53 protein-coding genes and 1 pseudogene are annotated in these 51,185 nt (G+C 35.8%); 27 read left to right on the top strand and 27 right to left on the bottom strand.

Features of this window, described 5'->3' with window-relative positions; genetic code table 11:
- Positions 1-148: 148 nt before the first annotated feature.
- Together MKX47_RS20985 and MKX47_RS20980 are read left to right on the top strand one after the other, a co-directional pair.
- Complete coding sequence (locus MKX47_RS20985) at positions 149-1,399, top strand: IS4 family transposase (RefSeq protein WP_340770139.1); 1,251 nt, start codon at positions 149-151, stop codon at positions 1,397-1,399.
- Between the two features lie 443 nt (positions 1,400-1,842).
- Complete coding sequence (locus MKX47_RS20980; RefSeq protein ID WP_340778357.1) at positions 1,843-3,948, top strand: hypothetical protein; 2,106 nt, start codon at positions 1,843-1,845, stop codon at positions 3,946-3,948.
- 87 nt (positions 3,949-4,035) lie between these two features.
- Here the strand turns inward: MKX47_RS20980 and MKX47_RS20975 are convergent, their stop codons facing one another.
- Complete coding sequence (locus tag MKX47_RS20975) at positions 4,036-4,239, bottom strand: hypothetical protein (RefSeq protein WP_340778355.1); 204 nt, start codon at positions 4,237-4,239, stop codon at positions 4,036-4,038.
- Between the two features lie 264 nt (positions 4,240-4,503).
- On the opposite strand from MKX47_RS20975, the gene radC reads away from it, so the two are divergent.
- The 3 genes from radC to MKX47_RS20960 all read left to right on the top strand — a co-directional run bounded on the left by radC (position 4,504) and on the right by MKX47_RS20960 (position 6,823).
- Complete coding sequence (gene radC, locus MKX47_RS20970; RefSeq protein WP_340778352.1) at positions 4,504-4,986, top strand: RadC family protein; 483 nt, start codon at positions 4,504-4,506, stop codon at positions 4,984-4,986.
- Positions 4,987-5,328: 342 nt separating this feature from the next.
- Positions 5,329-5,721 (top strand): type II toxin-antitoxin system MqsR family toxin, encoded by a 393-nt coding sequence (locus tag MKX47_RS20965; protein WP_340778350.1) that lies wholly within the window; start codon positions 5,329-5,331, stop codon positions 5,719-5,721.
- Between the two features lie 67 nt (positions 5,722-5,788).
- A complete protein-coding gene (locus tag MKX47_RS20960) occupies positions 5,789-6,823 on the top strand; it encodes a type II TA system antitoxin MqsA family protein (protein WP_340778347.1) in 1,035 nt (344 codons plus the stop codon).
- 376 nt (positions 6,824-7,199) lie between these two features.
- Here MKX47_RS20960 and MKX47_RS20955 read toward each other — a convergent pair whose 3' ends face one another.
- From MKX47_RS20955 to MKX47_RS20945, 3 genes and pseudogenes are all read right to left on the bottom strand, one after another.
- Complete coding sequence (locus MKX47_RS20955; protein WP_340778345.1) at positions 7,200-8,399, bottom strand: hypothetical protein; 1,200 nt, start codon at positions 8,397-8,399, stop codon at positions 7,200-7,202.
- A 252-nt stretch (positions 8,400-8,651) separates the two neighbouring features.
- Positions 8,652-9,902 carry an IS4 family transposase gene (locus MKX47_RS20950; protein ID WP_340770139.1) on the bottom strand — a complete coding sequence of 417 codons (1,251 nt, stop codon included), beginning with the start codon at positions 9,900-9,902 and terminating at the stop codon, positions 8,652-8,654.
- A gap of 282 nt (positions 9,903-10,184) precedes the next feature.
- Positions 10,185-10,661, bottom strand: a pseudogene (locus MKX47_RS20945) (AlbA family DNA-binding domain-containing protein); the annotation flags it as partial.
- Between the two features lie 376 nt (positions 10,662-11,037).
- Here MKX47_RS20945 and MKX47_RS20940 point away from each other — a divergent pair.
- From MKX47_RS20940 to MKX47_RS20930, 3 genes are all read left to right on the top strand, one after another.
- Entirely contained in the window at positions 11,038-12,315 is a 1,278-nt protein-coding gene (locus MKX47_RS20940; protein ID WP_340770751.1) for an IS110 family transposase, read from the top strand.
- Positions 12,316-12,721: 406 nt separating this feature from the next.
- Positions 12,722-13,615, top strand: a complete 894-nt coding sequence (locus tag MKX47_RS20935) for a tyrosine-type recombinase/integrase (protein WP_340778343.1) — start codon at positions 12,722-12,724, stop codon at positions 13,613-13,615.
- Between the two features lie 71 nt (positions 13,616-13,686).
- Complete coding sequence (locus MKX47_RS20930; RefSeq protein WP_340778340.1) at positions 13,687-14,847, top strand: MvaI/BcnI family restriction endonuclease; 1,161 nt, start codon at positions 13,687-13,689, stop codon at positions 14,845-14,847.
- A gap of 46 nt (positions 14,848-14,893) precedes the next feature.
- On the opposite strand, the gene dcm is transcribed toward MKX47_RS20930, so the two are convergent.
- The 4 genes from dcm to MKX47_RS20910 form a co-directional block, all read right to left on the bottom strand.
- Positions 14,894-16,582, bottom strand: a complete 1,689-nt coding sequence (gene dcm, locus MKX47_RS20925) for a DNA (cytosine-5-)-methyltransferase (RefSeq protein ID WP_340778338.1) — start codon at positions 16,580-16,582, stop codon at positions 14,894-14,896.
- 304 nt (positions 16,583-16,886) lie between these two features.
- Complete coding sequence (gene tnpC / locus MKX47_RS20920; RefSeq protein ID WP_340770614.1) at positions 16,887-18,473, bottom strand: IS66 family transposase; 1,587 nt, start codon at positions 18,471-18,473, stop codon at positions 16,887-16,889.
- A gap of 62 nt (positions 18,474-18,535) precedes the next feature.
- Positions 18,536-18,889 (bottom strand): IS66 family insertion sequence element accessory protein TnpB, encoded by a 354-nt coding sequence (gene tnpB, locus MKX47_RS20915; protein ID WP_340770612.1) that lies wholly within the window; start codon positions 18,887-18,889, stop codon positions 18,536-18,538.
- Positions 18,886-19,080, bottom strand: a complete 195-nt coding sequence (locus MKX47_RS20910; RefSeq protein ID WP_340770610.1) for a hypothetical protein — start codon at positions 19,078-19,080, stop codon at positions 18,886-18,888. Before MKX47_RS20910 ends, tnpB begins: the two co-directional genes overlap by 4 nt.
- Positions 19,081-19,122: 42 nt before the next feature.
- Here MKX47_RS20910 and MKX47_RS20905 point away from each other — a divergent pair, with 42 nt between their 5' ends.
- Positions 19,123-19,437: a hypothetical protein gene (locus tag MKX47_RS20905; RefSeq protein ID WP_340778335.1), complete on the top strand. Its 315-nt coding sequence runs from the start codon at positions 19,123-19,125 to the stop codon at positions 19,435-19,437.
- Between the two features lie 242 nt (positions 19,438-19,679).
- Here MKX47_RS20905 and MKX47_RS20900 read toward each other — a convergent pair whose 3' ends face one another.
- The 5 genes from MKX47_RS20900 to MKX47_RS20880 form a co-directional block, all read right to left on the bottom strand.
- The gene (locus MKX47_RS20900) at positions 19,680-20,804 is read right to left on the bottom strand and encodes a DUF262 domain-containing protein (RefSeq protein ID WP_340778333.1); all 1,125 of its coding nucleotides are present in this window, start codon (positions 20,802-20,804) and stop codon (positions 19,680-19,682) included.
- Positions 20,804-21,412, bottom strand: coding sequence for a hypothetical protein (locus tag MKX47_RS20895; RefSeq protein ID WP_340778331.1), 609 nt, complete (start codon positions 21,410-21,412; stop codon positions 20,804-20,806). Before MKX47_RS20895 ends, MKX47_RS20900 begins: the two co-directional genes overlap by 1 nt.
- A 26-nt stretch (positions 21,413-21,438) precedes the next feature.
- On the bottom strand, positions 21,439-22,548 hold the full coding sequence (locus tag MKX47_RS20890) for a DNA cytosine methyltransferase (RefSeq protein ID WP_340778328.1): 1,110 nt from the start codon (positions 22,546-22,548) through the stop codon (positions 21,439-21,441).
- Between the two features lie 114 nt (positions 22,549-22,662).
- A complete protein-coding gene (locus tag MKX47_RS20885) occupies positions 22,663-23,070 on the bottom strand; it encodes a hypothetical protein (RefSeq protein ID WP_340778325.1) in 408 nt (135 codons plus the stop codon).
- Positions 23,063-23,869 carry a ParA family protein gene (locus MKX47_RS20880; RefSeq protein ID WP_340778323.1) on the bottom strand — a complete coding sequence of 269 codons (807 nt, stop codon included), beginning with the start codon at positions 23,867-23,869 and terminating at the stop codon, positions 23,063-23,065. Before MKX47_RS20880 ends, MKX47_RS20885 begins: the two co-directional genes overlap by 8 nt.
- Before the next feature lie 186 nt (positions 23,870-24,055).
- Here MKX47_RS20880 and MKX47_RS20875 point away from each other — a divergent pair, with 186 nt between their 5' ends.
- Together MKX47_RS20875 and MKX47_RS20870 are read left to right on the top strand one after the other, a co-directional pair.
- Positions 24,056-24,562, top strand: coding sequence for a hypothetical protein (locus tag MKX47_RS20875; RefSeq protein WP_340778321.1), 507 nt, complete (start codon positions 24,056-24,058; stop codon positions 24,560-24,562).
- Positions 24,563-25,297: 735 nt separating this feature from the next.
- The gene (locus tag MKX47_RS20870) at positions 25,298-26,848 is read left to right on the top strand and encodes a primase C-terminal domain-containing protein (RefSeq protein ID WP_340778318.1); all 1,551 of its coding nucleotides are present in this window, start codon (positions 25,298-25,300) and stop codon (positions 26,846-26,848) included.
- A 166-nt stretch (positions 26,849-27,014) separates the two neighbouring features.
- Here MKX47_RS20870 and MKX47_RS20865 read toward each other — a convergent pair whose 3' ends face one another.
- The 3 genes from MKX47_RS20865 to MKX47_RS20855 are packed head-to-tail and all read right to left on the bottom strand — an operon-like array spanning position 27,015 to position 27,756.
- Entirely contained in the window at positions 27,015-27,245 is a 231-nt protein-coding gene (locus tag MKX47_RS20865) for a helix-turn-helix domain-containing protein (RefSeq protein ID WP_340778315.1), read from the bottom strand.
- 48 nt (positions 27,246-27,293) lie between these two features.
- Positions 27,294-27,536, bottom strand: a complete 243-nt coding sequence (locus MKX47_RS20860) for a hypothetical protein (protein ID WP_340778314.1) — start codon at positions 27,534-27,536, stop codon at positions 27,294-27,296.
- Positions 27,526-27,756, bottom strand: coding sequence for a hypothetical protein (locus MKX47_RS20855; RefSeq protein WP_340778312.1), 231 nt, complete (start codon positions 27,754-27,756; stop codon positions 27,526-27,528). The genes MKX47_RS20860 and MKX47_RS20855 overlap by 11 nt, the downstream gene beginning before the upstream one ends.
- A 219-nt stretch (positions 27,757-27,975) precedes the next feature.
- Here MKX47_RS20855 and mobQ point away from each other — a divergent pair, with 219 nt between their 5' ends.
- Positions 27,976-30,048: a MobQ family relaxase gene (gene mobQ, locus MKX47_RS20850; protein WP_340778309.1), complete on the top strand. Its 2,073-nt coding sequence runs from the start codon at positions 27,976-27,978 to the stop codon at positions 30,046-30,048.
- Between the two features lie 280 nt (positions 30,049-30,328).
- Here the strand turns inward: mobQ and MKX47_RS20845 are convergent, their stop codons facing one another.
- The 8 genes from MKX47_RS20845 to MKX47_RS20810 form a co-directional block, all read right to left on the bottom strand.
- A complete protein-coding gene (locus MKX47_RS20845; protein ID WP_340778306.1) occupies positions 30,329-30,919 on the bottom strand; it encodes a hypothetical protein in 591 nt (196 codons plus the stop codon).
- 326 nt (positions 30,920-31,245) lie between these two features.
- Positions 31,246-31,686 (bottom strand): GNAT family N-acetyltransferase, encoded by a 441-nt coding sequence (locus MKX47_RS20840; RefSeq protein WP_340778304.1) that lies wholly within the window; start codon positions 31,684-31,686, stop codon positions 31,246-31,248.
- 256 nt (positions 31,687-31,942) lie between these two features.
- Positions 31,943-32,098 carry a Sec23/Sec24 zinc finger-containing protein gene (locus MKX47_RS20835; RefSeq protein ID WP_340778301.1) on the bottom strand — a complete coding sequence of 52 codons (156 nt, stop codon included), beginning with the start codon at positions 32,096-32,098 and terminating at the stop codon, positions 31,943-31,945.
- Between the two features lie 139 nt (positions 32,099-32,237).
- Complete coding sequence (locus MKX47_RS20830; RefSeq protein ID WP_340778298.1) at positions 32,238-32,441, bottom strand: hypothetical protein; 204 nt, start codon at positions 32,439-32,441, stop codon at positions 32,238-32,240.
- Between the two features lie 308 nt (positions 32,442-32,749).
- Positions 32,750-33,535 (bottom strand): DUF4839 domain-containing protein, encoded by a 786-nt coding sequence (locus MKX47_RS20825; RefSeq protein ID WP_340778295.1) that lies wholly within the window; start codon positions 33,533-33,535, stop codon positions 32,750-32,752.
- A 441-nt stretch (positions 33,536-33,976) separates the two neighbouring features.
- A complete protein-coding gene (locus tag MKX47_RS20820) occupies positions 33,977-34,270 on the bottom strand; it encodes a hypothetical protein (protein WP_340778292.1) in 294 nt (97 codons plus the stop codon).
- Between the two features lie 261 nt (positions 34,271-34,531).
- A complete protein-coding gene (locus MKX47_RS20815) occupies positions 34,532-34,798 on the bottom strand; it encodes an AbrB/MazE/SpoVT family DNA-binding domain-containing protein (RefSeq protein WP_340778290.1) in 267 nt (88 codons plus the stop codon).
- Between the two features lie 19 nt (positions 34,799-34,817).
- The gene (locus MKX47_RS20810) at positions 34,818-35,717 is read right to left on the bottom strand and encodes a hypothetical protein (RefSeq protein WP_340778287.1); all 900 of its coding nucleotides are present in this window, start codon (positions 35,715-35,717) and stop codon (positions 34,818-34,820) included.
- Positions 35,718-35,965: 248 nt separating this feature from the next.
- On the opposite strand from MKX47_RS20810, the gene MKX47_RS20805 reads away from it, so the two are divergent.
- On the top strand, positions 35,966-36,232 hold the full coding sequence (locus MKX47_RS20805; protein ID WP_340778284.1) for a hypothetical protein: 267 nt from the start codon (positions 35,966-35,968) through the stop codon (positions 36,230-36,232).
- Between the two features lie 82 nt (positions 36,233-36,314).
- Here the strand turns inward: MKX47_RS20805 and MKX47_RS20800 are convergent, their stop codons facing one another.
- The gene (locus MKX47_RS20800) at positions 36,315-37,235 is read right to left on the bottom strand and encodes a DNA primase (RefSeq protein ID WP_340778282.1); all 921 of its coding nucleotides are present in this window, start codon (positions 37,233-37,235) and stop codon (positions 36,315-36,317) included.
- 534 nt (positions 37,236-37,769) lie between these two features.
- Between MKX47_RS20800 and MKX47_RS20795 the strand changes: the two genes are divergently transcribed.
- The 9 genes from MKX47_RS20795 (at position 37,770) to MKX47_RS20755 (ending at position 45,250) form a co-directional block, all read left to right on the top strand.
- On the top strand, positions 37,770-38,333 hold the full coding sequence (locus MKX47_RS20795) for a hypothetical protein (protein ID WP_340778280.1): 564 nt from the start codon (positions 37,770-37,772) through the stop codon (positions 38,331-38,333).
- Between the two features lie 32 nt (positions 38,334-38,365).
- Positions 38,366-38,704, top strand: a complete 339-nt coding sequence (locus tag MKX47_RS20790; protein ID WP_340778278.1) for a CagC family type IV secretion system protein — start codon at positions 38,366-38,368, stop codon at positions 38,702-38,704.
- Positions 38,705-38,774: 70 nt separating this feature from the next.
- Entirely contained in the window at positions 38,775-39,119 is a 345-nt protein-coding gene (locus tag MKX47_RS20785; RefSeq protein WP_340778276.1) for a conjugal transfer protein, read from the top strand.
- A 13-nt stretch (positions 39,120-39,132) separates the two neighbouring features.
- Positions 39,133-39,798 (top strand): TrsD/TraD family conjugative transfer protein, encoded by a 666-nt coding sequence (trsD, locus tag MKX47_RS20780; protein ID WP_340778274.1) that lies wholly within the window; start codon positions 39,133-39,135, stop codon positions 39,796-39,798.
- 11 nt (positions 39,799-39,809) lie between these two features.
- On the top strand, positions 39,810-41,747 hold the full coding sequence (locus MKX47_RS20775; protein WP_340778272.1) for a VirB4 family type IV secretion system protein: 1,938 nt from the start codon (positions 39,810-39,812) through the stop codon (positions 41,745-41,747).
- A 141-nt stretch (positions 41,748-41,888) separates the two neighbouring features.
- Complete coding sequence (locus MKX47_RS20770; protein ID WP_340778270.1) at positions 41,889-43,247, top strand: type VII secretion protein EssB/YukC; 1,359 nt, start codon at positions 41,889-41,891, stop codon at positions 43,245-43,247.
- Between the two features lie 4 nt (positions 43,248-43,251).
- Positions 43,252-44,283, top strand: a complete 1,032-nt coding sequence (locus tag MKX47_RS20765) for a bifunctional lytic transglycosylase/C40 family peptidase (protein ID WP_340778267.1) — start codon at positions 43,252-43,254, stop codon at positions 44,281-44,283.
- Positions 44,280-44,834 carry a hypothetical protein gene (locus MKX47_RS20760; protein ID WP_340778264.1) on the top strand — a complete coding sequence of 185 codons (555 nt, stop codon included), beginning with the start codon at positions 44,280-44,282 and terminating at the stop codon, positions 44,832-44,834. Before MKX47_RS20765 ends, MKX47_RS20760 begins: the two co-directional genes overlap by 4 nt.
- Complete coding sequence (locus MKX47_RS20755) at positions 44,831-45,250, top strand: hypothetical protein (protein ID WP_340778261.1); 420 nt, start codon at positions 44,831-44,833, stop codon at positions 45,248-45,250. The genes MKX47_RS20760 and MKX47_RS20755 overlap by 4 nt, the downstream gene beginning before the upstream one ends.
- A 1-nt stretch (position 45,251) precedes the next feature.
- Here the strand turns inward: MKX47_RS20755 and MKX47_RS20750 are convergent, their stop codons facing one another.
- The gene (locus MKX47_RS20750; protein ID WP_340778259.1) at positions 45,252-45,434 is read right to left on the bottom strand and encodes a hypothetical protein; all 183 of its coding nucleotides are present in this window, start codon (positions 45,432-45,434) and stop codon (positions 45,252-45,254) included.
- A gap of 81 nt (positions 45,435-45,515) precedes the next feature.
- On the opposite strand from MKX47_RS20750, the gene MKX47_RS20745 reads away from it, so the two are divergent.
- Genes MKX47_RS20745 through MKX47_RS20735 form a run of 3 tightly spaced genes read left to right on the top strand, consistent with a single transcriptional unit; the run spans position 45,516 to position 48,294 of the window.
- Positions 45,516-47,051, top strand: a complete 1,536-nt coding sequence (locus tag MKX47_RS20745) for a VirD4-like conjugal transfer protein, CD1115 family (protein ID WP_340778257.1) — start codon at positions 45,516-45,518, stop codon at positions 47,049-47,051.
- Between the two features lie 36 nt (positions 47,052-47,087).
- A complete protein-coding gene (locus tag MKX47_RS20740) occupies positions 47,088-47,924 on the top strand; it encodes a conjugal transfer protein TrbL family protein (protein WP_340778255.1) in 837 nt (278 codons plus the stop codon).
- A gap of 16 nt (positions 47,925-47,940) precedes the next feature.
- Positions 47,941-48,294: a hypothetical protein gene (locus MKX47_RS20735; RefSeq protein ID WP_340778252.1), complete on the top strand. Its 354-nt coding sequence runs from the start codon at positions 47,941-47,943 to the stop codon at positions 48,292-48,294.
- 81 nt (positions 48,295-48,375) lie between these two features.
- Here MKX47_RS20735 and MKX47_RS20730 read toward each other — a convergent pair whose 3' ends face one another.
- Positions 48,376-48,930: a hypothetical protein gene (locus MKX47_RS20730; protein ID WP_340778250.1), complete on the bottom strand. Its 555-nt coding sequence runs from the start codon at positions 48,928-48,930 to the stop codon at positions 48,376-48,378.
- Between the two features lie 149 nt (positions 48,931-49,079).
- Here MKX47_RS20730 and MKX47_RS20725 point away from each other — a divergent pair, with 149 nt between their 5' ends.
- Together MKX47_RS20725 and MKX47_RS20720 are read left to right on the top strand one after the other, a co-directional pair.
- Positions 49,080-49,259, top strand: coding sequence for a hypothetical protein (locus MKX47_RS20725; RefSeq protein WP_340778248.1), 180 nt, complete (start codon positions 49,080-49,082; stop codon positions 49,257-49,259).
- Positions 49,259-50,758 (top strand): ArdC family protein, encoded by a 1,500-nt coding sequence (locus MKX47_RS20720; RefSeq protein ID WP_340778246.1) that lies wholly within the window; start codon positions 49,259-49,261, stop codon positions 50,756-50,758. Before MKX47_RS20725 ends, MKX47_RS20720 begins: the two co-directional genes overlap by 1 nt.
- Positions 50,759-51,185 lie beyond the last annotated feature (427 nt).

Below are 51,185 nucleotides of genomic sequence, written 5' to 3'. Positions count from 1 at the left end.
CATTAACATTGCATTAATTTAAAACACATTATATCAAGAGTCTTTCTATCTAAAAATATCCCAAAATTAGGTATTCCATTGCACGAAAAAACTCCTTATAATTAGGTTTGGTAGTTCTGTCCAAATCCCAATTTAAAGGAGCTTACCCATGGACAAGGATACCACAAAATCCACATTAAATGAATTGTTAAAAGTACTCGATGAGAAAACATTTTTAAAAGTTGTGAACGTTTCAAATCTCGACTCTTACATTAAAAAGTTGACAGCTTATAAGTTTCTTCAGCTGTTCATCATTGCGCAATTGAATGAAAAAAGTTCGCTTAAAAAATTAGCGAAACAGCTGAAAGATACCGAAGAACTTCATACATTTATTCAAATGGATGCCATTAGTTCGTCGCAGCTTTCGCGTAAACAATCCTGCCTCACCCCTAGAATATTCGAAAAAGTCTTTCGCCATCTCGCCGTTTCCATTCAGGTGAAAATGAAAGGAAACTCACCGTTTCTTCGTGATATTGGGAAATTACTTGTCATCGATTCTTCTACGATGTCGATGAGTCTAAGCCAATATCCTTGGGCAACGTTTCGAAAAACAAAGGCAGGCGTTCGTCTACATTTGCGCGTGGTTGTCACAAAAGATGTGACACTTCCTGATCAAGCGGTCATTTTACCAGCGAAACACGCAGATCGCACGCAAATGAACAAGTTAATTGATGTCGATTCCGATGCGATTCATCTGTTTGACCGAGGCTATACGGACTATCGACAATACGATAAACTCTGCGATCGAGGAATTCGTTTTATCACACGACTGAAGAAAAATGCAAAAATCGAAGTGTTGAATGAACAAGTCCCAGACGTTGAAAATAACATCTTTTCTGATCAAGAAGTCTTTCTAGGTGATGAGCAGAACCGAACGAAAATGCAGAATACACTACGTTTAATTCGAACGAAGGACAGTGAAGGGAATGAAATTATCATTCTTACAAGTTGTTTCGATTTATCGGCGAAAGAAATTGGTGACCTCTATCGCTATCGTTGGAAAATCGAAACGTTTTTTAAATGGATGAAACAACATCTAAGAATCAAAAGCTTCTACGGAAAAAGTCAAAACGCTGTGTATACACAAATTTGGATCGCCTTAATTACGTATTGCTTACAGGTATTATTAAAACTGAAATTGAACCATAATGGACCTCTTTTAGACTTAAAAGAAACGCTCCAAAATCTACTCTTTAAGCCATTTGAAGTATTTATAAAAGCGCTATTTAGGGCGCCAACCAGAAAATCAAAAGGACGGAAAAAGTACGATTGGAACAGAGAATTTCAGCACATCGTCAGACAGTTCCACGAAAGAGAGGTGGAACATCTGGACGAATTAACGTATGATCCAATTTTCTAAGCTGTATCGGATGTAAATAATTTACAATTTGTGGATAAGAGCTACCGCTTATGCGCATGTTGACTTTTTTTAAAATCTAGGAAGAACAATTGTTCAGAAAATTCTGGAATTAATATTAAATAGGTATTTTATCTCTTTTGACAAACGTTAAAAATTTTTATGCAACGTTAATGATTTTAGAAGAATAAATAAAATAAAGTTTGACAATTCAAAAAATATATATTACATTAATTTCTAATAAAAGAATATTTAGTGAGGTTATTTCGAGAAATGCACGATGAAGAAAGCATTGAGTTATAACCAAAAATATTGCACTGTTCAATACAACTTGAAAAGTGACAATGTTAATTAATAAACTTTAGAAATGTATTTCTAACCTCACTGTTTTTCTTTTCAGTGGGGTTTTTTCTTGCCCCTAATTATAAATAATTGGAGGTTTTTTTATGCAAAAGGTTAGATTTAAATCTGTAGAAGCGCTAAAAAGAAGAAATAGTGTACCGTCTACTGTATTAGTTGCCCCATCTGGATCTGGCAAATCAACTTGCTGTAATACGATAATAAATCCTGAAATGAATGAAGCGATGTCAGTTGGTGTTGGAAAGAATCAAACAACAAAACTTAGCACTCAATTTATTTTAGATTCTCGAATTGAACGTGATGATGTATGTTCAATTTTAATTGAAAAGAAGTCTGTGGATTTAAAGTTGGTTCAAAAGAAAATTTTAGATGAGACTTATAAATTATTTATAAAAAACGGTTATTCGAGTGAAGATATATTTGATGAATTAGAAGAAGACTTTTTTGAAGGAATCCTTTCACCGTCAGATGCAATGTATAACTTGAAACAGATTGAAAATTTATTGGATGAAGAAAAATTAGTAGAAGCACTGGCTCCAATATTATTGGAAATTGATAAAGTTTTTTCGGAAAAGGTCACGGAGCGTAAGAAAAATATTGATAGTAAAAATATGAAATTAAAAGATATAAGAAAATTGGTTTTTGAAGATCTATGGGATACTTTCGAAGAACAAAAGGAATTATTAAACCTTTATTTGAAGCATGTAGAAGTATTAATTGATTTGGAATTAAAATCGTTAGTTGGTATAGAAGAGAATAATCATCAAGAGATTTTAATTGAAAAATTAATTTTAAATGAAGAAGGTATAAAATTTTTACAAAAGCTTTATAATCCAGCAGCAATTTATAGTTTGATTATAAGAGATATTAAAATTGCATGTAGACCACATATAGAATTAATTAATGCGCATCAGGGTAATTATCCATTTAGATTTGCTATTCGAGATACGATGGGGATAAACCAAGATAAATCGGATGTTGATTTTATTAGTGATGGTATCGAAAGAGCCTTTAGTTATGATACAGACTCTATCTTAATTTTAATTAGTTTAATAGAGAGAGAAGATGTTATCAAAACAAGCTTAGAAGCAATTTATAATAAACTTGATGATTTGAAAAAACGCAAATCTATCGAAAAACCTGTATATATACTTTTTACTAAGGCTGACGATTTCATTGAAAATAAAGTTAGCATGAAAAAGTCTAAATTGGCTATTACTCAAGAAGATTATTACAATTTTACTCTACAGGCAATAGAAGAAATTGAGGAAGAAATTGGTGTTTGGGGTGATAAGTCTAAATTACCTTTTGTAAATACTTATTGGGTATCGATGAGATATAAAGACTTAAAAATAGACCCGATTCAACAAGCGGTAGAAGGAAACGAAGAGTGGCTTAGTCGATTAAACCCAAAAGGCTTATATAGCTATGTAGCAAAAATTTGCAATGATTGTCAATTGAAAGCTTTGCCAGAAGGACAAGTTCACCCTCTAATGGTAACTCCATTAGATTACGATAAAAATGTTTTAGAACTCCGATTGGATAATTTGTTTTCAGATAATATTAAGTTTATTACAGAAGAACTTACCTTAAATGAGTATAATTTTAATGAATATTATAAAAAAATCGTTGAAAATAAGTTTCTATTCCATGGGAGAGCAGTTTCTACCTATTGGTCTAAATTAACTTATGGAGAAGGTCATAAGACGAGAGCGAATGTATACGCTAATTTTAATTTAAATATGAAAGGTTTAATAAGGAAAGTTATGTTGAATGAATCTTTTAAAAATATATTGATTAATTCAATTGAACTCGATCTCTCTAATGTAGGCGAAAGTGAAATTGTTAACATTGCAACATACTTCAATAAGCAAGGATTACTTGATAATGAAGAAATTGATCAAGTGATTGCATATTTAGAAATATTGGTAAAAAATTATTTTGAGAATAATATATATCAATATTATTCTATTTTAGATCAAGTGGCTTATAAGGCTTCATATGCGAACCCATATATTCGTAAAAGCTTAGAGGAGGCTTATTACCGTTATATGTCTTATGATAATTCATTGAGGGAAGTACAAAAAGAGTTTTACAAATTATTTAGTGAAAAGGAATTTTTAATAATAGTTCAAAAGGAATTTGAAAAAGAGTTAACAGGCACTATTAATAAATTATTTGTAGCTATATAATTAACGCCTGCACTACCCCTTCATCACAAGCAAATGACGCTTTGTGTGAAGGGGTACGTGTCGCTTTGGCATTAAACGGTCCGATAATCACTCGCTGTAAGTGCCTAACAGCGAGCAGATTCCTGTATCGTTTACGGCAAGGCCGCCATACCAAACGAGGCGAAGGTCAAAATCTAATACAAAAGACAAATCAGAAGTGACTGTCACGGCAGTCACTTTTATTGTGAGCATTTTTTCGATTTCTTTCGCCATACGCCCAAGCAATAAGATCATTTGCTTGGGCTTTGCCATTTGCGTTCAACTTGCGGCAAGCAGCGTGGCAGATTCTGCCTACCACACTGCTATCCGAGTTTCACCTCCAAAAGCAAGGACCGTCAAAATTTTTTGTTTAAACACGCTTGCGCTACAAAAATTTTTGAGCTATCGCTGGGCGATTCCTTGCTTTTTGATTGCTGCAAATAGCTGCATGGCATAGCCAAGAAATCGGAAAAAATTCAGCCTTCCGACTTCATGATTGCGGCTAAAGCAATCGAAAAAATCTAAGGAGGAAATACCATGACAAACTATAGCAACCAGTCGTTACAGCCAATTTATGAGATTGTGAAAATTAAAGCCGAGCGTCGCAAATTGCCAAAGAAATATTTGTCGGAAAACCTTACAGATTATATAGTTCGTAGTCCTCAAGATTTTGCTGATATTGCCATGAAATTTATTGGTGATGAAGATAGAGAAATTTTTTTAGTCGCATGTTTATCGACAAAAAATCAAATTCAATCCTTGCACCGTTGTCATATCGGTTCACTCAATGCGAGTATCGTCACACCACGCGAGGTTTTCAAAACAGCCTTCTTACAAAATGCAGCTTCAATCATTGTTGGGCATAATCACCCGTCCGGCAATTGCACACCAAGCCCTGAGGATATTGAGGTTACCCAGCGTTTAAAAGATGCAGGAGAGTTGTTAGGAGTCGAGCTTCTTGACCATCTGATAATCAATGAAAATGATTTCCTTTCATTAAAAGAAAAAGGTTATATGTAATATTGGAGAGGCGTACACCTAGTACGTCTCTTTTCAATTTAAGTGGGTTAGGGAAATGTGCTTTAAGCGAAAAATTGCGTCGCCTTGCACGCAAGGCGACTTAGGTAAATTAAAGGATACGAAGAAAATAAATGATTGTTCTTCAAAGTTTCAATGATGAAAATTGTGTTTATTTTGTATTTATAGTTTAACACTAGAAAATCGTTCTATAAAATAATGTTATTACAATTTAGAATAAATCAATTGATTGTTTTTTGTTTACAAAACAATCAATTGATAGTAAAATGTGATTAACAATCAATTGATTGTTTTATCCAACCATTTTTTAAGGAAGTGAGTCACGTGAATGCTGAACCATCGTTAAATGAAGTGAATGATTTTTTAAAGGTGACCAGGAATATTTTAAATTCTGATGACCATAATTTTAGTATTCAAACTACGCGTTATGAGGAAAATCCATTGGATCCATTTACAACTCAAAACACATTATTAGCTCTTGGGTTTGATGATGATGATGTTATAGAGTCGCTCATAACCCTGACAGCAAAGGACTTTTCTGAGAAAGTTCCCGATTTTAAAAGACCAGGTACACCGGATTTTTGGGTTTTTGAAAAAATTATTGATGGTAGAAGTATTTATGTGAAATTTAAAATTAGAGATGAAAAGGATAAAATAATTTTTTGTATGTCGTTCCATTTCGCACGACAGCCTTTCACGAAAAAGCCGTACGCATGACAGAAAGGGGTAGATATTTTAATATCTACCTCGTATATAAATTATAATTTATAAAGGATGAATGATTATGAATAATTCTTTAGAGTTTTTATGTCCATTTTGTAATGAATCACATGAGATTCAAGTATTAAATAAACCTACGCAAGCACTAATTAATGGTATGGCCGTACAATATGAAGAAACTACTTACTATTGTGAAAAAGAACAAGAATTTTTTGTTCCCAAAGCTATCTTAAAAAACAATTTACTTGCTGCAAGAGATGCGTATAGAATGCAAAATGGTTTATTAACTTCACAAGAAATAAAGGATGCTCGTAATCAATATGGATTAACACAAAAGGAATTTGCTCTTTTATTAGGGTGGGGAGAAGTTACAATTCAACGTTATGAAACAAAATTGATACAAGATGAGACCTTTGATCAAAAGATTAAAAATGTAAAAGATAATCCTAAGTTAGCCTTAGAAGAACTTGAAAAACATAAAGATAAATTTGAAAATATAATTAGATATAATGAAATAAAAAAAATAATCTCTTCTTTAATTAAAACTAAATCTATAAGCTATTTAAATAAACAAATTATTGAATCTTATTATATTGATTTTAGAGAAAAATCGGAACTTAATGGTTTTAAGGAATTAGATTTGGAAAAAGTCATTGATATGATAAGTTTTTTTGCAATGAAAAGTTCGAGGTTATATAAAGTTAAATTAATGAAGTTGTTATGGTATAGTGATATGCTATTTTTTAAAAAGAACAAACAAAGTATGTCTGGTTTAGTGTATGAACATTTACCATTTGGGGCTGTACCCTTAGCTCATGAAGAGATTCTAAAATATGCAAGCAAATGTATTGATATAACTTCTGAAGAATTTGATAATGGAGCAATAGGATATAAAATTACTCCTAAAGAATATGGAAATTTAAAATTAGAAAGCGGAGAAATTGAAATTTTAACGAAAGTAATTGAAAAGCTTGGGAAATTTGGAAGTAAAGAAATTAGCGACTATATGCATGATGAAGAGGCATATAAGCAAACGGATGATAACGATATAATTCCTTATGTTTTCGCTGAAAAAATAGATGGTTTTAATATAAGTTGATTATCTTCTAAAAAAATTATTTATAAATTCAAATAATCTTTACACATGAGGCACCTCCATATTTGAAAGGAGGTGCCTTTATATGGAAATCAAGATTTACTATAATTACCTAAAGTTATCACTTTGTGTTTTGCGAATTGCTTTTCAAAAGCTCCGCTTTTTCAAGGTGTTGTTTTTCAGTTGTACCAGCTGTAAGAAGTACCTATTTTTCCTTAGCAAATGCCACTTTCAACTATTCATTTTTCTCTGGATAGCCTTGATACTTCGGCACCAGCCCTCTTAATGAATCATTTTTCATTCATTGTACTCAGCAATTAATAGCTGGCTGTTTTCAATCGCTATATGTGCTTCATCTATTACGCACTTATTTTAAATACTATTTCTCTTTAATATTTTTTGACAAAGAAGCAGCATTTTTAGCAATATCCATATATGTTTTCCATGAAGTAGCATCGTACTCTTTATCAATGGAACAATCTATAATGCCTCTAATAGAAATATCCTCTGCTGGTTTAAGATTAAGGTGAATATCTTTTATATTTTGAAGGAATTTTCCATTATTAATTTTGAGATAAATGCTGTTTGTTTTAAGGATTAAATCGTTTTTATCGTATTTATTGATAATTATTTCATAGCCTAAATTATTAAATGTATTTTCATATTGTTTGAAAATAGAAGCATGTGAATTGAATTTTGAAGATAGCTTAGCTTCAGCTAGAAGTTCTTCTTTGATAGCCTTTTCATCAAACGGTTCATCCCAAATATATTCTGTAAATACGGATAAAAATTCAGGTGTATTCATTTCAAGAATAGTATTATTACCAGTCTTGGCAATTTTAAAGTTAATAAATTTAGTGATTTGATTACTGTTAAGTATTGTTAGATATGAAAAATTAATTTTTGATAATAAAGCTTTTATAAAATCTATTTCACTTATCTTATAAAAATCAGATTTAGGGATGAGACCATTGTTATTACGGATATTTGAAATAGTTTGCCCTAATAAGTCATTTTTTCTGAGCCAACGTACAATCTTGGGTGTAGGATAGAGTAAGTCATTTTGATTTTTTTCTTTTAAGGATTGGATATTATGATCTTGTTCGACGTTATCTTTAAAAAGAGTTTTTATTTCTTGGAGTGTTTCTTGATGAGGTTTTGTGTAATATTTTTGAATGGCATTATTTAATTTAGTAAGTAAATCTTGTTTTTTATTATGAAGAACTGAAGGTAAAAGAGTGTCAGCTTTATTGAAATTTCTCTGTTCATTTTCAGTATAGGATACAACACCTGGTACTTGCTCGTTCAATTGTTGTAAAGCTAAGGTTTTGACATGTAAAAATTCTATTTCTTTTAAAGATTTTTTTATTTTATCACCGAATTCGTCAGCACAGTTTCTTCCTATATTCCAGGTCGCTTTTGTTTTTTTATTGATTACTTGATGAATATATTTTAAGTTGGACTGATCACAAAGTTGGCAACTAATCGGATCTCCTTCATAATTATCTGGAAGAATTCTAAAACCTTTTTTATGGTAATCCCATTCGGCTTGACAAGTTTTAATAACATTAGTGATCACTGCGCTATCATAACCTAAGGATTTTTGATCCTCTTTATTTAGTTCACCATTAGTCTGTAGATGTTTTATTAATGCATTTCATTAACGTTGCATAAAAATTTTTAACGTTTGTCAAAAGAGATAAAATACCTATTTAATATTAATTCCAGAATTTTCTGAACAATTGTTCTTCCTAGATTTTAAAAAAAGTCAACATGCGCATAAGCGGTAGCTCTTATCCACAAATTGTAAATTATTTACATCCGATACAGCTTAGAAAATTGGATCATACGTTAATTCGTCCAGATGTTCCACCTCTCTTTCGTGGAACTGTCTGACGATGTGCTGAAATTCTCTGTTCCAATCGTACTTTTTCCGTCCTTTTGATTTTCTGGTTGGCGCCCTAAATAGCGCTTTTATAAATACTTCAAATGGCTTAAAGAGTAGATTTTGGAGCGTTTCTTTTAAGTCTAAAAGAGGTCCATTATGGTTCAATTTCAGTTTTAATAATACCTGTAAGCAATACGTAATTAAGGCGATCCAAATTTGTGTATACACAGCGTTTTGACTTTTTCCGTAGAAGCTTTTGATTCTTAGATGTTGTTTCATCCATTTAAAAAACGTTTCGATTTTCCAACGATAGCGATAGAGGTCACCAATTTCTTTCGCCGATAAATCGAAACAACTTGTAAGAATGATAATTTCATTCCCTTCACTGTCCTTCGTTCGAATTAAACGTAGTGTATTCTGCATTTTCGTTCGGTTCTGCTCATCACCTAGAAAGACTTCTTGATCAGAAAAGATGTTATTTTCAACGTCTGGGACTTGTTCATTCAACACTTCGATTTTTGCATTTTTCTTCAGTCGTGTGATAAAACGAATTCCTCGATCGCAGAGTTTATCGTATTGTCGATAGTCCGTATAGCCTCGGTCAAACAGATGAATCGCATCGGAATCGACATCAATTAACTTGTTCATTTGCGTGCGATCTGCGTGTTTCGCTGGTAAAATGACCGCTTGATCAGGAAGTGTCACATCTTTTGTGACAACCACGCGCAAATGTAGACGAACGCCTGCCTTTGTTTTTCGAAACGTTGCCCAAGGATATTGGCTTAGACTCATCGACATCGTAGAAGAATCGATGACAAGTAATTTCCCAATATCACGAAGAAACGGTGAGTTTCCTTTCATTTTCACCTGAATGGAAACGGCGAGATGGCGAAAGACTTTTTCGAATATTCTAGGGGTGAGGCAGGATTGTTTACGCGAAAGCTGCGACGAACTAATGGCATCCATTTGAATAAATGTATGAAGTTCTTCGGTATCTTTCAGCTGTTTCGCTAATTTTTTAAGCGAACTTTTTTCATTCAATTGCGCAATGATGAACAGCTGAAGAAACTTATAAGCTGTCAACTTTTTAATGTAAGAGTCGAGATTTGAAACGTTCACAACTTTTAAAAATGTTTTCTCATCGAGTACTTTTAACAATTCATTTAATGTGGATTTTGTGGTATCCTTGTCCATGGGTAAGCTCCTTTAAATTGGGATTTGGACAGAACTACCAAACCTAATTATAAGGAGTTTTTTCGTGCAATGGAATACCTAATTTTGGGATATTTTTAGATAGAAAGACTCTTGATATAATGTGTTTTAAATTAATGCAATGTTAATGAATGCATTTACATTTAAGGTATGAATGGCTTCACTATTTAAAATAAGTCTTGCAAGTTTATAATCGATAGCTAAATATTGGTTTCTTACTTTATTTCGTCTGACACTGGGTTTTTTAGTTTGCATAAAATCACCTCAAAATAAGAAAGTATGGTCTGTTATCATTTTACCATAATTTACAGCGGCTAAATGTTTATCGGGCATAAGTATTTCAAATTGCCCGTATTTATAGTAATAATCAAAATCAGCTCTAGTTGCATGTTCGTTTTTACTGCCTTTACGTATGTAACAAAAACCTTTATGCAATTTGCCGTATTGTTTCTTTAGTAAATAAGGCTGTTCTTTAGGTTCAGGGATTTCTAGTATCGCTAGTTGTTTATTTTTGTAAGACACATATTTTAAATTACAAATTATTTGAGGTTCTATATTTTCGAGTATTAGCTCTTGGTATGAAGCAGCGTCAACAGGATCATTGATATCAAATAGTTCCTTTATTTGCTGTACATTTTCTTTTACACCAAAAACAATATATCTTGGTCCTTGTATTTTGGTATTAGCCATGGCTAATACGTCTTTTAATAAATCCTCATAATTTATCTTTGCATATAGTCCTTTTTTAAAATCTTATCCTTCATGCTCAGTTTGATTCAATAAGAAATTTAATAATTCTTCGTTCATGAATTTAGCCTCCTTAGGAGTAATTGTAGCATTATTCATTATGGAAGGAGATGGAATTTTGAATGTTTATTTTTCATCTATCAACCTTAAAAAATAATGCTTGTTTAAGGTTGAAAGTGATATACTAAAACAAACATAAGTTCTTATATTCAAAGTAATTAAGTAGCGAAAAGAAACTTTTCAAAATTTAAATGGGAGCATTCCTGTTAGAAGAATTTTCAGGGACTTGAAAAGAAAAAAGCCCTCTCGTATGATGTTTGAGTGTCAACCAGACAATTGACTCGCACATCTACAGAGAGGACTTACAACAATGAATTTTAATACGAATGAAAAAATTAATCAAGTTTCTGAAAATACGTTAGTCATTGGCATCGATATTGCCAAGCATAAGCACTTCGCTTGTGCTGTGGATGATCGCGGTCGCGTGCTCCAAAAATCATTTCCTATCGTGCAATCACGTATCGGATTTGAAGCGTTTTATGAGCGTCTGCTTACGTTAAAAACGGCACATGAAAAACAAGAAATCCTCGTTGGTTTCGAGCCAACTGGTCACTACTGGATGAACTTAGCGGCGTTTTTAACACACTATGGGATTCCGTTTGTGATGGTCAATCCGATGCACGTCAATCGCTCGAAAGAACTCGACGACAACCTGCAGACGAAAAATGACCAAAAAGATGCGCTTGTCATCGCCCGTCTAATGCGAGATGGACGCTTTAGCTATCCTCGTCTTTTAGAAGGCGTGGAAGCGGAATTACGAAATGGTGCGACGTTGCGTTCAAAAATTCAAGAGGATTTAAACGCCCTTCAAAACCGCATCATTCGTTGGTTAGACCGTTTCTTCCCAGAGTTTACACAAGTCTTTAAAAATTTTGGAAAAATGGCGTATGCGGTGCTGGAAAAAACGCCGCTGCCAATGGATATTCAAGGGAAAACACCGGAAGAACTGCTCTTCCTTTATCGCCAAGTAGACGGGATGAAAAGTCCTCAACTACCGAAAGCGAAACAATTAGTCGAACTGGCACCTCATTCAATTGGACTGACGGAAGGACTGGTGATGGCCCGTTATGAAATCGCCACACTGCTTTCTCAAGTGAAACTAATGCAGGCACAGCTCGATGAATTGACTGTACAATTAACGGAATTAGCGAAACAAATGACGGATTATGACTACCTAGCATCTGTACCCGGAATCGGCGATGTCACGATTGTCGAATTACTATCAGAAGTCGGTTCGCTCACGCAATATACGCATCCACGCCAATTAATCAAACTCGCGGGACTCACATTGCGTGAAAACTCTTCAGGTAAACAAACCGGACAAAAACGGATTTCTAAACGTGGAAGACGCAAACTTCGCGCCCTCCTATTCCGTGTCATGATGCCATTGATTCAACATAATCTAGCGTTTAAAGCGTTACACGAACATTACACCACACGCACCAACAATCCACTGCGTAAAAAGCAATCGATTGTCGTCCTGTGTGGGAAGTTACTGAAGATTTTACATGCCTTGTGTAACAAGAAAATTTATTTTAATCCAGACCAAATGATGAACGATTTCACCCAGCTTCAAACGGCTGCGTAAGCGACACCATCAGAAGTCACAAACAAGAGGATGACACGGAGAAGCCGGCACTATTTCCACCATTCGACCGTGCGAATCGCAAAGAGTCCCTAAGGGAGCATCGCCAGCCTCTGCCTTATGAATAGACCGAACGAAGGAATGTACGCGCATCAGACGCCTAGAGATATGGGAGGGTCCGTCATCATAAGCAACGCAGAGATCCAAAAGTGCATCGATATAGCGCACAGGATCAGAGGGATAATTACCATTTACTGGTTTATCCTATAGCGAAGCGTACGGACTGTTTGTAAAAAAAATCAAGAATTACAAAATAACGATAGATGTACGTGTCGAAAAATATTTTTTGGACACTCGAAAACGGTGCAAACCATTGATATATCAACATTTATAGAGGGAGGCATATATAATGGAAGAAACCCTATTTCCTTTGCAGCAATATAAAATGACGAAGCAAAAGGACGAAACGCTACAAAAGATTCGGCAGGATAAGTTAAATCGGTACCAGTCCGATTTCAATTTGTTTCAAGCCTTTTGTGATGAGCATTTCCTTTCAAAGGATTTTGAAGCACTCGAACTGTATCTTCATGACCTGATCACGCAACAACAAGTTCGATTATCGACATTTAATCGACGTTTAGCCGGCGTGAAGTACTGGTTAGTACATGAATACGGATTTCAATTCACCTCAGAGCACGAGGGAAGCATTAAATTACTACGTAGTTTGTACGATCAAGAGGATTTTTTACGATTAAAGCCGATGCATGGGAAACGTGCTGAAAAGCAAAGTGATGTACTGCGACTCATTGATCGCTACGATACAGATAAAAAGAGTGACATTCGCAAGCGAGCAATTTGTTTGGTGAATCTTATTACAGCGAATCGACCGTCTGAAATGGTACGGTTAAAAGTGAGTGATTTTGATTTAGAAAATCGCACAGTTCAAGTGATGATGGTGAAGCAGGGCGAAATGAAAGAAAAACGCCTGACGTTAGAGTGTGTGCAGGCGATTCGAAACTATATCGTGGCATACGAATTAATGCCCGAGGATTATTTCGTCGGCGCTGCCGATAAATGGGGCAACCATACGAGCAGGCAAATTAGTGAGGTCAGCTACAATCAAGCCATTCAAAGCTGGCTCGGCTTCGCACCGTACACTTTTAGAAAAACACAAATTACGGCGATGTACCAAAAGGGTGCAGACATTCCGACGATTGCAAAACAGTCTGGTCATAAGTCACATCAGACAATTATGGAACATTATATTAAATTGAAATCGGATGATGTCGATGAATTTTTATAAATGCTCCCACTGTTTATGGGAATTATGGTATTTTACATGATATAATTTTCATATATGAATGGGGTGTTTATATGATATTTGTGCCAAATGAAATAGAACAAGAGAAGATAAATGCAATTCAAAAAGTTTATAACAAAGATTATGCTTTAGTTAGATTAACTTCTACAATGCTTGAAAAAAGTATAATAGATGCATCATTTCTCATTAGAAATATGTTGAGAAAAAATGGAATTGTTGATTTCCAGAGTATTGAACAAGGCAAAAAAAATAGGGTATTAAAGGATTCCTTTATCCTTAGTAAATCAGAAATTATCAAAGTGACTTCGAGTTTTTATAGACCAAATACAAAAAAGGGAGATCCAAGATTTTGGTTATATAAGTTTAAAGATTTCGTTGATGTTAATACTTTAATTTATCTTACACCATATAAAAATCATTTAATGGTGATTGTTCTAGACGATTATTTTGATAGTAGTTTCATTAATAAAGTATTTTCTAGTGAAACGATTCAATTAAAAGCTGAAATTTTAGAAAAAATCAATATAGTACGTGAAAAAGGCTTTGTTTATAGTGTTTCAGATGCTAAAAAAATTGCCCCTAAAGATGTAGGTGATACATTTGAACGTGAAATGGGAATTGAACCGAATATTAAACCAACTGCTGATTATAAGGGTAAAGTGGAATTAAAAGCAAAACGTAAAGCAAGTAAAACAAAAGATTCTTTATTTTCACAAGTTCCAGATTGGTCTGCTAGTAAAATAAAATCAGCTGGGGAACTGATTTTAAAATATGGATATCCGCATTCGAAAAAACCAGAATATTTAGCATTATATGTAACGGTGAGTAATATACCTAATAAACAGGGGTTTTATTTAAAAGTAGAAGAGGAAAAAGAACAGTTAGTAATGTGCGATAAGCATGGGACGGCTTTATGTGTCTGGCATTTTAAAGATATTGAAGCGAAACTATTAGCTAAACACCCATCTACTCTATGGATTATGGCTGATGAAGAAAGTATAAATAATCACTGGCATTTTAAATATACAGATGCGGTTTTAACAAGAAATCCTATATTTACATCATTTTTAAGTCTGATAGAGCAAGGGAAAATTACATACGATTGGAGAGCGAAAGTTAAACCAGACAGAACTGGTTACGATGATCATGGGAATGGGTTTAGGTTAAACCCTAAATATAGAAATGAGCTTTTTGCTGAGGAAGAAATTATTTAAATAAAATAAGTGCCTAGCCTATTTATTAGACTAGGCACTTATTACTTTAACATTTCTCTAAAGCTTTTTTTACTTCATTTGCAATTGCATACGCTAATAAAGGTGGGACTGCATTTCCTACTTGAGTGAATTGAGGAACTTCTTGGCTACGTTTTTCTCCACCAGTTGTTCGTTTTCCTAAGAATTCAAAGCTGTCATCAAATGACTGTATTCGGGCCATTTCTCTGACGTTTAGTATTTTATTTTTAAGGGGATGAATGAAATCATCTGGTAAAGTAACCATAGTAGGACCTGGTTGACTACCATCTAATCGTGTTCGAGTATTTTTATTTGTTAGTACAGCATTAATAATTTCATCCCAAGATAACTGAGCTTTTCCTATATTAAAAAATAAAGGGATTTGAGTATAACTGATTTCAGTAATCAATTCACCTTCATCATTTGTATGAGTCACGTACTGAGGCGTGAAATTTTCGTTGTTAAACCAAGAGGTTACATCTTGCGTAGAGATAAAAGTGTTTAGTTTTAACTTTGCTGCTGAAAAAACTTCAACAATAAGCTCTACATTGAATTTTTTAGTACCAATATTCTTTTTACATTCATTGATGAATTCCGTTGAATTAATATCTAAATTCCAAAGCTTTATAATTCGTTTATAGAAACTTTCTAATAAAGAAGATTTTCCATTCGCATCTTTCTCGAGTTCAATGTTTTTTTTAATTAAAATAGTCTCTAATAGGTGCTTATTAAATGTTTTATTAAGGTTGAACGTAGTTTCTAACAGTAGATTTGGTAGCTTTTCTAAATCTATAACTTTATTGCCATGTAGTTTATTTGTTAAAAGACGGTTTTTTAACTGATTAACAGATTCACCTTGTTGAAATAATGAAAAGCGTTCTACAATTACAGGGCTATGTTTAGATTCTTCCATATTTAATGGGGATTTTAAATGAGCTATGGGTTCACCTGTTAACATATGACGTGTTCGCCCCAACTGCGATTGATTAGAAAAGTCACTTTCGCCTTCGACAGTTACACCTTTTAACGCATCTATAACAGTTAGTTTTTGTTCTGGTAATGGTGTCGTTGCTTCTGGATAATTTAAAGGTTTGACGTCGTTTCTATAGGCTAAAAAGATAGCTCGTTGTCTACGCTGAGGTACACCATAATCTGATGCATCTAAAATTCTTGGCGGTAATACAGTATAACCAAACGCTTCTAACTCTTTAGTTACTACATTTTTTACTAATTCATCGTCTTTGTAAGAAATGTTATTAAAGCTTTCAAAGTCTGGATTTACTTCCATTGTCATAAACCCAGTTACGTTTTCCATCACGATATATTTAGGCATTAGATAATTGATTACTCGCAAATACTCTCTAAAAAGCATATTACGTGGGTCAGACTTATCTCTTTTTCCAGCCACGCTAAATCCCTGACAGGGTGGTCCACCAAAAATTGCATCTATATCTCTAGGGCGGAATGTTTTACTATTAGATTTAAAGAGACTAAGGGAATTGATACAGTTTAAAATTTCTTCTCCCTCTAAATCTCGTATATCGCTTAATTTGAAAAAGGTATTCTCACCTTGAATTAAACCTAATTGATTATGTCTTGCTTCATAAGTTTGTTGTACATAAGGGCTTCTGTCACTTGAGAATACTATATGAAAACCTGCTTGTAATATTCCTTCACTAAAACCTCCAGCACCGCAAAATAAATCTATTGCGTACATTTGTTTGTTCACCTCTTTATAAAATTAGCATAAAATAGAGTATAAGTCCAGGGATTTGTTTTGGATTTGTCAAACAGAAGTCCATAAGTTAAGTGGGGTGCAATGTTGAAAGTTTATTTAATGTATTTTGATACGGATATAATAAAATATGAGGCGAAGATTCTATATTTAAGTGATAATAATGAAACCATAGATAAAGAGATTAATACTATACTTCGTAAGCCCGAATTCAAAAAACAAGCGCACCTGACTGCACGCACGACAAATAGCCAGCTTTCTGACGTTTTTTTCAGAAAGCTGGCTATTATGCTGCTTTGATTTTGGCACATGTTGCTTGAATTTTAGCCGACCAAGGCATGTACTCTTGTAATAATTCAGGTTGCTGGTGAATTGGTAAATTCGGCAGTTCCGTTAAAAGCTTTACCAGGTATTGATAGAAATCAATTCCGTTTGCTTTTGCTGTTTCCGCTAAACTCAAACAAATCGCATTCGCTTTTGCACCCGCCTCACTTACAGAGAAGAGCCAATTTTTTCGACCGATTACCGTTGGACGAATCGCATTTTCTGCTGGGTTATTATCAATTTCGATCTGCCCATTATACAGGAAGGCTTTCAGCTCTTTTCTTCTATTCAACGTATACTCGGTTGCCGTAGCTAATGCATTTTTACCAAAGAACTGTGACTTTTCAAGCCAGCCAAAAAACTTACGAATAACCTTTCTTGCATATCGCCATCGCATTTTTTGTCGTTGCTTCGGTGGTAGTCCTTTGAATTTTTGTTCTAATACATAGAGTTTGTTGCAGTAAGCCAAGCCAATACGCCCATTCTTGCTTTCAACCTTTCCCCAATAGCGTCGAACGTGCGCCCAACAGTTAGCGAACGTAATGTTGGATAACTTATCATAGGCAGCGTAACCATCACAAATAACCGTGCCTTTAAAGTCAGCCAAATAGTTCTCCAATACCGTTCGACTTCTCGTTAATGCATGCTCAAATAGAATAACCACTGGCCCCTCTGTTGGAACGGATCGGAATACCCAGTTATACGCATTTGATTGTGGACGTTTTCCATCGGAACGATTTAATACTTTAGCAACCGTTTCATCAATATGAAGCAGTGTTTTGGCCGAAAGGACATTTTTCATTTCCTCGTAAATTGGCAATAGCCAATCTTCAGCTACACGAATGACCCAATTCGAAAGATTTTTATCATTCGTGATTAATCCTGCACGTGTCCACTCTTTGACTTGACGATAAAGCGGTAGATAAAGCGAGAATTTATCATAAATTACTTTTGCCAACACCGTTGGCCCTGCAATGCTACGAGGAATCGCCGCCGTTGGCGCTTTTCCGCGTTGAATAAACGAACTTTGCTCGTTATCTTTTTTACATTGCTTACACTCATAGGCATGCTCAATATGCTGCACGCGCACCAACTTAGCTGGAATAAATGTTGCTTCTTCCCGAGCAATTGTGGAGCCAATTTTTTGTAGTTGATTTTGGCAACAGTCACATTCGAGATTGGTTGGATGATGGTGAATTTCCTCTACTTCCACACCTTCTATGAATGAATCATTGCGCTTTTTCTTTTTATTTAAACGGGTCACTGTATAGGTTACAGTTTCCGTGCTTTGTTCTTCTGTTTGCTCAGAATCATTAAAAGATGGGTCATCCTCAAATAGCGAGACTTGCCCATCGGGTGCTTGGTATTTTGACTTCTCTGAGCGTGAACCATAAATCATTTTTGTTAATTGGCGAACTTGTTCAGATAAGTATTTATTTTGGGCGAACGATGCATCTAATTTTTTCGAAAGCTCTTGATTTTGTTGTTTCATAAAAGCGAGTTGTTCTTCTAATAACTGAATTATTTTTTCAGTTGCTTCTGCACTCATCTGATTCACCACATTTCCGTTCGAATAATATGAGGTTAATTATACCATTTGGAAGGTTAGGATTAAAAGGCACCTTTTGCAGATTTTAAAATCGCTTTTGGTTGTTGAAGAGATAAGCCTTCTAATAACCAACGCAATTCCTGTTGAGAGAGATTGCGCACTTCTTTTTCATTTTTCGGCCATTGTAATCGGCCACTGTCTAGCCTTTTATAAAGCAACGCAAAGCCATCCCCATCAAAATAAAGACACTTATAGCGGTCCTTACTTGTACCTGAAAATAAAAAAATCGAGTCACTAAAAGGATCGAGTTCAAATGAATCTTGAACGAGGGTCGCTAGACCATCAATCCCTTTACGCATGTCTGTTTTTCCACAGACAATATAAATATTTTGCACACGCGTAAAATCGTGCTTCATTTTTGAATCAGCTCCTTTATCACGGCTTGAATGATGCGCTCCTCTACACCATTGAAAAAGGAAATTTCAGCCGCAGCGGTTTTAATCACACAGCTTGGCCCAGCTGCATGTGGGAAAGAAGACATCGAAGATTGTTTGGTTGGCAGAGGATCCAGATAAACTGGCACAATTGTCGGTTGATTCGTTGGCATAAAAAAGCACCTCCTTAAATTGATACGTTTATCGTACCGGAGGTGCCAGGGTGTTTATATGCGTTATTTGATTGGGGGCTTACTATACTTCAATCAACTGGATACGATTTTTATGATTATAGTGATGAAATCACAATACTAGTTGATGATCAAGGTATGTTTAAACAGGGCAATCCGGTGTTTGAAGTAATAAGTTATTATGGAGACGTTGCACAGCTTGCAGGGCGTTTACTATTCGTACGTAATGTAGAAAACGAATTCAGCACAGATATCGGCAGCATTACCTATGAAGATATTTTTAAATTAAGGAATGAAATGAAAATCCAATTTGTCGGTTTTACAAAAGGAGTGAGCTAATGTTTTGTCCGAAATGTAAAGGAATTCAAGAGGTTATTAAAGTGCATGAAGGGAAAGATTTGTCGCAGCCGCGGTTATGTGATGTGCAGTGCTTAAACTGCGGACATATTGTGTATTATCAGGCGTATGATTTTGGGCTGTCTTTGAACATTGTTCCGGAAAAGACAAATTAAACGTAATTTTATATTTAAAATTGATAGTTCATATGTTTTCAACCATATGAACTATCAATAATTTGAATTTTATAAATTTTTCAAATAAATTGTTAAATCTTCAAATAATTCTTCGGGAAATTCTTCAGTCAGTAGGCAAGTTTTTTTCATAATTTCGAATCTAAGCATACGATTTGACAACTTATTAACACCTTCTGAAGAAGCTAAACGGTAACTATTGATTAATTTGAATAGATTTCTAATATGATCTGGTACATCCGTTTCAGAAATATCGTTTTTAAAGTTAACATAAGTATTTACAAATAAGTTAAAACGTTCTTTAAGTGTTGTATTTAATGGGATTTGATGTTCTTCTAAATAAAACATAAGACAAAATGTAGTATAAAGTTGAATTTTTTTATTTAAAAATTTTTCATTGGAAGGTTGCTTTAAGAATGTGATATTGTCTATAGCCTTTGAGATTAAATCTAATATAAGTTCTGTTTCTGGAAACTCATCTTTATAATCATCATAAGCTTGATTTAATCTTTTGGATGTAGTTTGGTCGAGTATACCTTCATCTGCTAAAAGGAGGATACTAGCACAGTATTCTACATCTTTCATTCTTTTGACATCCGAACTACTAAAGACGCCTATATCATCCCAAAAACCTTGACGAGATAAATCTAGGGCAACTTGTCCGAAAACTGTATTAAGACTATGTCTAATTTCTTGTTCATTTAATTTGTAATCAGTAATATTTAACCGATAAAACATATCTTTGATATCATCTTTAGAACAATTCCTGTCAATATCAACTATTGATAGTTTGTAAGACCAGAAAGATTTTTTTACTTCTATAGGAAGATTATCAAAATACAAATTTCCATAGTTATCGCTAATTTCATTTGAAATTAGTGCAGCTTTTTTCAAACAAAAAGCACCCGATAAAAATTCGACAATAGCATTAATACGCTGTTGACCATCAACTATGTGGGTAATAGTATCCCCAGTTTTATGGTCAATTTCTGAAGGCCAAAGAAAAATTTCCGGAATAACTAGATTTAATAAGATTGTTTCAATCAAACGAATATTATCTTTTTCTGTCCAAACTTTTCGGCGTTGATAACTGTCGTCTATTATGTACTCACCGACATTGAATTTTTTGTATATATCCCTTAACTCCATAGTGTTTCGTGTGAAAATAAACGCCATTATTGTCCTCCTAACTTAATTTCATCAAGGTTTTGTGTTACATACTCTAAAAAATCGTCCTCATTTCTATATATTCTGTAATTAATCTCATGTCTAAATTCAAAATTATTGCTAAGAAGTTTTTTTAGTTTTTTAGTACGAATATTCCAATTTCTTCTACAATTAGGAATCTCCTTAATATTTCTTTCACTAATATAACCTCTATATACTTCTCTAGAAATATATTTATATGAATAACTATGTAAAGGAGAATATGAGCTCCTAAACAAATCCCAGTAAAAATGATAAATTTCACTAGAAATGATTGCTATATCGATATCAGAAGGTTTTCCATCATCACTATCAATACGAAATGGTTGAAAGAGTTTTGAAGGATTTAAACTACATCCTATTTTGCCGCTTCCAACCATATATATTGCTCCATCTTTAAGATGTAAAAATTTTTTAATTTGCTTTTTTAACTCTAATTCAAGTAACAAAGCATTCTCTTTTTCGTGATGGAGAACCTCGCTGAAATACCAAATACCTTCGCTCAAAAAGTATTTATTAACGAATTCTGAACTAGTTAAATTATAGATATCTTGCTGTATTTTGGATATTGGTGTCAATTTAATATCACTCCGAAGTATAAGCTTTAACGATGCAATCTAATCAACTTATTGTAAATCTCTGTTGCGATGCCTTTGCTCATTAAATAAGGCACACCGTTACCTACTAATTTGAATTTTTTTGTAAGTGTTACATCTTCTTTTATTATATAGTTTATTGGTAATGATTGTAAACTAAGAGCTTCAGCTACAGATAACCTACGAGGTAGATAAGGATGTAGGTGTACTTCATTATTTCCATATGCAACTGTTGGAGAAAAACGCCAACGATGCAGCCGTTTAAAAGATTTTCTACTAATGTCCCCTTCACTTATAGATTTAAATTTATCAGAGTATGGAACAAAATAATCTTTAGCATTAGGATGATTCAAAACATTATTTTTTTCAAACCAATATTGAGCTGTCAATTCAGTGAGAATACCTGTCGGAGGTTGTAAAACTGAATTAGATTTATATGGATTGGTTGTTGGCCAAGGTAAATTAAACACGTTATCCAAATTGAAATTTTGGTTTTTTCCCCAGTTGAAATCACTTAGTAAGTGTTTAATCTGTTCATTATCATTAAATAATGATTTTTTGAAGCCTACTAGAAATATTCTTTCCCTATATTGAGGGACACCGTATTCTAATGAGTTTGCTAGATTTTCTAGTAAGACGTAACCTTTTCGTTTAAATGATTTTTTTAAACGTTCATATTCGATACGATGCTTTTTAGTTGCCCAAAGACCTTTAACATTTTCCAAAAGGAAAAAGTCAGGAGTATTTTCTAAAATAATTCGTTTATATAGAGTAGTTAGTTTACCATTATCCCCTTCAATACCAACGTTCTTTCCAGCAACTGAAAAGTCAGGACAAGGTGGTCCACCAATGAAACCAATTATATTGTTGTTTAATTTATCTTCTTCTATAAATTTTTTTATTTGCTGCTTTCCTGATCCTTTTAAAAAATCATGGATACTGCAATTATGATATCCGTGTTTAGGTTTAGATAAATTCATACTTTCCCTTGAATATTTGTAAATATCCATAAAATCTTTGTCGAATTCATTAACTAATACAATATCAAAACCAGATTTTTCGAAACCTAAGTCTAAGAAGCCGCCCCCTGAAAAAAAGGAATATATGTTAATTGACAATTTTGTTACCGCCTATTCTTCCGTACTATTCTTTTAAAAATACATTAACTGTAACATATTTTAACTGCACTTTAGTATCAAATAGTCTCGATTATAATATTTTTTGATATTCATTTATTTCTCCTCATGAAACGCTTCAACCATAAACTCAAACTGTCGCTGTTGACGATCCGTTAATTCGTTCTTCACATAACTATCAATCAATTTCTGCAAAATGACATACGTTTTACCTTCATCCATGAAAGAGCCTAGTAAATTGATTTCACTGTGAATGACAGTCGGTACTTTTAAGCTTTTTGTGCTGTTAGATTTCCCAACGCCAAGCTTTTTACGTGGTTGTGCAGGCTCCACTTTTGTCACTTCTTTTTCAACTGTGGCAGGTGCAACTGGTGCAGCAGGCTCATCTTGTTTTGCAGGTGACGTGTAGCCAAAATCCATATCGCTTTTTTTGACTGGAATCGAAGGCTGCATGATTGTCGGCTTTTTCTTTTTCTTAATTAATCCGCCTTTTTCATTACTCATATTTACCAGCCTCCTCAAACTGTGCGAGTTTTTGCTCGAGCTCGTCCACGACATCTAAAAACACCTGATGCGCTTTTTTATCGTGCATGTCGTTATTTGTAATGCCCGTTACATCCCAAGCTTTTAAACGTTCTAAATGCTTGATGACGTTTTCCATAACGTTATCTTCACCGAACATTTCTTTCGCACGCTCGATTGTCGACATGTCCACGCGCCCACCTGGACGAAGTAATACTGGTAACACGCCAGCTACCTGAATATCGGCATCGTAATTGTCGGCCATAAATTGTAGATATTTTACGTACGTTTCAGCACCCTCAAGTGACAGTTCCTGAGCTTGTAAAATGATCAAGACGTAATCAGCAGCCATCATCGCATTATCTGAGAAGTCACTGATTGTCGGTGGTACGTCGATAAAGATATAGTCGTAATCTTCACGAATCGGATCAAGCAGCTTCTTTAAATATGAAACTTGGTCAATTTCCTCTTTGACATGGGCATATAAAAATTTCGGGAAGTTTTTAAACGATACTTGTGCCGGAATCATATGAAGATTCTCTGTTACTTCCACGATACACTCTTTTAACGAGCCCTTCTGGAAGCCTTCAAAAATACTTGTATTAATCTCTGTTACCCCTGTCGAACGTGCAATCAGTGTACTCGCATTGCCTTGTGGGTCCATATCAACAAGCAGCACCTTTTTTTTACGGTCAAACGCTAGCTCCCAGCTCGCCATTACTGATACCTTCGTCTTGCCAACGCCACCTTTAAAGTTCCCAACCACGATTGTAATTGCCATCTTAACATCTCCTTAATAGATATATATATATTCGAACTTATCATTTAATAATTAAAGTATACCTTATAAAAAGATACTTTACAAAAATCTTCTTTGCAAATTTCTACTTATTAAATAAAGTGGTTTTATTTGACCAAAAAGAACTAATGTTCGTATAATTAGATAAAAAAGGAGGTAATTGAATTTATGAGTATTATTGGAACTATTTTTAGTGGCATAGGTAATCAATTAATTGGTAAAAGCGTGTTTTATACTATTCCTCAAATAGGATTATTACTATTAATTTATTATCTTATGATAAATGTATTTATTAATTTAGTAGCTGAGGGTTTTCCTGATATATGGGATGTGATTCCTCAATCAGTAATTAATTTTAACGAAGTTGTATTTAGTTACTTAGATCAATATATTCCTTTTTTGGGCATTATGGGACTTTTACTGATATTATCTGCTTTCAGTATATCTATAATTAAATTTTTACCTTTAATAGAAGGAAATAAAATTTTTAATCATTCGGATGCAGGTGCTTTCATTGGGAAATGGTTCATTTTATTATGGTTTGTTTATTATTTATATAATGAAGTAGGAAACTTATTTCCTTTATTATTTATTATCCTTTATTCATTAGTAAAGCTTATAAGATGTTTGCGAATAAGAGAATGGTTAAGAACTAAAGGTATAGAATTTAACTAAAATTATTTTGTAACACAAATGTAACATAAGCCAAACTTCCTCACAAAAGTGGAAAAGTAGAAATTTCCACTTTCGCGAGAATCGTATCTACTTAACAAAAGTAGAAATTTCTACTTTTGAAATAAAGTATTTATTCGTCCCCTTTCATGAAAATCCTTATGTAGTAAGGCATGAGAGGGGATTTTTATGTACATTTTAAAACGCGAAAAATCATTTCTACTTTGCAAAGGTGGAAAAGTGGAAATTTGCAATTTCTACCCAAAGCCAACTTTCTCGCAAAAGTAGAAAAGTAGAAAATTGCGAGGAAATACAATAGTATCAACGCTTTTTATGAATTTACAACCCTCTCATTTTATGTTTTATTTAGTAGTAATAAAGGTTTTAGGCAAAATAAAAAGCCATTCCGATTTGTCTTTGGCGGGACAAGGAATGACTTCAACAAAAATAACAACTAAACAAGTGAGCGTCCGAGCGGTTAGCTGGTAACTAACTTATCGTCGTTAATCTACAACAAAATGAGCTTTTGGTAGAAGCTTATTTGTCGCTTATAATTAGATTAAATAAATGGTGTGCTGGAAACACGCCATTTGTAAAACATATTACGCTAATTATAGCAATTGTAGACGTAATTTTCAATATATCTAAATTGAAAATTGGTTTCGTGCACCTTTTTTTAAGTGCGCTTTAAACGAGATAGCTGTGGACGCTCACTTTGAAGAAAGGAGAGCTATGTCCATGGCTATTTTTACGTTAGAAAAGCAGGAGATGGGGCAGCTATTTGATACGCTGCTACACACAGGGATTCATACGTATAAAAAGAAACATTCGAAAGCGAGCTTACCGGCACGTGTACAGGCTGATAAGAAGGAGCAGCCGACACGCCAAGGTGCTATCTTTGTTATGCGTCAAAAGGCTGACTTTACAGCAAATGGCGTAAAGGGCTATATCGTGACGTCGAAGGAAACGTTACTAGAGGACGCGCACACGCTGACACACTTCACACCCAACGTGTACCGTACGTTTGGTTATACGGATGATTCACGCCGTTTTATTTACGGTTTTGAGGAGCGTAACCTTCAGCAAATTAATACGTTTGTGGTTGATATTGATACGAAAAACTATAGCGTGAACGAGCTGCTAATGGCATGCATGGACGCCTCGATTGGTTTACCGACGTTTATTGTCGCATCTGATCGTGGTTATCAGCTGTATTTTGTACTGGAATCACCACTGTTTATTTCGAATAAAGAAAACTTCCGTGGCTTAAAAGTGGCCAAGCGCATTAGTGATAATTTAAAGCGTAGTTTGCAGTCGGTAGAAGCCGATTTATTTTGTAACGACTTTGGCTTTTTCCGTTTACCAACAGAAAAAAATGTCGTATATAAAGATTTCGATAATCAATATTCCATTGCGGCACTGATACAGTGGTCGATGCGTCAAGATGATGATATGCAGCGTCCTTTATTTGTGCTACCTACAAAGAAACATAAGCAGTCTGTCGTGCATACAGAGTGGTTTGATGCATTAGTTCATACAGTGAATATTAAAGGTAATAAAGGCGTGCTAGGGCGTAATAATACGCTGTTTACACTAGCGCTTATTTGCTATGCAGAAGGCTGGGATTTAGAGCGTACTGAGAACTTTTTAGATGAATTCAACTCACGCTTACAAGAACCTTTAAATGGTCAGGACTTATATACCATTTTACAGTCAGCGTATTCAGGCAAATATAGTGGTCCAAGCAAGGAATATGTAGAGGCGATACTGGCTTTACACGTGAAAAATGGGGCTGAATATACGGTGTCATTTGGCAGTCGTGCCTGGTACAAGTTTAAAAAGGAGCGAGAGGACCGTACACGTAGCCATTATGATGAGTGGGAAGAAGATATTATCAAATATATTACGGCTGAAAAAGCGTCTTCAGAGCCGTTTATTTGGCGTACACAAAAAGAGCTTTGTGAGGCAATCGGTATGGCGCAAAGTACATTAAATGAGGTGCTAAAGCGTTCTACGCAGCTCGTTAAAACGGTAACAGGGAAAGGTAGAGGTGCCAAAACAGGTTGGACAACAGTGAAGCTGTTTATTCAGTATGCAATGGAACTTATGAATACGGCAAGAGAGAAAAAAGCGACCTATCGCAAGCAGTTGATTCAAGTTATAAAGGAATGGACAGAGGAGTTAGAAATCATTGCCGGCTATGCGCCGTTAGTGAGCTATTTAGAAGCTCTATACTTTAAAGAAAGCCCATCCGTTACCGATGAACATCGTATTCGTGGCTCTAGTTAAATTAATACTCCAGTCTGCCTTACATATTTCTAATTGCGTGTGCTTTTAGATGTGCCTTAGAGGTTATATTTTATGAGTTATATATTCTTTTATGTTTGTAGGAGAGTAGAGCCCAGAGCGGGAGGCGTTCCACAGGCCAGCTTGCTGGGCGAGGACCTTCTATGTTTTAAAGGTCTTTAAATTTAGGATGATTAAAGAATTCTGGAATAGATATGTTAAGGGCTTTAATCATTTTGTGGATCGTGTCAATACGAGGATTTGTATTTTGTGTATGAAGTACGGAATCTACGGTTGATTGGGTTAATTCAGATCGCCTTGCTAGTTCAGAAACAGTTAAGTTTTGCTGTTGCATGAGTTCTTTGATATGGTCTCTAATTGTATTTGATAATAGTTGCATAGATAGGCTCCTTTAGTAACGTAACAAAAGTAGAAATTTCCACCTTTGTTACGTAGATTTATTAAATCGTTGTGGTCGTTTTTCTTTTACGAAGTTTGCAAAGAGTTGGAGTAATTCTTCTGTTTCTTCAATGGATAAATGGTGTGTATCAAAGTACTTGTCTAGTAAAGCGCCTTTTTGAATGAGTGTATGTGTACGTTCTTTACGGGTTTGTTGTTTTGTGAGCTTTGTGATTTCAAGTTCTAAGCGATTTTTTTCAGCAATTAGTTTGTGTAATGAATTAATCGTCATGTCTTTGTTCATGAGCTGTTTTTGGTGTGTTGTAATCTTGATAAAGTGTAACGAGTGTATCAATTAAGTCATCAAGCTGTGTTTTAGAAAGATCTTCATGTTGAATATTTAATTTCGTTAAGAGCTGGCGTCCGATATGTGCATTCATTTTCTCCTTTTCTTGGCGAATTTGTTCTTTCATTTCTTCCAGCTTATCAAGTTTTTTTCGAATGTCATTCATAGGTTGTGCTCCTCTCATTCTCGAATTCTATTTTAACAATATTAGAACATAAAAGAGAAAATAATTCAATTAAGAAGAGATTTATGATAAAATCTAAGTAACTAAGGGCGCACTTATACACCATCTGTTCGCTACGCTCTCATTTGGTGTATGTGCGAAAACAAGGTCACGCTTCACGTGAAAAATTCGCTAGCGCTCATGTGAAAAGAGGGATGCTTGATGGCAATTTATCATTTTAGTATGCAGGTCATTTCTAGAGGTAAAGGACAATCAGCAATCGCCAGTGCAGCTTATCGAAGTGGAGAACGATTATATAGTGAACGGTATGATAAGGTGAGTTCTTATCATCACCGTGATGTATTACCGGAAACGATGCTTTTAAAGCCCGTACATGCACCTGAATGGTGTTTAGATCGGGAAAGGTTATGGAATGAAGTTGAGAAGATTGAGAAGGCGAAAAATGCACAACTCGCACGTGAATTTACAGTTGCTTTGCCAGTAGAATTGTCAAAACAGCAACAAAGAGAATTACTGCGTCATTTTGTACAAGAGGTATTTGTAGATGAGGGCATGGTTGCAGATGTTGCTATTCATCGTGATGATGTTAAAAATCCACATGCTCATGTGATGTTAACGATGCGTCCATTTTTAGAAGATGGTTCTTGGGGAGCGAAGTCTCGAAAGGAATATATTGTTGATGAAAACGGAGAGGCTTTATTTACGGAAAGTGGGGCGAAAAAGTCTCGAAAAATTGATGTAAATGATTGGAACCGAAAAGAGAAATTGCAGCAGTGGCGTACAGCTTGGGCAGTCTATACGAATCAGCATTTATCGCTTGCCGGTGTTGGCATAGAAATTTCTGAGAAATCACACGCTGATTTAGGGTTGGAGCAGGAGCCGACGATTCATGAAGGGTATGTTGCAAGGAAGATGGAGCAAGAAGGGCGTTCTTCTGACCGAGTGGCGATTAATCATGAAGTGAAGGAACGCAATGAGAAGAAATTAGCGCTTCAGGATGTTGAGCAAAGATTAGAGCAGTTTGAAAAACATGAACTCATTTTAAAGGCATTATCGCCAGCTGAAAAACAGGAGCTTGGTCAGTTATCGAAAGTGTTGAAAATGTATGTGCAGCCTGAAACATTAGCAGATAAAAGAAGAATGCTTTATTTTTGGGATGTGAAGCTGCAAGTACAGCTTGATTTAGGGAATTTTAATGAGCAAAGCTATAAAGGTTTTGAAGCGCAGGAAAAAGCATTTAAACAGGCTGAGGAGCTATTTGAAAAGGAAGCCGACCGTTTGCTTCTTAAACACTATTCTACGCTTGATACGAGCACATGGACGCCTTTTGAAAAGCGTGAGGTATTAAATGGTACAGCTCGTTTTGGGAAAACTTTAAATGAGGCAGAAGTAAATGAGGTTTTAATGGACGCTCGGGCTGAGGAAGTTATTCGTCAGATTCAGTCAATTGTGAAGCAGCCGATTGCTACGGTTGTAGGAGCTGAGGAACGATTACAAAAAGTGCAGCAACAAACAGCAACTTTTATGCAACAGCATGGCATATCTCTGCAAAATAAAGCGACGATTGCAATTTTACCAGAGGCAGAACGCGCACAATTTGAAATGCAGTTAAAAGAATTGAAACGTTTGCAGCTAGCATTGAAGATTTTTGGAGCTTATTACGACGAACGGATTCATTTACGGATGCCAAGTTTGGATATTACGGATAAGTCGCTTGTGGAGCGTGAATGGCTTGTGACAGCGATGGATTATTACGGGGAAGCTTTTGTGAAGGAGCAGCTCGTAGATTTTCCACAAACACCACCGAAAAAGTACGAAAAAGAGCAGCTGCAATTAGTGGATCGTTATTTAACGCTTAAGCAAGCGTACGATATTGCGATTTTAAAAGGTGAACAGGTATCGCCTCAGGAGTTATTAGTATTGCAGAAGGAGTTAGAGGAACGATTTGTGAAAGACCTCAATCATCCTCGTTACCGAGCGTTTGTATTAAGTGATTGCATAGGCGAAGGTATTTTATCGGAAGAACAGGCAAACCGTCATTTAGCGGTTACGGTTGTGCAGACGAGGGACGGTGTTGTTCGTTACAATGATACGTTTGGTGGTAAGCAATTAAAAGTGTACGGCGCACCATTTTTATTTGAGCAATTCTTTAAAGGAAAAGCGATTGATCGGATTTTGGATGAGCTTGAATATGAGGAGTTTGAAAAGTTGCAGGCGCAGCGTCAGCGAATGAGGCAGCAATCGGAATCAAATCAAAAGAGAAAACGTTCCTAGTCTTGCCGACAAAACATACGCTAAGAATATGCAAGATTTTATGCAAGAAAGTGAACGATGCGTAATTTCATAAAAGTGCGTTCAACTATTGCTGCAAGTGGCTTTATCGGAATGTGTATAAAACCATGTATAAACAATGTTCCAAGTCAAAAGGCACAAACACTGGTAGTACAGCATTTGTGCCTCTTTACTATACGTCCAAACTTGCATTTGGGAACGTTATTAGATATATGTGTGTATATTTTATTCAACAAATTTAGTTTGATTGTTATTGATCATTTTACTTCACTTGTAAATTTAATTTATATGAGCGAATAAAATTTACTGCGTATTTTACTAAAAATATACCTAATACCCCACCAAGAATATTAAATAACAAATAGATAATATCCGTATTACCATTGTTTCTCATAACTACACCAGTCTCCCCAAATAAAAGACCAGAAAAGTAGATTACCGAACAACTTAAAATAACAATAGAAATTGCTTTTTTGTTACTTTTTAAATTGAAAAGGAGTAATAAGGAAATCCCAAACGGTACAAATAAAATAACATTATAAAATAAAGCTGAATAACTCCAAATAGAAATATTAAAGTGCATAGTATCAAATATTCCAAACCAGTCATTCGTTGAAATAAATCTGCTACTGTTGTCCGCTGGATTTTGAGGGAGCGTGAATCCACCAAATTTAATTTGAATTAAGCTTATTAAGTAAAAGATAAAGCTATAAAGAATAACTCGCTTTTTATTACTTTTTTTCACTTTTCTAAAATAGTCAAGAAATACATCAATAAAAATATATACTAGCAAAATTAGAAATCCTAAAGGAACAATATTGTAAAGAACGTATGTTGAATGCACAATTAACATCTCCCACTTTTTATAACATTTTACAATCCTCATTTTACTTAATTTTACATTATAAAACAAACGAGTTTTTCACGTTAATTGAAGTACAAACAATATTCCCAAAGCGTCCTTTGGTAACATTCATTGAGATTCTATTTATATTTTACCTTCATTCAGATAGAGTGAATTGAGCAGCCCTCTTTAAAATGATATCTCGCAGCGTCTCAGAGCGTTATTTTCTATTAAAAACAGCGACAAATACTGATTTAACAGTGCTGGTCGCTGTTTGAAATGTTACCAAGCTTTCATTTGGGAACGTTATTTTGTATGGATTTGTATACTCACACCTATTTTTCTGCTATGTATAATCGCATATAAAGATAACCATTTTCTATATTGTCCGATTGCTCAAAGCCTAAGCTACCCCAAAATTTTAGTGCGGTTTTATTTTCTAAATTAACTGGTAAGGAAATCCTACGTGCATTGAATTCTTTACACAAATATTCAATACAAAGCCTAGCGGCTACTGTTCCATAGCCTCTTTTTTGAAAACGGCTATCTATCATAAAATTTATGATTTGGGGGTTATTATCAACAATAGACATTGAAACAAAGCCTACCATCACATTATCAGCATAAATTGCAAAAGGGCGTGACTCCTCATAAAATACCCACGCTTCGGCTAATGAAAACTCCACAGAATCTACAAATTCCACACTTGTATCAGTTGTACGCAAATTTAAACATTCTTCATAATTGTCACTATTAATTTTTCTTAACTCTAGCAAAGCAATCTCACCTTTCAAATATAGTTATGACTTTTTAATATGTATAATTCAACTTTTGAAAAGTGGAATTAGCAAATAAATCTTAATACATTGAAATTTTATTGTTATAATTACGAGATACTCATAATTATAACAATAGTTCCCAAAGCGTCGTTTGGGAACATTATCCCCCTTAACGTTGTAAATCCGCATAAATCTGACGGGACCCCTATAAAGAAAATATTAGATTCATCTTCAGTTTAATTCTTTAATCATACTAATCTTCTAAAATGTTATCTTTTGAAATACTACTTTTAAATCCACATTCTGTACATTTCCATAAATATTTATGGTCATCAAAACCTTCTTGTGAATTTAAGTAAGCATTACATTTATCGCAATACCAATCGATATCTGGAAATCTTTCTCCCATTATTATTCCACCTAATCTTCATATATTTCATTCTTACAACGGCAATGTGGACAGATAACATATGCATATTCGTTATTCCCATCTTCCCATGCGTCTTTATATTCGCCACCTTATTGTAAAGGAATTCAAACGCATCATCTTATTGAATGTTGACTAGCTTATCTTTTTTACAGTTGCTACAACAACGTTTATCGCGAACTATTTTGTTTGTAACAAACAACTTGTTACATATTGCATTTACCTGTTGACGAGGTTTTATATTTAGCAATTCTGAAATACAATCATCACAATATAATTCCTTATTATTTTGAATTAATTGAAGTATGTTATCTTTATAATTCATATTCATCCCTCCCAATTAAAGAATTATTCTATGGTTTGTTTGTAATATTCCTCCATGTCAGGGGGCTCACCTAAAAATGTTTGGAGCATTTCTTGCTCAACATTGTAAATTCGTATTTTTATGACACTACCTCGAACAAAAAATTGAATGTCTTAGCTGATGGATTGAACGCTCCCTAAGTGTCATTGGGGAATTTTTGAAGTGCTTGTTGCACTAAAGCAGCAAGTTTACTTTAGTGCAATCCTTCACCATCTTTTTTACATCTAAAAAAGCTCACTCAAATGCCGCCGACTACGTGTTAAAAATATTTATCTCATTTTGATAGAAACCGGTTTGAGTTGAAAAAGACCAGAATTTTCATCATATTCTTCAACCGTAGCAATGATACGAATATTAAGACCTATTCCGAAAGTGTCAGGAATATTATCTCCTGTAAGATGCAAATCATAATAATTAACATCTTTAAATTGGAAATTAGGTCCCGAGAAAGTAGTTTCACTATAGTCTCCAGCAAAAATTAAATAATCAAATCTTGTTTTATTATTTCCGTGGTTATTCACATAAGCGGTATTCCCATCAAACTCAATGGTTCTTCCAGCATACTTCTGAGCAAATTCTTTAAAAAGAGGACTAGACTCGTCTTTTGTGCTAAGTATTTCTGCTAATTCTTTGTTGTTATCTACTGTTAAGATTTCTTCTTCTGTCTTTTCTGCACTTGAATTATCCTTTACCTCAGATTCTACTACACTCTCAGTTTCTTCTTTTTGGAATGTGTGATACTTAATAATGACTTCTGTATTCGCAGATACCCATGTATCTGGAGAATAATCAACATCGCCACCAACAGATACTTCTTCAACCTCACCATCTTTTGTTATCCACCCTGTGATTAAATCTTCCAGTTTTTCTGTTTTAATATTTGTGAAACCTTTTTCTTCAAAATCATTAATAACATCTTGATAATTTCTACCTTCTTGGATGCTTGAACCTGACGGGGTTTTTGCTTCACCTTCATGTTTATTTGAATCTCCGCCACATCCGGCTAATGCAATAACAAAAATACAAGCAATAAGCGCACTTACTAGTTTCTTCATTTTTGACTATCCTCCAATTACCATATTTATCACACATTTAATATTGTATTAATTCACCTTTTAATAATAATGATGAATTAACATGAAAATGAAGCTATAAAGTACAAATGCAATTAACCTAACTATAAAGTTTAGAGTTTGCTATATTCCAATTATTTCAAAATTATATAATTTAGACAATACCTTATATTCCGGATGATGATTCGGTTGTTGAATAATAGTTAACCAACGCTATTCAACTAATTCCCGTTAGCCATCCATGAAGCGAAAAAATCACCACTTCACCACAGAGAATAAAAGATTCTTACGTTCTTTCATGGGAGTTGAATAAAAAAAGTCCACAAAGCGGAAGTCTTTTTAATTTAATGTTGTAAATCCGCATTTTTCTGACGTTTCCCCTTTCAGAAAGAAGTATAAGGAAAATCTCTAGCATATTTTAAACTAGAGGTTTTCTTTATCTGACTTTCTTTTATCGTATTTGTCTTTGAGGTAATAGCCACATTTATATAGACAATATCCAATCGTTAAACAAACTATAATGATTACCACTTTTGCCTTTTGTCTACGTGGTCTGTAATATACATAATCGTCATATCCATACAATTGTTTTAACGATACATATTTTCCATATCTCCAAACATTTCTTTTAGGATCGTTATCGCCCCAAGCATAAAAGTATTCATTAAATGCTTTTGATAATTTAGAAATAATCCTCCCATTGTTTTTTTTCGACATTATATCAGGCTCCTACTATATGATTTTAGTTTCAATACGATTAAATTGGGAAAAGGTTTCGAATTTTTATTCTAATAGTAGAAATGTCGACTGCTTACTTTCTTTCACTTACTGTTTGTTGAATAAAAAAGTCCCCAAATTTGAAATGGTGTTGTGCTTAACGTTGTAATACGCATTTTTCTGACGGACCTCATATTGGGCAGTGTATTTAAAAAAATAGGTGCATCCATAATCGCGGATGCACCTATTTCTTCTACTGAATTATTTTTTCTCTAATTTATCTAACAAAATTTCGGCACCCTTTGGCGAAAGGGTGATGTTATTAAACAATGTGAAGTTTTCAGGCGTAATTTCCCCAGTCACAATGCACGCAGCATTGGAAACAAACTTTCGTAAAATGATTTCCTCACCATCAACGAAGATTTCAACAGGGTCCTTCTCGTTAATTTCAAGTGTTCTTCGTAGTTCTCTTGGTATAACAATACGTCCTAATTCATCGACTTTTCGAACGATGCCAGTTGATTTCATATACGAGTCCTCCTAATTTTTACTTCTTATTCTCATTATTTTTCAAAAGCTCTTCTAAGCGAGTTTCATATGTGCCACGAATGCGATTGTTTTCAGCTTGTAAGTCTTGAATACGGACATTGTAGCTATCCAGCTGGGTCTGCAATTTCTCCTGGTATTCACGTTCAGCTTTCACGGTAGCACGCTCTAAGGCAAGTTCATGGCGTTCCTGGAGTAGCGCAGTGGCTTGTTCGGATTGTGTTTTTTCATCAGTTAATGCCTTTTCAAGCTCGGCTGCTTTAGCTTCATTTGTTTTGGCTTCATTTGACGCAGTCGTTAGGGCTTCTTCTAATTTCTGTTTTTCAGAAGCTGCAGATGTTAAGAGGGCTTCCTTTTCTTTGGCAAACGCAGCCTTTAACTGTTCGTTTTCCTCGGCAAAAGCTTGATATTTTGCGACTAAGCCGCTTAATGTATCGTTTTTTTCCTTGTATTCGGCAATAAGCGCTTGATTGTTTTCGAGTGTTGTTTCGTTTGCTTTTAGCTTCTCTTTTAGCTCATGTTCTTGTTCTTGTAATGCGAGGAGCGCTTTATCTTTGGCAGTGATTTCTTCTTTAAATTGTAAAAATTGTAGTTGGAAGTCGCTAATCATCGCTTCTTTGAGGTCTAATTTATCGCTAATGTCTTTTACGGCGTGGTCCTTCAGGTAAACGGAACGCTGGATCATGTTGGCGATGAGCTCATAGATGCGTGTTGTATGATGCTCAAGCTCGGTTAAATCCTGTGTGTAGTCACTGGCGCCTTGCTTGATCGCGTTGATTTCGTAGAGTGCGACCGCTTTTTCGAACCATTCCTTGGTGCTGACACCACTAGATTCGATGACCATCTTTGCTTTTTCGTACATTTCTTCGCTTACTTTGACTCCGAATGTTTTATCAGCCATTTATAACTTATGGAATCGGAAAATTCAAATATTTGGTATATTCTTAGTCTAGGGAAAAACGCTTTCTACTTCTATTTATTTTTCGTTAAAGTTTACAAAAATTGAAAAAATGTGAACATTTTCATTGGAAAAGGACTAAAACGATGCAAAAACGGTGGTTTTTGTAAACAAAAGCGCCATTTCTGCAAATTGTGTATAGAGGCTCCTTTTCTTATACTGAGGCTACAAACTAAAGGGAGGGCTATTCGATGCTAAAACAATTAATTGAAAATGGTGAAAAAATCTACGGGGACCTATGCCAGGCGAAAAAGGGAGATGAATTGGAACGAAAAACATGGGTTGCGACAAGCCTCATGTATATAGAGGATTATCTGGTGGATTCAAGTGTGGGTAGAGTGGTGCTGGAATACGATTTATTTGATCAATCACTAACGAAAGAAAATGCCATTATCATTCTCGCAGCTCTAAAATCAGATTTATCGATTCAGGAATTAAAGCAAAAGTATAATCAATAAATTGACCGGGTGAATTAAAAATCAATCTATTTCCTTACAAAAACGCTTCCTAAAGTAAAGGAAGCGTTTTAACGTTTGTCATTCATTCCACTACCCGCTCATGGTACCTATGAAGTGCCTGCTTTAATTGTTCAGGGAAATGCTCTTCTATATAGGCTGCGATGTATTGCTTTTTCTCGATTTCGATTTGCGTAGAATAGAAAAGTTTTCGGAAGAATTGCCGTCCTTTTGTGGTCGCATATTGTGTAAGGGCTTCACTTTCAAGGCGCTTTAACACGGTTTGCTCGATATGTTTTTCTCGAATTTTGACGGCGATGTCTTCTTTATTCGATTGGAGGATCCCCTCTACCTTTTCGGTTAATTCCTGATTTAGCTGTGCTAGCTGTTCCGTTTTTGATTGAAGCTTTTCAATTTTTTGCGAAGATTCGGAAGGAAGAGCCTTTATTTTTTGATGAAGAAACGCTTCGTTTAAAGTGAGTTTCATTTCCTCGGTTTGTTCATCTTGCTCGATATGAAATAAGCCGGTCTGCATGATTTGTGCGAGGGCGTGGCTCATTGCTTGTAGTTTCTGCTCAACGTCATTTGGTGCAGTGATTTCAGTTGAGGCAGCTGGTACTTGTTTAATGATATGGCCATCTTCGTTGATGCGTAATAGTCGCTTCAAGCCTTTTACCCGATATTCCTCTTTTAATAGTAGAATCATGCGTAGTTTCAGTATTGCCAGAAAGTCCAATCGAATGAGGGTTGCGGTCGTTGGATTCGATGCTTGTCCATCAAAGAGGTATTCTTCAAATGGCTTGATGTAATAACGAAGCTGGGCGTCCGTAACATCAAACCAGCTCGCGATTTCTGGTGTTGAGTAGTATTTCTTTTCAATCAATCCCTGTAGATAAGGCTCTGATAAAAAGAGCTGCTCGGTAGGGGTTTCCTTGATTACTTGAAATAGTGGATCATTCATCAGCACTTCCTGTATACGCTTCTCTATTGAAATCGTTTGTTCCATACGCGATTCACTCCTATTCTGCGCTAAAATTTCCGATATTTTTCTTTTCTATGCTACTTTATTTCTCGGGAAATTTATTCTTCTCTATCTTTTTCTATTCTATTTTAGGTGAGTTTATGCTAGTTTTTTGGGAAATAGGGCGCAGAAAAGGAGCTTTTAAACGAATCGAGATGGACTATTGGTTGACGAATCAAATTTGGATGCGTCTGAGGAGACTATGATTTTTTTGAGTTAACTTTAAAATGCTTATATTACAATGGTTAACCGGTTAACTAATTGGAATAATTTATTTATAGATAAGGAAAAGGTTTGGACGTGGTTCTTTTTATATTGGCTTTCTTCATATCTATACTTCCACGCAATTTCATTTATTTATAGTGACAAACTTGCTCTACATTTTTATATAATATAAAGCGTTTTAATGACAATACCTTTACAACTGTAACAAAAATGTCAGTTTCTTTAAATTACACTACATATCCGCTTATGGCCTTGGAGAACGGGAAAATACGGTTATTAAAGGTACGAAAGTAGGTGATAGCGCTGATTACAGAACGTTGGTTAAGTAGTAAGCGAGCGACTGAATTTGTACATGACAGGCAAGTGGGGGTGAGTGAGCCAGTGAAGGGGCAACCACTTTCACAGATTCGTAAGCAACTTGCAGAGGAAGAAGTGGCTTCTTCTGTCGAGGTGAAGCCGTTTGTTTTACGGCAGCATTTTTTACAACAAGGTAATGTAGTAGATGCTAACCGTGTCGAGCAAGTAGATGTAACGACGATTCGTGTGAAAGGCGGGCGTATTGTGAATGAAGTGTCCTTTGCCGGAGCCAGTTTTTTAGAAGGATTCCTGAGCGTATACGGCATTGAATTAGAGCGAGCTGTTCGGCGCTATGAGGAAAAGCTTCAGTTATTTGAAACGCTAAATCATGAACGAAAGCAGCGTGCCATTTTTATTGGACGATTAAAGCATGGGGAGCTAGAGCAACTGTCCCCTTCATTTGAAACCGAGAAGCAAGCGAAAATACAGTTAGAGGCAATGAAACAAGTAGAAAAGGAGCGTGCGCTAGAGCCATCTTTAGAGGTGGAGCGTGATGAATAATAGAGAAATGAATAGTGAAAGTAGGTTTGCGTATGACAAATAACACGAAAGCAACGAGCTTAGTATTGGTAGCAGCTTTGGCCATTGTCGTTTGTTATTTCATAACACCCGAAATCGTTTTTGCCTCAGCTGGACAAGTCCAAGCTAAGCTCACAAATGCAGCCAATGTCGTTAAAGGTATTTTAACAGCGCTTGTGGTCTTAGTCGGAATTTGTGCAGCTTTATTTATTATTATTAAGCGCATGCCGTCAGCAGATGATCCGCATGAGAAGAACGAGGTATTTAAAAGTGTCGGGCGTGTATGTGCACTCGTTGCTTTAGCAGCAGCGATTATTTGGTTACTACCCTGGGTATATTCATTATTTACGTAAGTAGATATTTAATAAGTAGAAAAAACTACTTAACAAAAGTAGAAATTTCTACTTTTGCGAGGTGTAGGAAATGGCAGAGCATAAAGGCAAAAAGTTTGTTTTCCCCGAAAATGTAGAGTCGGGTTACGGGATTTTTCTAGGAATTACATTGAAGGAGTTACTGCTGTATTTAGTGCCACCGACTGTCATCGGCCTTATTATTGTTGCTTTGCCACCGCATAATGTGTGGCTCATATTGTTTAAATTTATGCTTTTACTGATTGTGCTCATTATACTTTTAGCTTTCTTGTCTTCTCGACCGATTCGCCATCGACCAAATATTCGCTTTCAGGATTATGTAAAGCTACGTAATCAATTTACGAGTAGACAAAAGCTCTTTTATATACGGAAGAAAAAAGATCGCTTTTTAAAGTAAGGCGGTGATCAGTTTGTGGGAAAAATTGTTCGGTCCTAAGAAAAAGCCAATAGATGATTATGTATTTGATGATAAACCGAAAAAGCTCGATAAAGGCAAGCAGAGCCTACAAGACATGTCACTCATTGAAGCACAGTACAATGATTTTCTTGTGACTAAACGAGGCTATTTAGTCGTGTTGCTGAAAGTGACGGGTATAAATTTAGATTTACTCACAACGACCGAGCAAGAAGATGTTTTTGATGAGTTTAATGCCTTTTTAATGTCGACACTCGGTGAAAATAGTGAGGAAGTGCAGCAATACCTTGATATTACGATGCCTGTTGATTTTAGTGAGTATATTTTGTTTTGGCAGCATCGTTATTTAACCGTACTAGAGGAAGAACCTGAAAATGAAGCAAAGCTGGCACTCATTGCGAGCTATGTGGACACATTTTCAGCCATTGCTTCCTCACAGGAAATGACGACAAAGACACATATTGTCGTACTGCATGAAAAAATACCGAAAAAGCATTTAGCGTCACTGGAGCAAACAGCGATTCATTTAGAAGAAAAGGTGCTGCTCTTCATTCGGCAATTAGAAAATGCACTAAGTACGTATGATGTAGAGGCTCGGCAATTAACAGCAAAGGAGTGTCGTAAGGTGTTACAGCATTTACTCAATTTCTCCAATCACTAGGAGGTGAGAGCATGTTTAAACGACTACAGCAGCCACACATGGAAAAGGAACAAGCACTTAGTGAGGTATTGGACGGGTCGAGCTTAGATATGATTTATCCGTTTTCATGGGAGGAATGTGCCGACCATATTGAGTCGGGTGATAATTTTATTCGTGTCATAGCAATTATTGATTACCCGAAAAGTCGTTATGGCAACTGGCTATCAGAGCTGAAGCGTAAGAAAGGCAACATTACGATTGTACAATTTTTAGAATCTTCCAATTCGACGAAAATGGTCGAGCACTATAATAAGACGATTAAAAATAAGCAGGCTGAGGTATTGAAGACATTTGATCCGCTAAAAAAACGCCAGCTCGAAAAGCAAGTTGAAGCAGCTGAGCATCAATTGATGAAGTTTCTTGAAAATGAGTCGAGCTACATTTATCAGTACACGTATATTTATTTGCAGGCGAAGTCACTAGATGAACTGAATGCTCTAAGTGATTCTGTTCATAATACACTCGTGAAATTGCAACTAAAGGCAATGACACCGATTAAGGCGATGTATCAAACGTTTTGGAGTGCGATGCCGATTTTAGAAAATTTGCTTGGAGATTACACATATAAGCAGTCCAATACGGAGGCAGCGAGTAGTATGTTTCCATTTGATGATGCCGAAATTTTAACCATTAACCCACGCAGTGACGTAGAAGGCGTGAACAAAGATACGGCTAGCTTAATTGCGATTGACTATTTGGACCGTAAAAATACGCTTAATCAAAATATGGTTGTCATTGGGACGAGTGGTGTCGGTAAGACCACTTATATGGTGCAGAAGATTTTACGTTATTTTGCTCGGGGCGTGAAAGTGTTTATTATCGATCCTGAAAATGAATATACGAACATCGTCGAGCATTTAGGTGGGACAGTTGTCCATTTAAGTAGTAATTCGAGTACGAAAATTAACCCATTAGAAGTGTTTTCCGAGCAAGTCATGGACGAGGGACCTGTTGATTTGGATATGGTTTTAAAAGATAAAATTCAGCGTCTTCTTGGTTTCTTTCAAGTGTTGAAGCAAGACATTACACAGGTGGAAAAGGCGATTTTAGATGCTGTGTTACGTCAAGTGTACCGTGATGCAGGAATTTTGCAGTACAACAGCTTTCGAGAGATTCCTAGTACAGCGTATCCGATTTTATCTGACGTATATGAAGCAATTGCTGCTTTAAAGGTGAGTGACGCCGACCGGTACGCACGGATTGAGGATTTTCATTATATTTTGGAGAGCTATGTGAATGGTAGTAAAACGATTTTTAATGGGCATACGAATATTAATTTACAAAGTGATCTTTTATCGTTTGATTTAAAGCCCTTGCAAAATGAGGCTGATGTACAAGGAGCAGCGTACTTAAATACGTTTAGCTATTTGTGGGATAACATTACGAAAAATACAAGCGAAAATGTGAAGCTGTTTGTCGATGAGTTTCATTTCTTAACACAAAATCCAGATGCAGCGAGTTTCTTTTACCAGGCATATAAGCGATTCCGAAAATACAATGCGGGTGCCATTGCCGGTACGCAACAAATTCAAGATGTGCTCGATGGGAAGATGGCCAATGGTCAAAATGTTGGTGAGGCTGTCATTGGGAACAGTTATACGAAAGTCTTTTTTGGTCTTGATAACAAAGGCGTTGATGATATTACCGAAAAGCTACGTATGACCTTTAGTGAAAAGGAAAAGAAACTATTAGAGCGTCGTAAGCAGGGGGAGGCACTCATTATCCATGGTACACAGCGAGCGTTCATGCGAATAGAATTAACGGAAGAAGAACTACGATTAAAAGACCCAGCGCGTTACGAGGAGTTGTATGAGGTCAGTGCAGCCATTACCCCGAACTATGAAGAACGCATTCGCATGACCGAGCTTGAACGACAAGAGGCACTAGAAATGGAGAGTTTTGAAAAGTAGAAATTTCCACTTTTGTTAAGTAGAATTTTCTACCTGACGAAAGTATAAATGTTATTACTTTCGTCAGGTAACTGATTAATCTATTGATACTAATGACTTTTAGAGTTAACTATTTATTTTAAATCGTTAGGGGGTGCTAGCGTGAGTGTGACCAAGATTTACAATTTTTCATTTGGCAGTATTAAAATAACACGTGAACTAGCCCAATTTACGATTCACCGCAATGAATTTAGTTACAATCGGTTAGAAGAAGTCGAACAGTTTTTACGTGAGACACAGATAGATGCGTTTCTGTTATTTCGAAGTATTGAGGAAAATGAAGGGCATGTTGTGATGACCTTTTATTTTGTAGAGCACTTAAAGCCTGTTGCAGCGATTAAGCACGAAGACTACGTTGTGAAGCTTGCCATCGCTCAAGCGATTTTACTTGATGAGATAGTGACGAAGACTCAAAATTTCGTCAGTTTGCACCCAGCAACGGTAGATTATCATCCGATGTCAACGATTCGTTACGGATACCAAGCTAATCGGCATATGCCACGGGAAGGAAAACATACACATTTACAACGGTATAAGGCACTGGTCTTAACGATTTTAACGAATCAACCATACGAAAAATGTTTAGAGCAACCAGAGCATTTAGCAAAGCGGGCTAATCATCTAGTGCAGTCAATTTTACAAGCACAAACGATTGAAGATATGCAGCTTTTGTTAACCGAAGCTTATGATTTCGTGGCGTATCATAACGTACAGACGCAAACAGCTGAACGCAAAAGATGGCGCTCTCGTATGATTTTAGGTGTCGTCTTCACAGCGCTACTTGGTTTATTTGGAGTCGGTTATGTAAAACAAGATGCCAATGAACAGCAAGCAGTAGCTATCCAGTCGTTAACGGCTAAATACGAGAAGGAACAGCTTATTCAAGAGGCAGATGGATTGTTTGTGGCTGGACAATTTGAAGAAGCTATTCCGTTATTTTTTGAGCTAGGCAATTCATCCACCGAAGTTGCTGAAAAGCTAGTGGACAAAAAAGAATGGCAGTTAGCATTAGATACGGAGCCGGCGATTTTAGAAACAGTCATTGCGGCTTTATATAACGAAGGTAAGGAAAAAAGCTTACTAGATTTAACGATGTCTGCTGATGAGTCTATTTATACGCAAAAGTTAGCACAGGAGAAGGCAATTGTTAGCTATGATGTGGCACAAATGTCAGCTGATTTACCATTTATTTCGGATGAACAGACATTAAAGCGTATGGGGCAAACATTTGTGAAAAACGGTGATATGGCAGGTGCTCGAGAAGTACTCAATAAGACGCAGGATGCTGAATTGAAGCGTGCAATTGAACTCACGCAGGCTGAAAGTGAACTTGCGATAGTTAAGAAGAAGCTAACAGCCCTTCAGTCTGAAAATTCAGCGAACAAGGCAGATCAAGTGAAGGTGCACCAAACAAAAATTCAAGAATTGGAGGAGAAGATTAAAAAATTGAGGGAGGGCTGAGTCGATGAAATTGTTAATGGCGAAGCTTTTATTTTCACAGAATGGTCGGAAGTTGATTTGGTTTATTTTTGCACCGTTTCTTTTGTTATTTTTCTTGCTTTTAATTTTATTTGCTGGTCAGCCTAAGCCACCTCCAGGAGAATACACGATCGGCAAACAATTGTCGCCAGCCGTTTTGCAGTACGAAGAAATCGTGCACGATGCACTTTTAACATATGGGTTAGAAGAGCATACAGCATTGGTACTTGCCATTATGATGCAGGAAAGTGGCGGAAATATGTCACTTGATGTAATGCAATCGAGTGAGTCTATTGGTTTGCCTCCGAATACTATTACTGACCCATTGTACTCGATTGAGGTTGGTGTCGCTCACTTTGAAAAGGTTATTACGAAAATGGAACATTTAGGAGTAGATCTAGATACAGCGATTCAAAGCTATAACTATGGTACTGGTTATATGGATTTTGTTGCAGTGAACGGTGGTAAGCATTCAGAAACGTTGGCACAGGCGTTCTCTCGTCAGCAAGCAACAAAGCTCGGCTGGAAAAGTTACGGGGATCCCGAATATGTCGCTCATGTAAAGCGTTATGTAGGGACGATGCGTGAGGGGGAAGTTATTGATTTAGCAAATGCTTCTGCTAATTTTCAAGTTGTTTATGAAACGATGGTTCAGTTTGATGGGTATCCGTACACATTTGGAGGCATGAGTCCAACGACTTCCTTTGATTGCTCGGGGTTAATGATGTGGGCATTTCGTAAAATCGGCGTTAATTTACCACGGACAGCTCAGGAACAATATAATGTGTCGCAAAAAATAACAGCCGATGAATTGCAACCAGGAGACTTTATCTTTTTTACTGGCACGTACAATGCTGGCAGACCTGTGACGCACTTAGGAATGTATGTCGGGAACGGTAAAATGTTTGATGCCAATGGTAGTGGAATTGGCTTTACAAATATAAACGACCCGTATTGGCAAGAACATTTATATGGCTATGGGCGTGTTGTGGATTTTTCAGGAGGTGAGGAAGGATGAAGCAGGGGATTGTCATTGGCATTTTAGGTTTAACCATTTTGATATTAGCTGGTTCGTTATTTGTTCTTGTAGATGATAAGCAGGCGTTGAAAGAAAAGATGGGGCAAAAGAATGATGAATTAGCAGCATTAGCATTGGAAAATGAAGAACTTTCTGCTGTCACAGGCTTACAAGTGACGGGTGAGGAATTGGCATTTGTAGAGGAAGCTTTTCATGTTTATTTGAACTATGACAATGATTCGTACGTGACTCGATTTCAAGAACTGTCAAATTTAGTTGTATTAGATGTACTGAATAAATTGAAGGGTGCCTCATCTCTTTCACCGCCTGTCGTTAAGATGAAAAATGAAGTGGAAGATGTACAAATTTATTTAAACCCAAAGGCACCTCATACGTTTTTAGTGTATACAACGACCAATTATTTTTTAGATGGGGCACTTGTCAATCATGGCAGTCAGCTGTATGAAGTTCAAGTTTTAAAAGAGCAGGAGCAGTTTATCATTGGAGAATTTAAGGTCATTGGCAATATGACAGAGGTAGACGGTGTATGAAAAAACTTATCTGGTTTATCGTCAGCTTTTTAGCCTTTGAGATTGTCATAGTCGTGCTCATTGATTTTATTTTGTTGCTTGGTGAATTGAAGCTTGAGATTACGACAGATGCGATGTTTACGAGTCTAAAGGAGCTCTTATTTCATCCCGTGCAAACAATTCAAGGCTACATGGCAGCTAAAAATCCATTGTTTCTCATTTTAACTGTGCTCAATTTGTTTTACAGTGCTATTCTTCAAATCAGACGTAAAACGAAAAAGGACGGGTGGGACATTCATGAGAAAAATGCGTATCACGGCTCAGCACGTTGGGCAAAGGAAAAAGAAATATTAGATGGCAACTTTATCGCAAAATCAGAGAAGGAAGTGCGTGAAACGTTTTTGCAGTCACTTAAGGAACGCGATAAAAAAATATAGCTTAAGGAGCCAAAGCAACTGTTACTAAGGCTGAGCCAAGTAGGGATGTTAACTGGTTACAAATTGTTGCTAGCGTAGTAAAGCCAAAGATATTTTTCATGTTAACCACCACCAGATTCATTTTTAATGTAGAAACTACAGTTATACCTAAAGAAAATAAATAGACAGTTGCTAAGGCACCCAAGCACGTTGGCTCCTTAAAATATATTCATCTAAATTTTACCATATTAAGCTCTTGTTTTATAAGTGAAAAGGAGCTGATAAAATGAACGGCATCATTTTAGGCATCTACAATAAAAAGGTATTAATCCAGCCAAATGAATCAAAGCCAAACCGCAATATTATGGTCGTTGGTGGACCTGGGAGCTATAAAACGCAGTCTTTTGTCATCACGAATGTGTTATATGAAACAGAAAATAGCATTGTCATAACAGATCCCAAGGCTGAGGTGTACGAGAAAACGGCAGCGATTAAAGAAGCACAGGGCTACGAGGTACACGTCATTAATTTTATGAACATGCAGGCGAGCGATCGGCATAATCCCCTTGATTATGTACGCAAGGAAACGCAGGCGACCACGGTTGCGACGAAGATGGTGGATAGTGCAAATAAGGATGGTAAGCGAGATGTGTGGTACTACTCGCAGCGTGCACTACTAAAAGCCCTTATTTTATATGCGATTCATGAGCTAGAGCCGAAGCATCGTAATATGCGTGGGTTATTAGAATTTTTGCAAACGTTTGATACCGAGGATGGTCACGGGGACAGTGAACTTGATAAGCAGTTTTTACAGCTTGATTTTAAACATCCAGCAAGACGAGCTTACGAGCTAGGTTATAAAAAGGCGAAGCAGGAAATGCAGGGCAGTATTATTGTTTCGCTCCTTACAACGATTTCGGATTACATCGATAGTGAAGTCGCTGAATTTACGAGCTTCAGCGATTTTCATTTGATGGATATCGGGCAGAAGAAAATGATGCTGTATGTGATTATTCCGTTGATGGACCAGTCATGGCAGAGCTTAGTGAACTTATTCTTTAGTCAGTTATTTAATGAACTGTACGAACTAGCAGCGCTACACCATGCGAAATTACCACGGAATGTGAACTTTATTTTAGATGAGTTTGTCAATCTCGGGAAGTTTGATAATTACGAGGAATTTTTAGCAACGTGTCGTGGTTACGGCATTAGTGTTGCTACAATTATTCAAACGATTTCGCAGCTTCAGGATCGGTACGGCGATAAAAAGGCAGAGTCCATTTTAGGGAACTGTGGGATTAAATTATGCTTGAACGCTGCTAATCGTACAACGGCTACTTATTTTAAGGACTTGCTTGATAAAACGACCGTTAAAGTAGATACCGAATCTGAATCGAAGCAATACGGTAAGGAAAATCGGACGAGTAGCATGAGCGAAAATGAGAGCTTTGCTGCACGTGATTTAATGACAGCAGGGGAAATTATGCAAATGCCGGCTGATATGGGCATCATTTTATTTCAGCATAAGCCACCCATTCAAGTAAAGAAAGCCTTTCAGTTTCAATTGTTTCCTGATGTAACGGAAAAATATGAGGTCAGCCAGTTTGGTTATCATGCAAAGCCTTCAGCAGAGCAACTACAAAAACTAACGCTCGCCCAGCAAGCATTTGAGGAAGATATTGCGAAAAAGGCAGTAGCCAAGCAAACCGAGCAGGAACAGTTGGAAAAGGAATTTTTCGGCTTTGAAGTCGTGGAGCAGGAGGTCACATTTGAAAGTGCAATGGAGGAATTACAGGGAGAAATTGATTTAGAAAAACAATAGCTGTGCATAGAGCTTCGTTAAAAGGAGGGCTGCCAGGTGTTTGATATAAAAGAGAAAGTTATGAATATGATTGATGAATGGTTAAATGATTTACTGATAGCTGTCTTTAAGTTTTTAGCAGAGGTACTCTTTAACCATGAAGCGCTCAGTGGCTTGTTTTTAGATGTGTATCGCATTTTTGCTGTTTTTGGCGGTGTGTTACTTGTGGCGATTGTGCTGTTTAGAATATTGAACGCCATGCTAAATGAAGCGACCAATAATGAAAGTAATATTGCTGAAATTATCGTCAGTGCATTAAAGGCAAGTATCATGGTGTTTTTATTACCTGTCATTTTGTACTTTGTTGTGAAAGAAATCCTGTACCCATTAATGGAGTATATGTTTGTTGAAATTGCTGGCAGCTCCTCAGATATTATTACGAATTCCATTGAATCTTCTATGGTCGTAGATGTATTTGGATCGGGCACGATGGCAATTACGTTACTGCTATTATTTTTAGTCGTTGTGTTTATCGTGTTCACGTTCAAAATTTGTGTGTACCATGTGGACCTTATCATTTTAGAGATTTTTAGCGTCTTTGCAGCGATTACCATTGCGACTGAAAACTATGATTTTAGCGAAGTATGGTGGCGTGATTTTTTAAGCCAAATTGTTAGTATCGTTACTCAAGTGCTGTTAATGGCAGCCATTGTCCAGTTACTCGCTAATTTTAATAGTTGGTATGACTTCATGTTAATTATCGGTTGTGGCGTGTTAATTATCCGTGGACCTAGTGTACTTCGTTCTATGTGGTATTCAAGCGGAGGCGCTAAAGGTGGGATTTCCCTTGGCAAGTCAGCTACCCGTATTTCGATGATGCGACTTTTAAAATAGATAGGAGATTGAGGTTATGAAATGGATTCGAGTACTACCTATTGTATTAGTAGCGTTTTTATTAGCAGCGTGTGGAGATAGTCAAAGTGATTTACTTGGAAAATGGACCGGCACCGAATCTTCAGGTGGTGGAGGCACAGTGACCTTTAATGACAATGACACTGTGTTAGTTGAAATGGGCGTGTTCAATAATTCATTCGAATGGACGGTTGAAGAGGAGATTTTAAATCTTTATACAACTAAAGACGGTGAGAAACAGCTTGCTTATCAGTATGAGATTGAACAAGAAGATAAAGAAAATATTACTTTATATGAGTTGGATGGGGATGGTAAGCGAGTAGAAGGAGCAACGATTAAGCTTAGTAAATAAAAATACACTTGATAAAAGTATAAACAACAAAAGTAGAAATATATACCTTTCAAAAGTGGAAATTTCTACTTTTGTTAAGTGTTAAATTGAAACAATATAGTAACAAACATCTTTATCTAAACTTGTCCAATTTATTTGATATGAACCATTAATATAAAAGTGTTCATCCTTTTTTCCTGTAGGTTTAGTAATTTCACCATGAAGTAAATGATTCAAACGGAAATATGCATAGATACCGTTAGTATTGGAACCCTTATAAAATAATTTATCTTCGACATAGGTTACAGCATATGTATTAGTAAAACCATGTTCTTTTATTTGCTCCATAAATTTAATGTCTTTAGCAAAACTAAACATTGATTCAGGGTACTGTCCGTTTTTAGGGAATTTAAGTTCGACAGCATATTTTTCATTTGTTTGTGGATTATAGATTGCTATATCCAATTCTTTTTTTATTAATTTTTCTTGGATCCCAAAAAAACGAATATTTCTTTCGAATTGAATTTTAAAAGTAGAATCGAGATGATTACGTAAATACACACCTAATTCGTGTTGCAAAGAAAATTCATTGTAAATTTCAATTTGCTGTATTTTTACTAGGTGAAAAAAGTCTTTAATATGTTTATCTAAGCGCATAAAGCACCTCCTTAATTTTAATTTAACAAATAGAATAGAGTTTTGAAAGTGAATCAATAACACATTAGTATAAATAACAAAGGAAGAAATATATATACCTTTCAAAAGTAGAAATTTCTACTTTTGAAATAAAGAAGGAGGTTAGAGAAATGTATCGACGTGAAGAAGTTGAATTTAGCGATAAGCCGATTTACCGTGATAAGCGTGATTTACTGACGATTGTAGAAGTACCGGATTTGCTTTCATACGACATTGTTGCGTATTTAGAAGTACCATTTGAAAACGAACAGCGTTATGTGCCTTTATATCAAAAGCGAGGTGAGGTGTGATGCCCTTACGACCCGAACAATATGAGGAACGAACAAAAGAGCTTACGACAAAGCTCGAAGAACAGCTGACGCAATTTGCGAACCAAGCTGAATTTAAGCGGTATTTAACGTTCATGGCAAGTATGCGCCAGTATTCGGTAGATAACCAAATTCTCATTTTTATGCAAAATCCAAAAGCTACTTATGTCGCTGGCTTTCAAGCATGGAAAAAGCATGAGCGTTATGTGCAAAAAGGGAAGAAGGGTATTCAAATTCGTGCCCCTATTTTTGAGCAGCAGCCAGTACTCGATTCCAAAACAAAGCAACCGATTTATGAAAATGGTGAGCTGAAGATGGAGAATATCTTAGTTCGGTATAAATGGGTAACGGTGTTTGATATTGCACAAACAGCAGGAGAGCCATTGAAGGTGACGAGGGATTTCGTCAACGAGCGTTTTCAAACGGATGAAGATGCCGAAAGCTTATATATGAATATCAAAAGCTATTTGAATCAGTTTAAGCAATTTCAGATTTCAGAAAAGGCGTATTCCATTAAAGAAAGTGGACGTGGTTATTTTGTGCCATCAACTAATGAAATTATTATTAATTCGAGTGAAGAAAATCCTGTTGCTAAATTAAGTACGCTTATTCATGAATTTGCGCATGCTCAGTTGCATGGTCGTAGTGGCGAATATCGTGAAGCTACACGTGCACATAAAGAAGCGCAAGCAGAAGCTGTTGCTTGCGCGACTATGGCGTATTTAGGATTTGATACAAGCCATTTTTCACTAGGTTATATTGCAACGTGGGCAAAAGATACAGAATTAATGCGAAAGGCATTATTTGAGATTCAGGCGACTCTTGAAAAAACGTTAGCTACATTAGATATTGTGTTGCACCCACAACTATATGAGCAACTAGAACAAATCGTTCAGGAACCAAAACTAGAGAGCAAGGCGGTTTCATTTGAACAATTGATCAAACATTTACCAGCCCTTTCTTATGTAAAATCGCCAAAAATTGCGATTGAAGTTTTTGATGCACGTTATAATGGCTTTGAAATCGCTAAGTACGACCGTCAAACGAAGTATTTAATGGACGAACGAGGGGAAGTCATTAATGAGGGCATGCTAAAAGATAAGGTCATTTTACTGATGAATGTCATTGACCGACAGCCAACAGCAGCGATGATGTATGAGAGTTTTTCTGAGCAATTCGCTTTGCGTGAAGTACACGTGCCTAAGCCAGTTATAGAGCTGTATCATAAAAAAACGGACGCATCGATTATTGGATTTAGCGAAGTGAAGGAGGCAAAAGCATCGTTTCTCCATGCAGCTGCATCTGAAAATCAGACGGTGAAAGCTTATATTTATGGGAAAGATGAGTTGCAGCATTTTAAGCCGGTGTTGGAGGGGGAACATAAAAAGATAGGAATAATCCAAGAAATAGGAGGAGAGATAGATTCTAATTCAGAATATATGAGAATGGAAAAGTTAAAGTATAAAATAGATTTAATTTGACAAATAAGAACAAAAGATTTACATTAATTTCTAATAAAAGGATATTTGGTGAGGTTATTTTGAGAAATGCACGATGAAGAAAGCATTGAGTTATAACCGAAGATGTTGCACTGTTTAATACAACTTGAAAAGTGACAATGTTAATTAAAAAATTTAGAAATGTATTTCTAACCTCACTGTTTTTCTTTTCAGTGGGGTTTTTTCTTGCCCCTAAAATATAAAATAATTGGAGGGTTTTACGTGAAAAAAGCTAAAAAGGTGCTAAAAAATAAAAGTAGGTTACCTTCTTTTATGGTGATAGGGAAGACAGGGGGGAGGAAAATCAGCTTTTTGTAGCGAGATAGTTAACAAAATACTATTTGAAGAAATGTTAAAGGTCAATAGAAACGATCGTACAACAAAAGTTATCACTCAATTTATTTTAGAA

It is taken from the genome of Solibacillus sp. FSL R7-0668, assembly GCF_038006205.1.
Lineage (GTDB): Bacteria > Bacillota > Bacilli > Bacillales_A > Planococcaceae > Solibacillus.
The sequence above is the reverse complement of the archived record's forward strand: the minus strand, read 5'-3'. Positions and strand labels throughout refer to the sequence as shown.

What these genes read in the sequence shown, in the direction of transcription:
- MKX47_RS20810 (WP_340778287.1), bottom strand. Translation starts at nt 35,717, where the DNA reads ATGGCTGATAAAACATTCGGAGTCAAAGTAAGCGAAGAAATGTACGAA.
- MKX47_RS20755 (WP_340778261.1), top strand. Translation starts at nt 44,831, where the DNA reads ATGAAAAAACTTATCTGGTTTATCGTCAGCTTTTTAGCCTTTGAGATT.
- MKX47_RS20980 (WP_340778357.1), top strand. Translation starts at nt 1,843, where the DNA reads ATGCAAAAGGTTAGATTTAAATCTGTAGAAGCGCTAAAAAGAAGAAAT.
- MKX47_RS20900 (WP_340778333.1), bottom strand. Translation starts at nt 20,804, where the DNA reads ATGGCGTTTATTTTCACACGAAACACTATGGAGTTAAGGGATATATAC.
- MKX47_RS20875 (WP_340778321.1), top strand. Translation starts at nt 24,056, where the DNA reads ATGAGTATTATTGGAACTATTTTTAGTGGCATAGGTAATCAATTAATT.
- MKX47_RS20825 (WP_340778295.1), bottom strand. Translation starts at nt 33,535, where the DNA reads ATGAAGAAACTAGTAAGTGCGCTTATTGCTTGTATTTTTGTTATTGCA.
- MKX47_RS20785 (WP_340778276.1), top strand. Translation starts at nt 38,775, where the DNA reads ATGGCAGAGCATAAAGGCAAAAAGTTTGTTTTCCCCGAAAATGTAGAG.
- MKX47_RS20820 (WP_340778292.1), bottom strand. Translation starts at nt 34,270, where the DNA reads ATGTCGAAAAAAAACAATGGGAGGATTATTTCTAAATTATCAAAAGCA.
- MKX47_RS20815 (WP_340778290.1), bottom strand. Translation starts at nt 34,798, where the DNA reads ATGAAATCAACTGGCATCGTTCGAAAAGTCGATGAATTAGGACGTATT.
- MKX47_RS20865 (WP_340778315.1), bottom strand. Translation starts at nt 27,245, where the DNA reads ATGCAACTATTATCAAATACAATTAGAGACCATATCAAAGAACTCATG.
- MKX47_RS20950 (WP_340770139.1), bottom strand. Translation starts at nt 9,902, where the DNA reads ATGGACAAGGATACCACAAAATCCACATTAAATGAATTGTTAAAAGTA.
- MKX47_RS20975 (WP_340778355.1), bottom strand. Translation starts at nt 4,239, where the DNA reads ATGGCAAAGCCCAAGCAAATGATCTTATTGCTTGGGCGTATGGCGAAA.
- MKX47_RS20805 (WP_340778284.1), top strand. Translation starts at nt 35,966, where the DNA reads ATGCTAAAACAATTAATTGAAAATGGTGAAAAAATCTACGGGGACCTA.
- MKX47_RS20730 (WP_340778250.1), bottom strand. Translation starts at nt 48,930, where the DNA reads ATGCGCTTAGATAAACATATTAAAGACTTTTTTCACCTAGTAAAAATA.
- MKX47_RS20725 (WP_340778248.1), top strand. Translation starts at nt 49,080, where the DNA reads ATGTATCGACGTGAAGAAGTTGAATTTAGCGATAAGCCGATTTACCGT.
- tnpC (WP_340770614.1), bottom strand. Translation starts at nt 18,473, where the DNA reads ATGAGTGCAGAAGCAACTGAAAAAATAATTCAGTTATTAGAAGAACAA.
- MKX47_RS20765 (WP_340778267.1), top strand. Translation starts at nt 43,252, where the DNA reads ATGAAATTGTTAATGGCGAAGCTTTTATTTTCACAGAATGGTCGGAAG.
- MKX47_RS20930 (WP_340778340.1), top strand. Translation starts at nt 13,687, where the DNA reads ATGATATTTGTGCCAAATGAAATAGAACAAGAGAAGATAAATGCAATT.
- MKX47_RS20880 (WP_340778323.1), bottom strand. Translation starts at nt 23,869, where the DNA reads ATGGCAATTACAATCGTGGTTGGGAACTTTAAAGGTGGCGTTGGCAAG.
- MKX47_RS20835 (WP_340778301.1), bottom strand. Translation starts at nt 32,098, where the DNA reads ATGGGAGAAAGATTTCCAGATATCGATTGGTATTGCGATAAATGTAAT.
- MKX47_RS20775 (WP_340778272.1), top strand. Translation starts at nt 39,810, where the DNA reads ATGTTTAAACGACTACAGCAGCCACACATGGAAAAGGAACAAGCACTT.
- MKX47_RS20910 (WP_340770610.1), bottom strand. Translation starts at nt 19,080, where the DNA reads ATGCCAACGAATCAACCGACAATTGTGCCAGTTTATCTGGATCCTCTG.
- dcm (WP_340778338.1), bottom strand. Translation starts at nt 16,582, where the DNA reads ATGTACGCAATAGATTTATTTTGCGGTGCTGGAGGTTTTAGTGAAGGA.
- MKX47_RS20800 (WP_340778282.1), bottom strand. Translation starts at nt 37,235, where the DNA reads ATGGAACAAACGATTTCAATAGAGAAGCGTATACAGGAAGTGCTGATG.
- MKX47_RS20870 (WP_340778318.1), top strand. Translation starts at nt 25,298, where the DNA reads ATGGCTATTTTTACGTTAGAAAAGCAGGAGATGGGGCAGCTATTTGAT.
- MKX47_RS20735 (WP_340778252.1), top strand. Translation starts at nt 47,941, where the DNA reads ATGAAATGGATTCGAGTACTACCTATTGTATTAGTAGCGTTTTTATTA.
- mobQ (WP_340778309.1), top strand. Translation starts at nt 27,976, where the DNA reads ATGGCAATTTATCATTTTAGTATGCAGGTCATTTCTAGAGGTAAAGGA.
- MKX47_RS20790 (WP_340778278.1), top strand. Translation starts at nt 38,366, where the DNA reads ATGACAAATAACACGAAAGCAACGAGCTTAGTATTGGTAGCAGCTTTG.
- MKX47_RS20985 (WP_340770139.1), top strand. Translation starts at nt 149, where the DNA reads ATGGACAAGGATACCACAAAATCCACATTAAATGAATTGTTAAAAGTA.
- MKX47_RS20845 (WP_340778306.1), bottom strand. Translation starts at nt 30,919, where the DNA reads ATGTTAATTGTGCATTCAACATACGTTCTTTACAATATTGTTCCTTTA.
- MKX47_RS20720 (WP_340778246.1), top strand. Translation starts at nt 49,259, where the DNA reads ATGCCCTTACGACCCGAACAATATGAGGAACGAACAAAAGAGCTTACG.
- MKX47_RS20860 (WP_340778314.1), bottom strand. Translation starts at nt 27,536, where the DNA reads ATGACGATTAATTCATTACACAAACTAATTGCTGAAAAAAATCGCTTA.
- MKX47_RS20960 (WP_340778347.1), top strand. Translation starts at nt 5,789, where the DNA reads ATGAATAATTCTTTAGAGTTTTTATGTCCATTTTGTAATGAATCACAT.
- MKX47_RS20745 (WP_340778257.1), top strand. Translation starts at nt 45,516, where the DNA reads ATGAACGGCATCATTTTAGGCATCTACAATAAAAAGGTATTAATCCAG.
- MKX47_RS20885 (WP_340778325.1), bottom strand. Translation starts at nt 23,070, where the DNA reads ATGAGTAATGAAAAAGGCGGATTAATTAAGAAAAAGAAAAAGCCGACA.
- tnpB (WP_340770612.1), bottom strand. Translation starts at nt 18,889, where the DNA reads ATGAAGCACGATTTTACGCGTGTGCAAAATATTTATATTGTCTGTGGA.
- MKX47_RS20940 (WP_340770751.1), top strand. Translation starts at nt 11,038, where the DNA reads ATGAATTTTAATACGAATGAAAAAATTAATCAAGTTTCTGAAAATACG.
- radC (WP_340778352.1), top strand. Translation starts at nt 4,504, where the DNA reads ATGACAAACTATAGCAACCAGTCGTTACAGCCAATTTATGAGATTGTG.
- MKX47_RS20855 (WP_340778312.1), bottom strand. Translation starts at nt 27,756, where the DNA reads ATGAATGACATTCGAAAAAAACTTGATAAGCTGGAAGAAATGAAAGAA.
- MKX47_RS20830 (WP_340778298.1), bottom strand. Translation starts at nt 32,441, where the DNA reads ATGAATTATAAAGATAACATACTTCAATTAATTCAAAATAATAAGGAA.
- MKX47_RS20760 (WP_340778264.1), top strand. Translation starts at nt 44,280, where the DNA reads ATGAAGCAGGGGATTGTCATTGGCATTTTAGGTTTAACCATTTTGATA.
- MKX47_RS20935 (WP_340778343.1), top strand. Translation starts at nt 12,722, where the DNA reads ATGGAAGAAACCCTATTTCCTTTGCAGCAATATAAAATGACGAAGCAA.